The following is a 55693-nucleotide window of genomic DNA, read 5'->3' on the forward strand; positions in this document are numbered from 1 at the left end:
CCCTGCGCACTGCTGGCGGCCACCAGCCTGGCCAGCGGTTTTTCGCACGCGCAGCAAGCGGCGCAAACCATCACGGCGACCAGCGCCGTGCCTCCCGCGGCCGGGCCGGCCGAGTATTTCACGGGCCAGGTGCGCGTACGGATGCTGTCGCCGGCCAACGCGCAGATCAATGCGAGCAGCGCCTATGTCACCTTCGAGCCCGGCGCGCGCTCGGCCTGGCATACCCACCCGCGTGGCCAGTACCTGATCGTCACGGCTGGCGCCGGCCTGACCCAGGAATGGGGCAAGCCGGTGCAGCCGCTGCATGAGGGCGATGTGGTGTGGTGCCCGCCCGGTGTCAAGCACTGGCATGGCGCGGCGCCCGGCAGCGCGCTCACGCATATCGCGCTGACCGGCACGCTGGACGGCAAATCGGTGCAATGGATGGAGAAAGTCAGCGATGAACAATATCTATCGAACTAAGTGGCCACGCGCCTTGCTGCTGGCGCTGGCTTTGGCGGCCGGTCAACATGCCGCCGCACAAACAACCCTGGAGAAGACCAGCATGCAAACAGCACAGACACTCTCGCCGAAGCAGCAGGCCATCGCACCGATCGCGGCCTTCATGGCTTCCGGCCAGATGGCGCAGCTGCAAACGGCCTTGGGCCAGGGACTGGACGCCGGCTTGAGCGTCAACGACTGCAAGGAGATCCTGGTGCAGCTGTACGCGTATGCCGGTTTTCCGCGCAGCCTGAATGCGCTCAATGCCCTGATGGCGGTGCTGGAACAGCGCAAGGCGCGTGGCATCGAGGATGCACAAGGAATCGAGTCCGAACCGGCGCCCGAAGGCGAGGCGCTGCTGGCGGCGGGCACCGCCAACCAGACGCGCCTGGTCGGCGCGCCGGTCCAGGGCCCCGTGTTTGCGTTCGCGCCGCAGATCGACCGCTATCTGAAAACGCATCTGTTCGGCGATATTTTTGCGCGCAGCAATCTCGACTGGCAAAGCCGGGAACTGGCCACCGTCGCCGCCCTGGCCGCCATGAGCGGGGTCGAGGCGCAGCTGCTATCGCATGTGAAGGTCAGCCTGAATGTGGGCTTGAGCGTGCCGCAACTGCGGCAATTCTTCGCCGTGCTGGCCGAGCAAGGCAGCCCCGAGGCGGCGCAACGGGCGCAAGCCGCACTGCAGAAAGCCGGCCATGAATGATTTCAGCGATATCAGGATCAGCCGGCGCGGCCTGTTGAAGGCGGGCGCGGTGCTGGGCAGTGTGCCAGCCCTGGGACTGGCGCAGGCGGGCAGCGGCGCTACCGCCGCCGCGCCCGTGATGGCCAAGGTGTCATTCACCGTGAACGGCCAGCCGCAGCAGCTGGAAGTGGACACCCGTACCACCTTGCTCGACGTGCTGCGCGAGCGGCTGCACCTGACCGGCACCAAGAAGGGTTGCGACCATGGCCAGTGCGGCGCCTGCACCATCCTGCTCGACGGGCGCCGCATCAATGCCTGCCTGAGCCTGGCCGTCATGCACGAAGGCGCGCGGATCACCACCATCGAGGGGCTCGGTACGCCGGCCAAGCTGCATCCGATGCAGGCGGCGTTTATCCGGCATGACGGCTACCAGTGCGGCTACTGTACCCCGGGCCAGATCTGTTCGGCCGTCGCCGTGCTCGACGAAATCAGGCGCGGCGTGCCCAGCCATGTGAGCGCCAGCCTGACCGAACAGCCGCTATTGAGCGTCGACGAAATCCGCGAGCGCATGAGCGGCAATCTGTGCCGCTGCGGCGCGTATTCGAATATCGTCGAGGCCATCAGCGAAGCGGGAGGCCAGCCATGAGAGCATTCAGCTATCAGCGCGCCACCTCGGCGGCGGAAGCGGCGGTTGCGGCGCAGCGCACTGCCGGCGCGCGCTTTATCGCCGGCGGCACCAATCTGCTGGATCTGATGAAGCTGGAAATCGAGACGCCCGGCCACCTGGTCGACGTCAATGGCCTCGGTTTTGACCGCATCGACGCCACGCCGGACGGTGGCTTGCGCATCGGCGCGCTGGTGCGCAATACCGATCTGGCGGCGGACCCGCGCGTGCGCCGCGATTACGGCGTCCTGTCGCGCGCCTTGCTGGCCGGCGCCTCGGGCCAGCTGCGCAACAAGGCCACCACCGCCGGCAACCTGCTGCAGCGCACGCGCTGCGCGTATTTCTACGACACCAATCAACCGTGCAACAAGCGGGTGCCGGGCAGCGGCTGTTCCGCCATCGCCGGCGCCAGCCGCCAGCATGCGGTCATCGGCGGCAGCGCCGCGTGCATCGCCACCCACCCCAGCGACATGGCGGTGGCGATGCGGCTGCTGGACGCCGGCGTGGAAACCGTGCGCGCCGGCGGCGCCACGCGCGTGATCCCGATCGCCGATTTTTACCGGCCGCCCGGCGACACGCCGCAGCTGGAAACGGTGCTGGAAGCGGGCGAGCTGATTACCGGCGTGACCCTGCCGCCGCCACTCGGTGGCGTGCATCTCTACCGCAAGGTGCGCGACCGCGCGTCCTATGCGTTCGCGCTGGTGTCGGTGGCGGCCGTGGTCCAGCCTGACGGCAGCGGCAGGGTGGCGCTGGGCGGCGTGGCGCACCAGCCGTGGCGCATGGCGGCAGCGGACAGCCAGCTGGCGCAGGGCGCCACGGCGGTGGCCGCGACCCTGCTGGCAGGCGCGCGCCCGACGCACGACAATGCGTTCAAGATCACGCTGGTGGAACGCACCCTGGCAGCGGTGCTGCTGGACGCCCGCGATGATGTCCGCGAACACAGGAGCAAGCAAGCATGAAATTCGATACGCCGGCAGTACGCAATCCCATCGACCGCCTGAAGGTGGTCGGCAAAGCCACGCCACGCATCGACGGCCCCCTGAAAACCACGGGCCAGGCGCCCTACGCCTACGAGCAGCATGCGGCCGCACCCGGCGCCGTGTATGGCTATATCGTCGGCGCCGCGATCGCCAAGGGCCGCATCGAGGCGATTGACCATGTTGCCGCCAGCGCCGCGCCCGGCGTGCTGGGCGTGGTCACGGCACAGAATGCGGGCAAGCTCGATGTCGGCGCCTTTTATGTGGCGCGGGCGCTGGCCGGGCCCGAGGTCGACCATTATCACCAGGCGGTGGCCATCGTGGTGGCGCAAACCTTTGAACAGGCGCGCGCCGCCGCCGGGCTGGTGCGCGTGCGCTATGCGCGCGGCGAAGGCGCATTCGACCTGGCGCTGGCCAAGGAAACGGCGCAGCTGCTGCCGGCCAAGCCCGCGCAAGCGTCCGGCATCGGCGACTTCGACGGCGCCTTTGCCGGTGCACCCGTCACGGTGGACGCGATGTATACGACGCCGGACCACGCGCACGCCATGATGGAGCCGCATGCGACGATCGCCTCGTGGAGCGGCGACCAGCTGACCCTGTGGACGGCGATCCAGCTGGTGGGCTGGGGTCTGCGCGACATCGCCAAAATCCTCGGCATGCCGAAAGAAAACGTGCGCATCGTCGCGCCCTTTATCGGCGGCGGCTTTGGCGGCAAGGGCTCGATCCTGTGCGACGCCGTGCTGGCCGCCGTCGCCGCAAAACAGGTGGGGCGTCCGGTAAAAGTGGCCTTGCAGCGCGCGCTGATGTTCAATAACACCACCCACCGCGCCGCCACCATCCAGCGCATCCGCATCGGCGCCACCCGCGACGGCAAGATCACGGCGATCGGCCACGAAAGCTGGTCCGGCAACCTGGGTGAACGCCCCGAGGCCGCGACGGCGCCCACGCGCATCCTGTACGCGGGCGCCAACCGCATGACGCGCTTGCGCGTGGCCCACCTGGACTTGCCCGAGGCGAGCGCCATGCGCGCGCCGGGCGAGGCGCCTGGCATGATGGCGCTGGAAATCGCGATGGACGAGCTGGCCGAAAAGCTGGCCCTGGATCCGGTGGCCTTGCGCATCCTGAACGACACGCAGGTCGACCCGGAGTCGCCCGGCAAGCCGTTTTCGCGGCGCCAGCTGGTCGAATGTTTGCAGATGGGCGCGCAGAAATTTGGCTGGGACCAGCGCAGCGCCACGCCTGCCGCGCGCCGCGAAGGGCGCTGGCTGGTCGGCATGGGCATGGCCTCGGCCATCCGCGGCGCGCCCGTGATCAAGTCGGCCGCCCGCGTCAGCCTGGGCAAGGATGGCGGCGTGACGGTGGAAACCGACATGACCGATATCGGCACCGGCAGCTACACGATCCTGGCGCAGACGGCGGCCGAGATGCTGGGCGTGCCGCTGTCCACGGTGGTGGTGCGCCTTGGAGATTCGCGCTTTCCCGAAGGCGCCGGTTCCGGCGGCCAGTTCGGCGCGGCCTCGTCGACGGCCGGCGTGTATGCGGCCTGCGTCAAGCTGCGCGCCATGGTGGCGCAGCGCCTCGGTTTCGGTGCCGGCGAGTTGGAATTTGCCGACGGGCGCGTGCGTTCGGGAGGCAATAGCCGGCCGCTGCTTGACGCCGTGGCACAGGGCGAACTGCAGGCCGAGGATGCGATGGAGTACGGCGACTTGTCGAAACGCTATGCGCAGCAGACCTTTGCCGCGCATTTTGTCGAGGTGGGGGTGGACGCCGCCACCGGCGAGATCCGCATCCGGCGCATGCTGGCCGTCTGCGCGGCGGGGCGCATCATCAACCCGATGGCCGCGCGCAGCCAGATCATCGGCGGCATGACCATGGGCGCCGGTGCGGCATTGATGGAGGAACTGGTGGTCGACCGGCGCGCCGGCTTCTTTGTCAACCACGACCTGGCCGGTTACGAGGTGCCGGTGCACGCCGATATCCCGCACCAGGACGTGATCTTCCTCGATGAAGTCGATGCCACCATCGGCCCCCTGAAAGCCAAGGGCGTGGGCGAGCTCGGTATCAGCGGCGTGCCGGCGGCGATCGCCAACGCCGTCTACAACGCCACCGGCGTGCGCGTGCGCGATTATCCGATCACGCTCGATAAATTGCTGGCGCACCTGCCGCCGGTCGCCTGAGCGGCAAACCGGCGCCTGATGGCGGCGCCCGCCGCATCGAACAGCCCGCGCGCGGCCGGCGCCAGGCCCAGCATATGGATGCACGCGTGGATCATGCCTGGCAGTGACACGCAATCGGCCGCCACGCCAGATTCGAACAGACGCTGCGCATACGCCACGCCCTCGTCATGCAGCGGGTCGTATGCGCACACCAGCACGGTGGCCGGCGGCAAACCGGCCACCGACGCCGCGCGCAGCGGCGAGGCAAGGGCGCTGGCGCCATCGTCAGCGCCGGTCAGGTAGGTCGACCAGCAAAAGCGCATCGCTTCGCGCGTCAGCGAATAACCGTCCGCAAACGCATGGTATGAGGCCGTATCGAATGCATGATCGAGCGCCGGATACAGCAGCAGCTGGTGCGCCAGCACAGGGCCGCCACGCTCGCGCGCCAGCAGCGCCGCCGCTGCCGCCAGGTTGCCGCCGGCGCTGTCGCCGGCGACGATCAACTGGTCCGCGGCGATGCCGAGCGTGTCCGCTTGGCATGCCACCCAGCATAGCGCCCGGTAAAAGTCATCGAGCGGCACGGGGAACTTGTGCTCGGGCGCCAGCCGGTAATCGACCGAGAACACCGCGCAGCCGGTGGCGTTGGCCAGCGCGCGGCACGGGTTGTCATACAGCTCCAGCGACCCCAGGCACCAGCCGCCGCCATGCGCAAAAACGATGGCGGCCAAAGTGCTGCCCGGGTCCGTGCCGGCCGGCCGATACGCGCGCACGCGCAATGCAGGGTCTCCCGGCAGCACGCCGGGCACCGAATGATCGCGCACGTCCGCCACGGCTTCCAGCGGTCCGTGCAGCTGGCGCAGGCCGGCGTCGGTGGCCGCGCGCAGTGCGTCCAGCGTGGCCGGCGGCGCGGCATTGCCGGTCTGCGCCAGATACGCGGCGATCAAGGGATCGAGGCTCATGCGGACGCTCCCGCCAGGAAGGGCAGCAAATGGCCGATAAACGCGGCCGGCTGTTCTTCCATGATGAAGTGGCCGCAGTCGGCCACGATGGCGCCTTGCAGATCGTCGGCCTTGCCCTGCATGGTCAGCAGCGGCGCATCGTTGGTGGCGTATTCGGCGCCGATGGCCAGCACCGGCATCGCCAACGGTGTCTTCGCCCGTTCCAGGTTCTGGCGGATGGTCTCCGGGATTGCCCGGTAATACGCGAAGCCGGCGCGCAGGGCGCCCGCCGTGGCGTAGGCCTCCGCATACACGTCCACGGCCACCTGGTCGCGGCGGTACGACCATTTGTCGAAGATGAAGCGGATGTACTCACGCTCCCTGCCGGCCGTGAGCATTTCCGGCAGGTCGGGCACCTGGTTGAACATGAAGTGCCATAAAAAGATATTGTCGGCCGGCGCCACAAAGATCGGCGGGGCCGGCGCCAGGCCCGGTATCACCGCTTCCGTCAGCGCCAGTTTCGTCACGGCCTGCGGAAAATCGCTGGCCAGCGCATAGCCGACCCACATGCCGATATCGTGGCCGACCACGTCGTATTGCGCGTGACCCAGCGCCAGCATGGCCTGGTGCAGGGTGGCGGCGACGGCGCCCGTGTCGTAGCCGCCGGCGGGGCGGTCGGAGTGGCCGCTGCCGGGCGGATCGATGGCGATCGCCTGGTAGCCGGCGTCTGCCAGCGCCGCCATCACATGGCGCCAGGCATACCAGGTCTGCGGCCAGCCGGGAATCAGCAGCACGGGCTTGCCGCTGCCGGCGATGACGCAGTGCAGGCGTTGTTGATGGATGCGGACATAGTCATGGGTAAAGTCGTTCATCTTGATTCCTGGTTCAGTTGCGGTGGATGCCGAGCAGGCGGTCGATCTGTTGGCGGCTGACGGGCGCGCCGGCGAAGTCGTCGAAAATCTTGTCCGTGACGGGAATGATGTGGGCGTTGATAAAGGCCACGCCTTCGCGCGCACCCGCCTCCTGGTCCTTCAGGCAGCATTCCCATTCCAGCGTGGCCCAGCCGGCGTAGTCGTATTGCGCCATCTTTGAAAAGATGGCCTTGAAGTCGACCTGGCCATCGCCCAGCGAGCGGAAGCGTCCGGCGCGGTTTTCCCAGGACTGGTAGCCGCCGTAGATGCCTTGCCGGCCGCTCGGATTGAACTCGGCGTCCTTCACATGGAACATGCGGATATGGTCTTTATAGATATCGATGAAATCGAGGTAGTTCAATTGCTGCAGCACGAAGTGGCTGGGGTCGAACAGCATCTTGCAGCGCGGATGGCGCCCGACGCGCTCGTAAAACATCTCGAAGCTGGCGCCGTCGTGCAGGTCTTCGCTGGGGTGGATCTCGTAGCACAGGTTGACGCCCTGTTCCTCGCACACGTCGAGGATGGGCAGCCAGCGGCGCGCCAGTTCGTCGAAGGCCGCTTCAATCAGGCCGGGCGGGCGCTGCGGAAACGGGAACAGGTAGGGCCAGGCGAAGGAGCCGGAAAACGTGCCCATGTCGGTCAGGCCCAGGCGCTTCGAGGCCATCGCCGCCAGCTTGATGCGTTCGATCGCCCACGCCGTGCGTGCGTCTGGCTGGCCTTGCAGTTCCGGCGGCGCGAAGCTGTCGCACAGCGCGTCGTAGGCCGGGTGCACGGCCACCAGCTGGCCGAAGATATGGGTGGTCAGTTCGCTGATGACCAGGCCATGGCCGGCCAGCATGGCGACCAGATCGTCGCAGTATTGCTGGCTGTGCGCGGCCTGCGCCACGTCGAACAGGCGGGCGTCCCAGGCGGGGATCTGCAGGGCCTTGAAGCCCAGGCCGGCGGCCCAGGCGGCAATCGATGGCAGGTCGTGGAAAGGGGCGGTATCGGCGGCAAATTGCGCCAGGTGCAAGCTTGGTCCCTGGATGGTTTTCATATCGGCTCCTATTGTTTGTCGATCGACAAAGAATAGGCGAAATTCTTGCCCCGGTCAAGCCCTGTGGCAAAAATCGCAGCGCGCAGGCGTTATACTGGCTGCCAGTTTTGCAAAGGGATACAGCACCATGGCAGGAAGACCGAGGGAATTTGACCGCGCGCTGGCGCTGGAAAAAGCGCGCGACGCGTTCTGGGCGCGCGGCTATGAAGGGGTGGCGATGAGCGACCTGGTGGAGGCGCTGGGCATTGCGTCGGCGCGTATCTACGCGGCGTTCGGTTCAAAGGAAGCGTTGTTTCGCGAAGCGGTGGAGCTGTATGAAACGGGCGAGGGCGCATTTGCCGTGCATGCGCTGGCAGCACCGTTGCCGGTGCGCGAGGCGGTGGCGCGCATGCTGGAAGCGGCCGTGCTGCTGTACACGCGGGCCGGCCAGCCGCAGGGCTGCATGGTGGTGACGGCGGCCACCAATACCAGCGCCGGCAACGACGGCATCCGCGACTGGCTGGCGCAGCACCGGCGCGCGCGCACCGAGGCGGTGATCGAGCGGCTGCGCGCGGCGCAGGCGGCGGGGGAATTAACGGCGGAAACGGATGTGCAGGCGCTGGGCGACTGCTATGCGGCGTTGCTGCATGGCTTGTCGGTGCAGGCCAGGGATGGCGTGCCGGCCGAACGGCTGCTGGCGCTGATCGCGCCGGCGCTGGCGGCGCTCGACCAGGCTGGCATATCGATAGCCGCTGAAAAGTAACAGCTCAGGTCTTGACGTCGATCAGGCTGTCCAGCGCCTGGTCGGCCGCTTTCACGACATTGGCCGACAGATTGAAGCCGGCCTTGTAGACCAGGGTGTCGGTCAGCTCCGACGCCAGCCCCACGCCGTTCGGGCGGCTGGCGGCGCTGGCGTCCGCCGGGCCAGGGGTGTTTTCGCTGGCCGACAGCCGGCGCCCCTCGGCGGACAGGGTCACGCCCGTGCCGGCCGGGCTGCTTTCCTGGAACTGGGCGCGCTGCGGCTGGAAGCCCGGTGTATTGGCGTTGGCGACATTGTTGGCGGCCACGTCCAGCGCGCGCTGGTTGGCGGTCAGCCCTGCGGTGCCGGTGGTGAGGGCGGAGATGGACATGGTGGCTCCCTGGAATATGCCGCCAGTTTACTCCTGTTTGGCTTGCCCATGAAAAATGCCACCCGCAGGTGGCATTCTGAAATCATGCAGCAGCGACTCAGGTCGGTGCGTGCGATTCCGAGGTCGACTTGATGTCATGCGCGTTGGCGCGCTCGAAGATTTCCTTGACGACCTTGATCTGGTCCGACGATTCGGTATGCACCGAGATCAGAATATTGCCGTTGCGAACCTTGTCATCATACTGCTTGGCTTCCAGTTCCGGAATGCCCATGCCGACCAAGCCGCCAACGATGCCGCCCGCCGCGCCGCCGATGGCCGCGCCACCGAGCGCCGCCATGATCGGGCCGGCCGCGATGAAGGGACCGACACCGGGGATCGCCAGCGAGCCGATGCCGACCAGCCAGCCGAGCACGGCGCCCGTGCCCATGCCGGCCACGCCGCCGGTGGCTGCGCCTTCCGGCATTTTGGTATTTTGCTCATGGGCGAAATCGCGGGTGCCGGTCTTGTCCGGAAAGAGTACCGAGATATCGTTGTTCGAGAAGCCGGCGTCTTTCAGCGAGTTGACGATGACTTCGGCTTGGGTGTGTTCCTGGGCGATGCAATAAACGGCGTTCTTGCTCATGGTGTATCTCCTTAGTTGGTTTTAATGTCGAGTTTGTTGTCGATGCTGTGCACGCCGGCCAGCGGCTTGATCAGTTCTTCAATTCTGGTTTTTTCCTCGGCCGATTTGACCGGGCCGCGCAGTGTCACGACGCCGTTTTTCACGAGGATTTTCACGTTATGGGCAGTGGTTGACAGCGACTCGTCCTTGACCACGGCCTTGCGCGCTTCGGCCAGCAGGGTGCGGTCAGTCTTGGCGTTCGACTGTTTTTGCGGCGTCTGGCTGGCGTTGCCCTTGTCGCGTTCGTTCATGTCCGAATTGTCGGCGGCCGGGCTGGCCACGCCAGGTTTGCTTTGATCATTGGCATGCGGCGCCGTTTGCGCCGTGGCGATCGAGGCGCTGCACGCCAGTGCCAGCGTCAGGCTGATAAGTTTGATTGCATTGCGCATTCCATGCTCCTTGTAAGTACCGGCGGTTGTTGTGCCGAGAACTTCAGCATAGAGCAGGCAAGATTGACACGGTGTTAAGTACTTCACCTTGCGGCGAAGTAAATGAAAATGACCGCTGCGAAAAAAAGTTTCTGGCGATAATTGTTTAATATTGCTTTGCGTAAGCTCCGGACTAGACTCGACACAACTGTCTGCCTTGCCTCTGGAGTGCCGCATTTTTCCGCCCGTTTGCCGCCTGTTGCTCTGCATCTTGTCCAGCCTGCCCTTGTTCGCCCGTGCACTGCCTTTGCCGCTCGACGCGCGCCTGCGCGAAGAAATCATCATGGTGCCGTCCGGCGAGGGCGGCCGCGAACAGCTGGAAACGACCGTGTTCCGGCCGCCCGGCCCCGGGCCGTTTCCGCTGCTGCTGATGAATCATGGCAAGCAGCCCGGGCCGGCGCGGCAGCAGCCGCGCGATCGCTTCATCTATATGTCCACCGAATTCGTGCGCCGTGGCTACGCCGTGATGCTGCCGATGCGCGCCGGGTATGCCGGCTCGACGGGCGCCTACCGCGACCATGGCTGCGACATGGCGGCCAATGCGGCCGGCCAGGCGCGCGACGTGGACGATGCGCTGGCCTATGCGCGGCGCCAGGACTGGGTCGATACGAGCCGCATCGTCGTCGCAGGCCAGTCGTATGGCGGCCTGGCGGCGCTGTCGCTGGCCACGCAGGCCTTGTCCGGCGTGCGCGGCGTGCTCAATTTTGCCGGCGGCCTGCGCGTCGATGACGGTGCCTGCGACTGGCAGGCGGCGTTGAAGCAGGCCTTTGCCGCCTTGGGCGCAGCCAGCCGGGTACCCAGCCTGTGGCTGTATGGCGAGAACGATGGCTATTTCGCGCCGCCGCTGGTGCGCCGCCTGTACCGGGCCTATACGGCCGCGGGCGGCCAGGCCGAGCTGTTCGCCTATGGCGCCTTCAGGCGCGATGCGCACCTGACCCTGGGCAGCCGCGACGGCGTGGACGTGTGGCTGGCGCCCACCGAACGCTTCCTGCGCCGTATCGGAATGCCTGCCGCGCCGGTGGTGGCACTGCCCGAACCGGCGCCGCCGCCGGCCACGCGGTTCGCCAGCCGCGGCGATATCGGCGCCGTGCCCTACCTGGCCGAAACGGGCCGCGCCGCCTACCGGGTTTTTCTCGGCAAGCTGCAGCCGCGCGCGTTTGCCGTCTCGGCCAGCGGCGCCTGGGGCTGGGCCGAGGAGGGCGAAAGCCCGGCGCTGCGGGCGCTCGATTCCTGCCAGCAAGGCAGCAGCGCGCCCTGTCATTTATATATGGTTGATGACAGCGTGGTGTGGCCGGCGGGCGGGCAATAAGGCCGCGCGTACGATAAGAGTTCGTGAAAACGGCGGCGGGCGAATATACTATCGGAAATAACGGACGGCGCAAGCCGTCCAGGCAGGCCTGCTGCGACTGCCCGCTTCGATATAATCGGAGCAGGCCAACCCATCACTTGAGAACAAATCCCTATGGCGTCATCCCCAGAAAACCTCAGCATGGCCGTGTTTTGCGACTTTGAAAACGTCGCGCTTGGCGTGCGCGATGCAAACTACGAAAAATTCGACATCAAACCTATCCTCGAGCGCTTGCTGCTCAAGGGCAGCATCGTTGTCAAGAAGGCCTATTGCGACTGGGACCGCTACAAAAGCTTCAAGGGCACCATGCACGAAGCGAACTTCGAGCTGATCGAAATCCCCCACGTACGCCAGTCCGGCAAGAATTCGGCCGACATCCGCCTGGTGGTCGACGCGCTCGACCTGTGCTACACCAAGGCCCACGTCAACACCTTCGTCATCATCAGCGGCGACTCCGACTTTTCGCCGCTGGTGTCGAAACTGCGCGAAAACGCCAAGCAGGTGATCGGCGTCGGCGTCAAGCAGTCGACCTCCGACCTGCTGGTGGCCAACTGCGATGAATTCATCTTTTATGACGACCTGGTGCGCGAAAGCCGCCGCACGGCCGCCAAGCGCGATGCGCGCAACGAGCGCGAAACGCCGGCGCCGAAACGTTCGGCCGACGAAGAAGTGCGCCGCAAGGAAAAATACGAGTCGCGCAAGACCGAGGCGATCGAGATGGCCGTCGAAACCTTCGACGCGCTGGTGTCCGAGCGTGGCGACAGCGGCAAGATCTGGGCCTCGATGCTGAAAGAAGCGATCAAGCGCCGCAAGCCCGACTTCAGCGAATCGTTCTACGGTTTCCGCACCTTCGGCAACCTGCTGGAAGAAGCGCAGACGCGCGGCTTGCTGGAATTCGGCCGCGATGAAAAATCGGGCGCCTATGTGTACCGCAGCAGCGGCCTGGCGCCGGCTGCTTCCGTGCCAGCTGTCGCGGACACCGCCAGCGAAGTCGTGGTGGTGGACGCGGCGGCGCAGGAAGACGGCAACCGCGAGAATGGCAACCCCGGCAACCGCCGCGAGGGACGTGACAACACGCGCCGCAATGGCCGCGGCGGCCGCAAGCAGAATGACAACCGCCGCAACGATGCCGCGCCGCAGGCCTTCGTGCCGGTGGCCGAGGTGGAAACGCCGGTCGAGGCCGTCGAGACGGTGCAGGAGCCGGTGCAGCCAGCGCCTGAGGCGGTCGAGACCGTGGTGGAAGACGGCAAGCGCGGTTCGCGTCGCAATGGCCGTGGCGGACGCAACAGCAATAACCGCGAAGCGCGCGCTGTTGTAGCAGAGATAGTGGAAGCTGCGCCGGTGATCGAGTTCGTGCCGGAGCCGGTGGTCGAGGTGGTCGTTGAGCCGGTGATCGAAACGCCGGTGGAAGTCAAGCCGAAACCGAAGCGTACGCCGGCCCGCAAGGCGGCTGCGGCCAAGAAACCGGCCAAGGCGGTGGTGGAAGCGGTTGAAGCTGTGGTCGAGGTGGCGCCGGTGGTTGAGGTCGTGCCAGCGGTGGAAGAACAGCCAGCCAAGGCGCCACGCAAGACGCCGGCACGCCGTCCTGCGCGCAAGAAGGCTTAGGAAGCTTGATTGAACCCCTGAAGCAGGGTCCGACCCCAGTCCTTGCTTGGGGTCTGTAGCCATGTACCCCGGCGAACGCTTCAACAGTATCTCCCACGTGGTCGGCGCGGCGCTGGCCGCCATCGGCGGGGTGATCCTGGTGGTGGCGGCGGCGCGCACGGGCGATGCGTGGAAAATCGTCAGCTGCAGCGTGTATGCGGCCATGCTGCTGACCTTGTACCTGACGTCCTCGCTGTACCACAGCGTGCGCGCCAGCAGGGCCAAGACGGTGCTGCAGCGGCTCGACCATTGCGCCATCTATCTGCTGATAGCGGGCACCTACACTCCCTTCATGCTGGTGACCTTGCGCGGGCCGTGGGGCTGGTCCCTGTTCGGCGTGGTGTGGGGCCTGGCCGTGATCGGCATCGCGCAGGAATATCTGTACGCCAGGGGCGCGCGCATTTTGTCGCTGGTGATCTATGTGCTGATGGGCTGGCTGATCGTCATAGGCTTGAAACCGCTCTTGGCGGCACTGGAATGGAACGGCTTTTTGTGGCTGGCGGCCGGCGGCCTGTGCTACACGGGCGGCATCGGCTTCTACGCCACCGACCACAAGCTGCGCCATGGCCACGGCATCTGGCACTTGTTCGTGCTGGCCGGCAGCAGCTGCCATTTTATCGCCATCTTGTTCTACGTTGCCTGACGTAGCGGGCAAGCCGGGCGCCGCCCCGACTATTGCTGATAATCCATTATAATGCCCCGATCTGTGAAACAAGGGCAAGAATGGATATCAACTCGGACGACCTGAAAATCTTCGTCACCGTCATCGACAGCGGCACCCTGAGCGCGGCCGCCGTGCACCTGGGGCAAACCACCTCGGGCGTGAGCCGGGCCTTGTCGCGCCTGGAAGACAAGCTGGCCACCTCTTTGCTCACGCGCACCACGCGGCGCATGGAACTGACCGAAGAAGGGCAGCTGTTCCTGGCGCGCGCGCGCACCATCCTGGCCTCCATGGAAGACGTGGAGGAGTCCATCCGCATCCGCCGCCAGAAGCCGGCCGGGCGCTTGTGCGTGGACGCCGCTTCGCCCTTCATGCTGCATTGCGTGGTGCCGCACGTGGCCGAGTTTCGCGCCATGTACCCCGAGATACGCCTGGAGCTGACCAGCAACGACCAGATCGCCGACCTGCTGGAACACCGCACCGATATCGCCATCCGCATCGGCGCACTGGCCGACTCCACCCTGCATGCGCGCGCCTTGAGTTCCAGCCCGCTGCACCTGCTGGCCACGCCGGCCTACCTGGCGCGCCATGGCGAGCCGGCCACGCCGGAAGAACTGGCCAACCACGCGCTGCTGGGCTTTGCCCAGTATGACCTGGGCAACAACTGGCCACTGCGCCACCAGGCCGGCAACAGCCTGCAGATCGTGCCGGCGCTGGCCGCCTCCAGCGGCGAAACCTTGCGCCAGCTGGCGCTGCACGACCAGGGCATCGTCTGTCTGTCCGACTTCATGACGCGTGACGATATCGCGGCCGGGCGCCTGGTGAAAGTGCTGCAGCCGTTTTATACCGGCTACCGCCAGCAGATCCACGCCGTGTATTACCGCAACACCCAGCTGGCGCAGCGCATCAGCTGCTTCCTCGAATTTCTGCAGCAAAAGCTGTAGGCGACACTGTGAGAATGTGCGTATTTTCTCCTGTGTAGCTTCTGTTAATATATTGCAATTTCAACTATTGTAAAAATATTATGAGAGCCTGTTTTTCCCTGATGGCCTTGCTGTGTGCATCCAGCGCCGCCGCCACCGACATCCGCTACGCCGGCAAGCCGGACTGCCGCGTTGCCGAACCTGCGCGGGTTACCGGCCAGGCGGCGTACTGGAGCGGCGCCTGTCGCGACGGCTATGCCGAGGGACCGGGCGCCTTGCAGTGGAGCCTGGATGGCAAGCCGACCGAACGCTATGAGGGTCCGCTGGCCAAGGGCCTGCCGGAAGGGGCCGGCATCGCGCAACGGGCCGATGGCAGCTTGCACGAGGGTACTTACCGGGACGGCGAGCTGCAGGGGCCGGCGGTGGTGGTGTTCAAAAGCGGCAACAAGCTGGAAGCGAACTTCGAGCATGGCAAGCCGGTCGGCAACGTCAAGGCCGCCTTTGCCGGCGGAGACCGTTATGAAGGTGGCTGGCGCAATGGCCCGGAAGGCAGCGGGACGATGACATTTGCCCTGGGCGGCGCCTATCGCGGGCCATGGCGCGAGGGCAAGCCGGTCGGCGACGGCGAGATCCTGTATCCGAACGGGCAGGTGCTGAAAGCCCGCTTCAACGGCAGCTTCCAGTTGACGCAGCGGCCGCAGCCGGAGACGCCCAAGCTTTACAACATCAAGCGCGAGGATGCGCGCACCGGCTCGAACATACGCCCGGTGGTCGGCAGCAATTTTGTGGTGCCGCCGGAAAAACCATATGCCGAGTTGACGCCGGATCAGCAAGCGCTGGTGAAAACCAGGTACAAGGCCTTGCAGGAGGACGATGCGCCGCCGTATCCGGAAAAAGGCATGCTGCAGATTTCGCGCGCCATGGGGAAAATGATCTCGTATGGCTACACCACGGGCGTCTTGCGCGCCAATGTCAGCGTCAATGAAAAAGGCGTGCCGCAGAGTGTGACCTTGCTGGAAAGCCCGGACAGCGAAGCGGGCAAGCTGGCGGGCTCGATCCTGATGCTGATCACCTATACGCCGGGGCGCTGCGCGGGCCAGCCTTGCGCCATGATGGTGCCGTTCAATTACTCGCTGAGCGTCGCGCACTAGCCTGCCGGCGTGACCAGCTCGCCGCGCAGCAGCAGCTCCACTTCATGCGCCGGCAGCGGATGGCTGAAGTAAAAGCCTTGCGCTTCGTCGCAGCCGTGGCGGCGCAGGTAGTCCAGCTGTTCCGCCGTTTCCACGCCTTCGGCCACCACGCGCAGTTTCAGGTTGTGCGCCAGGGCGATGATGGAGACCACGATGGCCGCGTCATCGGCATCGCTGGCGACGTCGCCGACAAAACTGCGGTCAATTTTGAGGACATCGATCGGGAAGGTGCGCAGGTAGGCAAAGCTGGAATAGCCGGTGCCGAAATCGTCGATCGACAGCTGCACCCCCAGCGCCTTCATGTCGTGCAGCTGGCTCACCGCCAGCGCCACGTCGTGCATGAACAGGCTTTCCGTCAGTTCCAGTTCCAGGCAGGCCGGCGCCAGGCCGGTTTCCGCCAGCACGTCGGCGATCGAGGCCACCAGGTTCGGCTCATTGAACTGGCGCGCCGACAGGTTCACCGCCAGGCGCAGCGACCCCAGCCCGGCCGCATGCCAGGCCTGCATCTGCGCGCAGGCCTGGCGCATCACCCAGGCGCCTATCGGCACGATCAGGCCGGTATCTTCGGCCAGCGCGATAAAGCGGTTGGGCGCCACCATGCCCAGTTCCGGGTGGCGCCAGCGCAGCAGCGCTTCGACGCCGACGATGCGCCCGCTTTCCAGGTCCAGCTGCGGCTGGTAATGCAGCACGAACTGGTCGCGTTCGAGGGCGTTGCGCAGCGCCGTTTCGATGCGCAGCCGTTCCAGGGTGGCCTGGTTCATCGCCTTGGTGTAGAACTTGATGGTATTGCGGCCCTGTTTCTTGGCGCTGTACATGGCGATGTCGGCCTGCTCGATCAGGTTCTGCGTTTCGCCGTTCAGGGTCACGTCGCCGGGCGCGTCGAATTGCGTCATGTCGTAGACGGCCACGCCGATGCTGCAGGTGACAAAAAATTCCTTGCCGTCGAGCAGCACCGGTTGCGCCACGGCGTCCATGATGCGCTGCACCACCGCCTTGCTCAGTTCCTCGTCGGCCTGCTCGGACAGGATGGCGACGAATTCGTCGCCCGACAGGCGCGCCACGGTGTCGCTTTCGCGCAGGCTGGCCTGCAGGCGCGCGGCGATGGTTTTCAGCAGCAGGTCGCCGGCCTTGTGGCCCAGGCTGTCGTTGACGAACTTGAAGCGGTCCAGGTCGATCAGCAGCACCCACAGCGCACGGTTCTTGCGGCGCGACAGCGCCATCGCCTGCGCCAGCCGGTCGCGCAGCAGGGCGCGGTTGGGCAGGCCGGTCAGCACGTCGTGGTGGGCGATATGCTGGATCTGCTGTTCCGCCAGCTTGCGCTCGGTGATCTCGGAGCCGGTGCCGCGATAGCCCTTGAAGTCGCCCAGGTCGTCGAACAGCGGCTCGCCATTGATGCTGAACCAGCGCAGCTTGCCGTCGCGGTCGGCCATGGCATATTCGAGGTGGAAGAAGGGCAGGTGGGCCTGCAGGGTGGCCATATGCTGCTTGCCCCAGCGCGCATTGCGCATCTCGGGATTATGGTCCCAGCGCGTGGCGCCGATGAAGCGCTCGAGCGGCATGTTCGACTTGTCGGCGAAGCCGCTGGTGATGTGCGTGAAGCGGAAGTTCGCGTCTTGTTCCCAGTACCAGTCCGAGGACAGGGCCAGCAGGCGGCGAAAGCGCTTTTCGCTTTCCTGCAGTGCCCGCTCGGTGCGCTGGCGCGCGCGCACGTCTTCGCTGAGCAGCTCGTTGCTGCGCTTGAGGTCGGCCGTGCGCTGCTCGACCAGCAGCTGCACGCGGCGCGAGCGCTGCGTCAGCGATTGCACGAAGGCGGCCGTCAGCAGGCTGAACAGTAGTCCCGTGACCAGCGTAAACAGCGAGCCCAGGTGGTCGGCCATGAAGGGGCGCGGATGCGCCACCACGCGCACATGCCAGGAACGGCCGGCGGTGGCAAAGCCGCTGTCGTAGCGGCTTTGATAGGCGAAATGCAGCCAGCGCGGCAGCCGGTGCCAGCCGCCGACCCGGTCCTCTTCCGCCACCGCGCCGTGCTGGAAGATGCGGGTGCGCGCTTCGGCGCTGGCGCCGGCAAAGACTTCGACTTCCAGCTGCGGATCGTCCAGCAGTTCGGCGCCGGAGAGGATTTTCTGCACCAGTTCGCCGCCGCGGATGACGGCGGCCGTGTCGCCGATCACGGCCGCGCGCCGCTGCTCGGGCGTGTCGAGCGGCACGCCGTGGCGGTACACGGGACGCAGGATGACAAAGCCTTTTTCCGGTCCCTGGGCCAGGCTCAGCAGGCTGGTCGCCACCGTCAGGTTGCCCGTCACCGCCTGGTCGAGGGCGCCGGCCAGCAGGCCGTCGGGGCGCACGTTCAGGCCGAAAGCGGGCAGGTTGCCCTGCATCGGCTCCAGGTAGTCGACCACCAGGTAGTTGGCGCGCACCGGCGCCGGCAGCATCTGCGGGCCGTGCATTTCCATCATGGCGTAGCCGGGCACGATGGCGCGCAGTTCGGCTTCGAACGCGGCGCGCTGCGCATGCGGCACGCGGCGGTGGTAGTTGAAGGCCTGGATAAAGGGATGGCGCTGCAGCAGCGGCGTGGTGAAATCATGGAACTGCTGGCGCGTGACGGGCACGACGGCGGAAAACAGCTGGTTGGTGGTGGTCAGCACTTCGACCGCGTCGTCCAGGCCCTGCTCGATGGCGGCCACGCGCGCGCCGGCGCGCTGCTGCAGGCTCAGGCTCATCTTGTCGTACTCGAGCTGGCTGATGGCGGCAAACAGCACGATCGTGACCGACAGGCCGCAGGCAAACGTCAGCGCGGCCGCGGCGGAAAGGGAGTAGGGCAGGCGGCCACGCAGCATGGAAAAGGGTCTCGTTCAGGATGGATCTGGCCCGCCGCGACGGCGGGCCGGCAGAGCCGGTAGTGTGTCATAAACGCTGTCTGGCGTGCTGATTTTGCACCTGCGCAGTGCCATTATGCAACAACGTCATGCAACACCGTTTCAATCCGACGCACGCTGGCGCCGCCGCAGGCGCCACAGCTGCCAGGGCGGCAGCAGGCGGTTCAGGAAGCCCAGGCCGAACAAGGCGCGCCAGCGTACCAGGCGTACCGTCCGCACCGCGCGGCCTGCGTCGGCACGGCCGGGCTTGGCCGCGAAGATGATGCGGTTATTGCCGGCGATGCCGTCGAAGTGACATACCTGGCCGCGAAAGGTCAGCATCAGCCGCGCCAGCATGGCGGCGTAGTGCGGATCGTAATTGAACAGGTTGGCCACCAGCACGCCGCCGGGCACCAGCGCGCGCAGGCAGTCGGCATAGAAGCGCGCGCTGCCCAGCGCCGGCGGCAGGCCGCTGGCGTCGAAGCCGTCGAGCAGCAGCACGTCGGCGCTGGCCGGATGCTGGCGGATATAGCTGACGGCGTCGGTCTCGATGATGCGCAGGCGCGCATCGTCGGGCGGCACCATGAACTGCTCGCGCAGCGCGATCACGTCGGCGCGCAGTTCCAGCACCGTGATGCGCGTCTCGGGCAGGTAGCGGTGGCAGAATTTCAGCAGCGAGCCGCCGCCCAGTCCCACCATCAGGATATGGCGCGGGCGCGGCACGAACAGGGTAAAGCACATCATGGCGCGCGCGTAGCGCAGCAGCAGGTGATCGGGGCGCGACAGCAGCATTTCACTCTGGATCATGCCGGGGCAAAACTCCAGCCGGCGCCGGTCGCCGTCGGTATGCACGAGAGGAGGAGGGACGGTGGTCTGCGCGTCGATGGGCATGAATCGGTGGGTGGAAACGGGGCCAGGTTTTGTTGCATGCAGAGAAATCTGATAAGCTCCTGACAGCATACCCGATTTATTATCCCCATAGGGCCGCGGCGCCTCGGCAAGCTGCCGGCAAGATCGGGCACCATGGAGACAAGCATGTTTTTGGATCACCCCACGATTACCGCCACCAACAGTTTTACCGAGCCCGACCGCATCGAGCGGCTGACCCGCGTCTACGGTTACGCGGCGGCCATGGCCGACCAGGCCGGCAACGAGCACTTCATCGAAAAAGTGGCGCAGATCCACGACCACAAGGGCACCCTGATCGTGTTCTGGTACGACGCCCCCACCGAAGCGGAAAAGCACTATTTCGTGCAGGCCTGGGCCAGCAAGGTCGGCGACGGCAGCACCAATGTCGAACACGAGATCTGAGCTGCTGCACGCGCGCGCTCTGGCCTGAGCCATGGATATCAAGACCCTGGTCCTGGCGCTGGCGCTGGGCAACCTGAGCCTGTGCGCCGCGCTGTTTTTCTTCGAGTACGAGCGCAAGAAGTCGTTCGCCATGTCGACCTGGGCGCTGGCCAAGCAGTGCCAGGCCATCGCCTGGTGCCTGCTGTACCTGCGCGGCGTGCTGCCCGATTTCCTCTCCATTTTGCTCGGCAACAGCCTGCTGTTCGCCGGCATGGCGCTCGACGCCGGCGCCCTGTGGCAGGCGGCCGGCAAGAGCGGCTGGCGCCGCCGCCTGCTGCCGGCGCTGGGCGTGGCCGTGCTGCTGTTCGCGCTGTGCTATATATTCGACGTGGCGCCGCTGCTGCGCAGCGCCGGCGGTTCGCTGATCGTGGCCGGCTTCTTCCTGTCCGGCGTGGCCGCCTTGTCGCTGCAGTGGCGCGAGGCGAGCATGCTGCGCCGTTTCCTGGTCGTCGCCATGGGCCTGCTGTCGCTGCTGATCGCCGCGCGCGGCGTGCTGGCCGCCTTCGTGCCGGGCTTTGACGCCGAGCTGATGCAGCTGGCCGGCTTCGGTGCGCTGTACCTGATGATGCTGACCAATGCCTTCGGCTACCTGCTGCTGTCGCGCGAAAAACTCGGTGGCGAACTGGCTCGCCTGGAAGTGGTCGATGCGGCCACGGGCGTGCCGAACCGGCGCGGCTTTTACCAGGCGCTGGCGCCATGGATGGCGCTGGCGCGCCGGCCCGGCCTGCCCACCGCGCTGGTGGTGCTCAATCTCGACGATTTCAAGCGCGTCAACGACAGCTACGGCCATCCGGTCGGCGACGCGGTGCTGAAAAGCGTGGTCGACATCTGCCGCCAGCAATTGCGCGACAGCGACCTGATGGGCCGCCTGGGCGGCGCCGAATTCGCCATCCAGCTGCCGCGCACCAGCTTGAGTGACGCGCTGATGGTGGCCGAACGCATCCGCTTTGCGGTCGCCGCCTTGCCGGTCAAGACGGAAAAAGCCGTGCTCAGCCTGACGGCCAGCCTGGGTGTGACCACCATCCGCGCCGAAGACAGCACGGTGGCGCTGTTCAAGCGCGCCGACGAGGCGCTGCAGGCGGCCAAGGAAGCCGGGCGCAACCGCGTGATGGCGGCGCCGGAGGCTCCCGCACTGGATGTGTAAGCCCTAACTTATATTTAAGCCAAGCAAGTTATGATGCGAAAGACTTTGTCTTTCGCATTGCTTTTTCCACTCTTGCCCGGGCCACTCCATGAAAAGTCTTACCTCCCTGCCTGTATGGCCACTGGCCGCCCCGATCGTGGGCTGGCTGTTCCTGGGCGGCGCCAGCTTCGGTTTCGGCGGCGCCTACCAGATCCTGCTGGTGATCGGCCTGATCGCCAGCGTGCTGGCCGCCGTCTACCATGCCGAGGTGGTGGCGCACCGCATCGGCGAACCGTACGGCACCCTGGTGCTGGCGCTGGCCGTGACCCTGATCGAGGTGGCGCTGATCGTCTCGCTGATGCTGGCCGGCGGTCCTGAAACCACGGGCCTGGCGCGCGACACCGTGTTCGCCGCCATCATGATCATCCTGAACGGCATCGTCGGCATCTGCCTGCTGCTGGGCGCCGGGCGCCACAAGGAGCAGACCTTTGGCCTGCTGGGCGTGAGCGCGTCGCTGGCCACCCTGGCGGCGATCGCGATTCTGACCCTGGTGCTGCCGAACTATACGTCGAGCGCGGCCGGACCGTTCTACAACTCCAGCCAGCTGATCTTCATCGCCGTCATTTCGCTGGTGCTGTACGGCACTTTTGTCCTGGTGCAGACGGTGCGCCACCGCGATTACTTCCTGCCCAAGGAAGCCGTCGGCGACGAAGAGGTCCATGCCGAGCCGCCCACGCCGACGGTGGCCTGGATCAGCGCCATCGCGCTGCTGGTCTGCCTGGGCGCCGTGGTGCTGCTGGCCAAGTCGCTGGCGCCCGCGCTGGAAACGGCAATCGCCGCCATGGGCGCGCCCAAGACCCTGGTCGGCATCGTCATCGCCGCCATCGTGCTGCTGCCCGAAGGCCTGGCGGCCGTGCGCGCGGCGCGCGCCAATCGCCTGCAAACCAGTTTGAACCTGGCGCTCGGTTCGGCCCTGGCCAGCATCGGCCTGACGATACCGGCGGTGGTGGTGGTGTCGCTGGCCACCGGGTTGACCATCACGCTGGGCCTGGACATCAAGTCGACCGTGCTGTTGCTGCTGTCGCTGATGGTGGCCACCCTGTCGCTCGGCACGGGACGCACCACCGTGATGCAGGGCACGGTGCACCTGGTGATCTTCGCCGTGTATTTGTTTACAACGATCGTGCCGTAAAAACCGGCCGCTGGCTGTCACGATCCTGTCACGCCCCTGTCATATGATGGCGGTAGTGTGGTAGGATTTTTAAATCGTTTAAATGATTTATATAATTTCCCTGCCGGCCGGCCTGTTTCGGTCCAACTGGCGGGGCAGTGACCAGACAAGAGGCCAGTATGTATGCAGCGGTGGACCTGGGGTCCAACAGTTTTCGTTTACACGTCGGCAAGCATGATGGCGACACCATCCGCGTCATCAAGAGCGTGCGCGACCCGATCCGCCTGGCCGCCGGCCTGGACGCCCATGGCGACCTGACCGAGGCGGCCATGCAGGGCGCGCTGGCGTGCCTGCAGCGTTTTCGCACCGTGCTTGACGGTTTCCAGCTCGAAGCCGTGCGCGTGGTGGCCACGTCGGCCATGCGCGTGGCGCGCAACGGCGCCGTCTTTTTGCCGCTGGCCGAAGAGGCCATCGGCTACCCGATCGAAATCATCTCGGGCGAGGAAGAGGGGCGGCTGATCTACATGGGGGTGGCCAATTCGCTGGCGATTCCCGGCGAGCGGCGCCTGGTGATGGATATCGGCGGCGGCTCGACCGAGCTGATCCTGGGCCGTGGGCAGGACGTGGAGCGGGTCGAGTCGTTCAGCCTCGGCACGGTCAAGCAGAGCCTGTCGTTCTTTATCGGCGGGCGCATCGACGCACCGTCGTTCGAAGCGGCGATCCTGTCGGCGCGCAGCCACTTCGAGGATGGCGCGCCACCGTACATGCCGCAGCACTGGAAGACGGCCTATGGTTCTTCCGGCACGATCCGCACGATTGCCGACATCATCGCCCGCAACAAGCTGGGCGACGGCCTGCTGAGCGGCTCCAGCCTGGACGCGCTGGCGCGCCGCTTCATCGAACTGGGCCACACCAGCAAGATCGACCTGCCCGGCCTGCGGCCCGACCGCGCCGGCACCATCGTCGGCGGCCTGGCGATCCTGATCGGCCTGTTCCGCGAACTGGCGATACCCGCAATGACGCCGATCGAGGCCGGCCTGCGCATGGGTGTGATGTGGGACTTGTTCCTGCGTTCGACCAAGCGCGACCGGCGCGAACAGTCGGTGCAGGCCTGCATGGAAAAATTCCATGTCGACCAGCGCCGCGCCAGCCGGGTGGCCGAGCAGGCGCAGGCCCTGTACGCGCAGCTCAAACCCACGTCCGAGGCGCTGGTCAAGCCGCTGCGCTGGGCCAGCCTGCTGCACGAAACGGGCATGGTGGTGTCGCAGACCGGTTATCACAAGCATGCGGCCTACATCATCGAAAACGCCGATTTGCCCGGTTTTACCACGCGCGAACAGAAGACCATGAGCCGGCTGATCCTGGCGCAAAAGGGCAACCTGCGCAAGATCGACGATGTGCTGGCCGATGCCGACTTCGCCAAGGCGGTGCTGGCGCTGCGCCTGTCGATTTTGCTGATGCATGCGCGCATCGAAGCCGATTTCAGCGAGCTGCGTCTGCGCATGAAGAACCGGATCGACCTCGATATCAAGCGCGGCTGGGTGGCGCACCATCCGACGGTGTCGTTCTGGATCGAAAAAGAGCAGGAATTCTGGGATGAAGTCGGCGTCGATTTCACCATCCGCGCAAGTGCCTGAGCGCTTGCGCGACTGCCACCAATTTTTTTTTGACGAGCAAAATTCTTAAAAACCATATATATTGTTTATATTATTTACTTGATTGGATGACCCATGACCAAAACCGCGCCAGTGAAAAAGCCCGTCGCCGCTCCCGCTTCGATATTCCCGACCAGCGAATCGATCAACGCGGCAGCCGCCTTTGACGCCGCACCGGCGGCCGCCGTGGCAGCCAAGCCTGCGGCAAAAGCGCCAGCCAAGCCACGCGCAAAAGCGGTAGCGCCAGCCGCCGCCAAGCCGGCAGCGCCAGCCCCGGCCCCTGCTGCGGCGGCCAAGCCCGCAGCCGCCAAACCTGCCGCCAAGCCAGCCGTGGCGAAGGCCGCCGTGGTTGCCAAGCCTGCCGTGAAAGCTGCCGTCAAGGCCGCTGCCAAACCGGCGCCAGCCGCCGAAAAACCGGTGGCCAAGGCCGTGGCCAAACCTGCGGCCAAGGCCGCCGCGAAGCCAGCCGCCAAGGCGGTAGCCAAGCCGGCAGCCAAGCCAGCGGCAGTGAAAAAAGCGCCTGCCGCCAAGGCCGCCGCCGTCGTCAAGGAAAAGGCCCGCAAGCCGAAACTGGTGCGCGATAGCTTCACCATGCCGGAAGCCGAATATGAAGTGCTGGGCCAGGTGAAAAAAGCCTGCCTGAAAGCCGGCTTCGAGATCAAGAAAAGCGAATTGCTGCGCATCGGCGTGGCGCTGATCAGCCAGATCGACCTGGCCACCCTGCAAAACGTGCTGGCCGGCCTGCCGCAACTGAAAACCGGCCGTCCAAAGAAAGACTGATAGCGGCTGTCCTGCTGGCGTCGTCATTCTGGTTTACCATGGGGCTTGCATAGAAATCCCATGGTAGCCATGTCAGCAGATACTGAAACATCCGAAATCGAGCGCGCCGGCTTTGTCGAGCGCGCCATCGTGCGCCATCGCGGCGCCGGCAGCACCCCCGCCATCGACCATGTCGCCGAGGAAATCCCGGTCGCGCTGGTCTTCAACGGCATCTCCCACGTGGTCATGATGGCCACCCCGCGCGACCTCGAAGCATTCGCCTGTGGCTTTGCGCTGACCGAAGGCGTGGTGGCGTCGGCCGCCGCCATTTTCGACTGCGAAGTATTCCTGCGTCCTGATTCGGCCGAAGTGGCGATGACCATCGCCCAGGAAGACTTCGTGCGCCTGAAAGACCGCCGCCGCGCGCTGACGGGCCGCAGCGGCTGCGGCGTATGCGGCATCGACAGCCTGGAAATGCTCGACCTGCGGCCGGAAGCGCTGCCGCCGGCGCTGATCACGGTCGACTTGCCGCAAGCGCTGGCGAAGGCCGCCGACGGCCTGCGCGCGCACCAGGCGCTGATGCAGGCCACCGGTGGCGTGCATGCGGCCGCCTGGTGCACGCCAGAGGGCGAGATCGTGCACGTGTTCGAGGATATCGGCCGCCACAATGGCCTCGACAAGCTGATCGGCCACCTGGCCCTGCAAGGCGCCGACCTGCGGCGCGGCTTCGTGTTTCTGTCCAGCCGCGGCAGCTACGAGCTGGCGCGCAAGGCGGCGCGCATGCGGATTCCCTTGCTGGCGACCATCTCCGCGCCCAGCTCGCTGGCCATCCGCATCGCCACCGAGGCGGGCATGAAACTGGTGGGTTTCTGCCGCCAGGATGCATTTGTTGATTACACGCCACACATCACCTTGTAGCCATCCGCTTGCCGCCAGAGGGGTTTGACTTGCGTCATGGAAATGACATTCCACTGTCATTTTCCTGACATATTAGGCAAGTACGCTGGAGTCGTCTTGTTCACCAGGGATGACACCATGCAAAACATAATCGCTACAAACGACACCAAGTCGCGGCCGGTACAACTGGTACTCAGCCAGGCAAGCACGGCCGAAGAGCTGCGCGAAGTACAGCGCCTGCGCTACAAGGTCTTTATCGAAACCATGGGCCTGACGTCGCTGGCCAATGCCGATGGCCTCGACAGCGACGAGTTCGACGCCCATTGCGATCACCTGATCGTGCGCGACGCCGATACCCTCAAAGTGGTCGGTACCTACCGCGTGCTGAGCGCCTCCAAGGCCGCCAAGCTGGGGCGCTTGTACTCCGAAAATGAATTCGACCTGAGCCGCCTGAACCACCTGCGCGGCCGCATGGTCGAAGCGGGGCGCGCCTGCATCCATCCGAAGTACCGTGGCGGCAGCGTGATCATGCTGTTGTGGTCGGGCCTGGCGGAGTACATGCGCCGCGAGCGCTGCGACTACCTGGTCGGTTGCGCCAGCATCAGCCTGGCCGACGGTGGCCACAATGCGGTGGCGGTTTACCAGGCGCTGGCGGAAAAGCATCTGGCGCCGTCCGAGTACCGCGTCACGCCGCACCTGCCGTTCCCTATCCACAAGGTGGAAGCGGCCCAGAAGCCGCAAGTGCCGCCATTGATCAAGGGTTACCTGCGTTCAGGCGCGTGGATTTGCGGCGAACCGGCCTGGGATCCTGATTTCGAGAGTGCCGACATGTTCATGATGATGCCGCTGGCGAATCTGGACGAGCGCTATGCGCGTCATTACGGGGTGACGCCGGTCTGATGGAATAGCAGGGTAGGGCGAGATGGAACCTGGTGGCAGAAACAGACAGCATGGTTTGGGCTGTGCTTCCTTGATGTTGCCAGGGTTTGCTCTGTCAGGAGCGCACTGCAGGTAGTGGCCGAGTGGGCGGCGCCAGGAGCGCGGGCCGGGCCAGGCAAGGGCAAGAAGATCAGTGGGTCGCGGTCGACGTCAATTCTTTCAGGTCGCGGATCGAGATCTCCGACTTTTCATGCATGCGCAACAAAATCGTCGCGCCCACGGCCAACTTGCCGTGGCGTATCTTGCTGATGATGGGCGGCTGCACTTCCAGCACGCGGCACAATTCCGCATCATTTTTCAAATTGAGCTTTTCAATCAGGGTGTCGAGCAGCTTGTTGGGAACAAAGCTCGATGGTTCCAGCGCACGCGCCCGGTTCATCGCTTCGATCATTTCCAGTTTCTTTTGCCGAACGTTCATATACTCCTCCTTCAGGCCAGGGTAGGGACGGAACCGCTGCCGGTTCCGCTGTGGGTGTTATCGCAGCACCGCCTTCGATGGTCATATTGTCAATCAACATTGGCACCAAGGCAATTTTATGGATAATACTACGATAACAAAATTTGTGATAGATGGTCAGTAAAATTAACTAAGTGTTTCGCGCATTTTTGCGGCGCCTGTTGTATTTTGCAAGCCGTCGCGGGTCAGTATCATGGTCCGGTCGGCCATTTCGGCGGCCGCCACCGAATGCGTGACCATGATGGCGCAGCTGCCGTTGGCCTTGATCTCGGCGCGCAGCAATTGCAGGATGCCATGCGCGGTTTCCGGATCGAGGTTGCCGGTCGGCTCGTCGGCCAGCACCAGCGCCGGCTTGTGCACCAGGGCGCGGGCGATCGCCACGCGCTGCATTTCGCCGCCCGACAACTGCTGCGGAAAGTCGCCACCGCGTCCGCCGAGTCCGACCGCGTCCAGCATGCTGGCCGCGCGTTCCTGGGGCAGGCCATTGAGCAGCAGGGGCAGGGCCACGTTCTGCAGCAGGGTCAGGTGCGGCAGCACGTGAAAGGCCTGGAAGATGAAACCCATGCGGGCGCGGCGCAAGCGCGTCGCGGCGGTATCGTCCAGGCTGGACATGGCGATGCCATCGATCCATATCGGCTGTGCTTCAAGGCCGGGACCCGCGTCGGGCGTGTCGAGGCCGGCGATCAGGTTCAGCAGGGTCGACTTGCCGACACCGGAGTCGCCCATGATGGCAATGAATTCGCCCGCCGCGAAGCGGCACGACAGATTGGCCAGCACGGGGCGCGCGTTGGCATAGGACTTGGACAGATGGCGCAATTCGAGCATGGTGGTCACGATCTTGGTAGCAAGATTAAAAGCGGCGGCACGCGGGGAAGAGGGGTGCCTGGAAACGACATTGGCGCGCGGCGGATTGTTTGGCCGGCAATGTGGAGTATACGACAGCCTTGTTTCTTTTGCTTGCACAACTTCATTTACGCAACAAAGTGTGTATCGGATTCAACTGATGACGAAAAAAAACGCATGAAAGGTAAGTGAACTGGCGTACGGCTGGGGTTTGAATATTCGGCTATGATGGAAAAACGTCATCGCCATGCCGTTGCGAAACAGGTGCCTGTCAGCCGTTTCCACTATGACGCGATGCTTGAACTGCGCCGCTGCGGCCTTGCGGCCGTGACCGTTGTTGCTACCTCTCACAATCTCAGCCAGCCCATGACCAAGACCTTTGCGCCGCCATCGACAGATCTTCGCCAGCCCGCCACCGCCCCCCTTTTGAAGGCGGCAGCCACTCCTGCAACGATAGCCGAGGTGGCGCAAGGCCTGCTGGCGCCATCCGCCTGGACCTCGCCCAAGTACTTGTACGATGCGCTGGGTTCCAAATTGTTTGAAGCCATCTGCGTCTTGCCCGAGTACTATCCGACGCGCACCGAGGCCGCCATCTTTGCCCGTCACGGCGCCGACATGGCGCAAGCCGTGGGGCCGGGCAGCACCCTGGTCGACCTGGGCGCCGGCAATTGCGCCAAGGCCGCCAGCCTGTTCCCGCTGTTACAGCCGGCGCAGTACGTGGCCATTGATATCTCGTATGATTTTCTCAGCGAATCGCTGGGCCGGCTGCAGCAGCGCTTTCCGGCGATCGACATGCTGGGCCTGGGGCTGGACTTTTTCAGCGGCCTGGAGCTGCCCGCGTCGGTGCGCGACAGCAAGCGGCTGTTTTTCTATCCCGGTTCCTCGATCGGCAATTTCACGCCGGACCAGGCCATCGCCTTTTTGCGCGAGGTGCGCGCCAGCGCCGGCCCCGACGGCGGCTTGCTGATTGGCGTCGACCTGATCAAGGACGATGCCGTGCTCGACGCCGCCTACGATGACGCGCTGGGCGTCACGGCCGCGTTCAACCTGAACATGCTGCGCCACCTGAACTGCTTGATGGGCGCCGATTTCGACGTGCGGCAATGGCGGCACCACGGCTTTTTCAATCCCCGCGAGAGCCGCGTCGAGATGCACCTGGAAGCGCGCAGCGAGCAGCTGGTGCGCTGGCAGGGCGGCCAGCGGCGCTTTGCCAAGGGCGAATGCATCCACACGGAAGACAGTTATAAATATACGCGGGCCAGTTTTGTCGGGCTGCTGGAACAGGCCGGCTTTGCCACCGCCCAGGTCTGGACCGATGAGCAGAACTGGTTTGCCGTGATCCACGCGCGCGCCATCCGCGACTAAGGAGCTTACATGCACGCCGCCCATAGCCAGGCCCAAGCCGCCAGCCATCCCTTGCTGGAACACTACCAGCGCGTGCGCCAGCACTCGCTGCAGCTGGCCGCGCCGCTGTCCGACGAGGATTGCGGCGCGCAGTCGATGCCCGACGCCAGCCCCGTGAAATGGCATCTGGCCCATACCACCTGGTTTTTCGAGACGTTTATCCTGGAAACGCTGGAAGACGGCTTTGCGCCGTTCCACCCGGCCTTCCGGGTGCTGTTCAATTCCTATTACAACGGCATCGGCGACAAGCACCCGCGTGCCCAGCGCGGCTTGCTGACACGGCCCGGCATGGCGCAGGTGCGCGCCTACCGCGCCGACGTCGACGCACGCATGGCGCGCCTGATGGACGGCGGCCTGGCCCCGGCGCAGCAGGAACGCCTGGCCATGCTGCTGACCCTGGGTCTGGAACACGAACAGCAGCACCAGGAGCTGTTGCTGACCGACGTCAAGCACCTGCTGGCGCAAAGCGCGCTGTTTCCCGCTTATCTGGACGCGCCTTCCGCGCGCGCGGTGGCGGCACCAAGCGGCAAGGCGGGCTGGATCGCGTTTGACGGCGGCTTGAGCGAGATCGGTTACGCGGGCGAGGGCTTTTGCTTCGACAATGAATTGCCGCGTCACCAGCAATTCGTCGCCCCGTTCGAGCTCGCCTCCAGCCTGGTCACCAACGGCGAATACCTGGCCTTTATCGAGGCCGGTGGCTACCGCAATGCCAGCCTGTGGCTGGCCGAGGGCTGGGACTGGGTGCGTAGCCAGGGCCTGGCATGCCCGCTGTACTGGCAGCAGGACGGCTCGGGCAACTGGCTGGAATTTACCCTGCATGGCCTGCAGCCACTGGATATGGAGCGGCCGGCCACCCACCTGTCGCTGTTCGAAGCGGACGCCTACGCCCACTGGGCCGGCGCGCGCCTGCCGACGGAGGCGGAGTGGGAGCTGGCGGCGCACGGCGTGCCGATGCAGTGCGGCCAGCTGCATCCGGCCGCGGCGGTGCCCGGCGCCGGCTTGCGCCAACTGTTCGGCCACTGCTGGCAATGGACCAGCAGCAGCTATGCGCCGTATCCCGGCTACCGCACGGCGCCTGGCGCGCTCGGTGAATACAACGGCAAGTTCATGCTGAACCAGTATGTGCTGCGCGGCTCGTCCTGCGCCACGCCGGCCGGCCATGCGCGCGCCAGCTACCGCAATTTCTTCCCGGCCGGCGCGCGCTGGCAATTTACAGGCATACGCCTGGCGCGCCAGGTCGACTGAGAACGCCTAACCAAACCTACTACGCGTCGGTATAGGCAGCTTGCGATGCTCACTGCCTCGGCGGCCCCGTGCATGCGCACAGCTGCGCTTCTCGGCCGCCTCTCCCTTCCGCTCGCTACGGTTTTGTTAGGCGTTGTAAAGGTATCAAACCAGTGCCAACTGACGTCGGCCTGTTTGCTGCTGGTCCAGCTTGAACTGGCTGACCAGCGTTTCCAGTTCGCCGGCCTGGTCGTGCATGGCGGCGGCCGCTGCGGCTGCCTGTTCCACCAGCGCCGCGTTTTGCTGGGTGGTCTGGTCCATCTGCATGATGGCGGCATTGATCTGTTCGATGCCTTCGCTCTGCTCGTGGTTGGCCGTGCTGATCTCGCCGACGATGGCGCTGACCCGGCCCACGCTGGCCACCACTTCGTCCATGGTGCTGCCGGCCTGGCTGACCAGCCGCGCACCCTGGTCGACCTGGCTGACGGAGTCGGCGATCAGCGCCTTGATTTCCCTGGCCGCCGCGCTCGACCGCTGTGCCAGGTTGCGCACTTCGGTGGCAACCACGGCAAAGCCGCGGCCCTGTTCGCCGGCGCGCGCCGCTTCCACCGCCGCGTTCAGCGCCAGGATATTGGTCTGGAAGGCGATGCCGTCGATCACGCCGATAATGTCGACAATTTTCTTCGATGAGCTATTGATGGCGTCCATGGTGCCGATCACCTGCGCCATGGCGGTGCCGCCGCGCTGCGCCACTGCGGCGGCGGAGCGGGCCAGCTGGTCGGCCTGGCGCGCGTTGTCGCTGTTGCTGCGCACGGTGCCCGTCATCTCGATCATCGACGAAGCGGTCTCTTCCAGAGCACTGGCCTGGGCTTCGGTGCGGGCCGACAGGTCGGCATTGCCGCTGGCAATTTCGCTCGACGCCACGGCAATCGCACCGGTGCCGCCGCGTACCTGCCCCACCAGTGCGGCCAGGTTGTCGTTCATCTCGCGCAGCGCCTGCAGCAGCTGCCCCGTTTCATCCTTGCCATCGGCCACGATCTTGCTGCTCAGGTCGCCCGCCGCCACCGCGCGCGCCACGGTCAATGCATACGCCAGCGGGGCGGTGATCGAGCGCGTCACATACCTGGCAAACAGCACGCCCAGCAGCACGGCGGCCGCGCCCAGGCCGGACATCATGATATTGGCCAGCGAAATGTTTTGCTGGATCTGTTCGCCGCCTTGCAGCACCATGCCGCGCTGCAGGTCATTGAGGGTATTGACGGTCGCTTGCAGGCTGGCCAGGGCCGGCAGGGTATCCTTGCGCACATGCTCGGCGGCCGCTTCGCGCTGGCCGGCCATCAGCAGCTTGTCGGCCTGGCTGAAGGAGGCGACATAAGCCTTGCGCTGCTGCTTCAGGGTGGCCAGCAGGCTCAGGCCTTTGGGCGTGTGCACCAGTTGGTCGAGCACCTCCAGCGATTTGGTGATGGTGATTTTATTGGCGTCGATCTCGGCGTGGATGGCGTTCGAGTGGGCCCCATCCTCATGGATGAACAGCTCCAGCACCAGCGCCGCGTTCGAGCGCGTGGTGCTGCGGATGGTGGCGATGGCATCGGCCTTGGCCCAGTCGCTCTGGATAATGAACTCGCTGAGCGCGCCTATCTTGTCGAGTCGCAACAGGCCGGTGGCGATCAGCACCACCATCAGCAGCAATACCATGCCAAAACCCGCGCCCAGCCGTGCGCCTATCTTCATGTCCGTCAATTTCATGATGCTTCCTTCGGTAGCTATTGCATAGTCTCCGATGGTCTTCTTCTCATTTGATTATACGGTTTGTGATACCTGGATGGCATCAATGTGGCCACTGGAAATGAAAAAAGCGGAACGACCGTCAAGTCATTCCGCTTTTTCTCCTATGAGAATCGCTGCCTGGTGCTTACGCGGCGGCGGCTGGCGTTACCGCCGCTGTTGTTTTTTCGCCTTCCGTTTGCTTGATGCGGCGGTTCACGGCCGACAGGACGGCCTTGAACGAGGCGGTGACGATATTGCTGTCGATGGCCGCGCCGAACAGGGTCGGGCCGTTATCGAGGCGCAGCTCGACATAGCAGGCGGCCTTGGCGTTGGCGCCCGAACCGATCGAGTGCTCGTGGTAGTCCATCAGCTTGATGTCGAGACCGAGCGCATTGACGAAGGCGTCGATCGGACCATTGCCGCCGCCCTGCAGCGCCAGTGGCGACTGGCGGTGCGACAGGCTGATGTCGATCTGCACCGATTCGTCGCTGCTGGTGTCTTCCACCATGCGGTGCGAGCCGTAGGCGTAGGGCGCGGTCTGTTCCAGGTATTCCTTCTGGAAGATGTCGTGGATGTCCTGTGCGGCGATTTCGCGGCCGGTGGCGTCGGCCACGGCTTGCACGGCGCGCGAGAATTCGATCTGCAGGCGGCGCGGCAAGACCAGGCCGTATTCCTGTTCCAGCAAGTACGCCATGCCGCCCTTGCCGGACTGGCTGTTGACGCGGATCACGGCGTCGTAGCTGCGGCCCAGGTCGGCCGGATCGATCGGCAAGTACGGTACTTCCCAGATGCTGTCCGGTTGCTGCTTGGCAAAACCTTTTTTGATCGCATCCTGGTGCGAGCCGGAGAACGCGGTAAACACCAGGTCGCCCGCATACGGGTGGCGCGGGTGGACCGGCAACTGGTTGCATTCTTCCACGCACTTGCGCACGGTATCGATATCGGAGAAATCCAGGCCCGGGTGCACGCCCTGCGTGTACAAATTCATCGCCAGGGTGACCAGGTCGACGTTGCCGGTGCGCTCGCCATTGCCGAACAAACAGCCTTCGACCCTGTCGGCGCCGGCCATCACGGCCAGCTCGGCGGAAGCGACGGCCGTGCCGCGGTCATTGTGCGGGTGCACGCTGATGATGATGGAATCGCGGCGCGCCAGCTTGCGCGACATCCATTCGATCTGGTCGGCATACACGTTCGGCGTGCTGCATTCGACGGTCGACGGCAGGTTGATGATCATCTTGTTGGCCGGGGTCGGTTTCCAGATGGCGCTGACGGCGTCGCAGATATGCTTGGAGAAATCGAGTTCGGTGGTCGAGAACGATTCAGGCGTGTATTCGAAGCCCCATTCCGTTTCCGGATGCTGTGCGACCAGCTGTTTCACCAGGGTGGTGCCGGTGGTGGCGATATTGGTGATTTCTTCGCGCGACATGCCGAACACGACTTTGCGGAACACGGGGGCCACCGAATTGTACAGGTGGACGATGGCGCGCTTGGCGCCGACCACGGATTCCACCGTGCGGCGGATCAGCTCTTCACGCGACTGCGTCAGCACGATGATGGTGACGTCGTCCGGGATGCGCTTTTCATCGACCAGTTTGCGCACGAAGTCGAAATCGGTCTGCGAGGCGGACGGGAAACCCACTTCGATTTCCTTCAGGCCGATGGCGATCAGCATTTCAAAGAATCGCAGCTTCTTCTCGGCGCTCATCGGCTCGATCAGCGACTGGTTACCGTCGCGCAAGTCGGTGCTCATCCAGATCGGCGGTTTATCGATGATCTGGTTTGGCCATTGACGGTCGGTCAATTTGACGGGAGGGAAGGCGCGGTATTTGGAAGCTGGATTTTGCAACATCATGATCGGGTACTCCTGAAGATAGGGGGGAATCGAAATTCGGTGTGGCGCAAGCTTGCCGGGCGGCCACGCAACACTAGGCCAGGCAAGCGATCGGTAGTTTTAGCAGGCAGAGTGGGGCAACGGCGCCGGCGGTCGCAAAAGAAACTGTGTGTGGTGCTGGGGATGGTGCAAACATCTCAAACCTTCCAGGGTTTTTTTAAAACACGCCGGCGTGTGGCCAGGCGCAGCAAAGCGGCAAACTCAAGCGCGTGCTAGTAGTAGTCGCGGTAGCGACAGCAGGGAAGGGGATGGAAGTTTGAAGGAGGACATGCAGCCAATGTAATGGAATTTGGGTTTGGCTGTCAAGCAGATTTCTGGCGAGCGGGCAATTTGCGCGCGTCCGCTGGCGCGTCGGCAGAAAATACTTTTAAGCATCGCTTCAGTGGGCGCGGCTCCGCTTGCGCTACAATCTGCGCTTCCCTTTGCTGTCACTGCCGCGCGCGGCTCCTACTCGTCCACTATGCTCCCTAAACGCCTGACCCTGCTTGCCCTGGCCGCCTTTGTGCTGGCCGGCTGCGAAACTCCCGCCCCGAAAACCGTGCAAGTGCTGACGCCGCCCGAGCCGGTGGCTGTCACGCCGCGCAAGATCAAGATCGGGCTGGCGCTGGGCGGCGGCGCGGCGCGCGGCTTTGCCCATATCGGCGTGATCAAGGCGCTCGAATCGCAGGGCATCAATGCCGATATCGTCACCGGCACCAGCGCCGGCAGCGTGGTGGGCGCCTTGTATGCGGCGGGCAACTCCGGCTTTGCATTGCAAAAGATGGCGTTCGACATGGATGAGGCGGCGATCTCGGACTGGGCGCTGCCCCTGTTCGGCAAGTCGTCCGGCGTGCTCAAGGGCGAAGCGCTGCAAAGCTATGTGAACAAGGCGGTGGGCGGCGTGCCGCTGGAAAAACTCAAGATTCCGTTTGGCGTGGTGGCCACCGACCTGAAAAACGGCCAGCCGATCCTGTTTCAGCGTGGCAATACCGGCATGGCCGTGCGCGCCTCGTCGGCCGTGCCGGGCGTGTTCCAGCCGGTGGTGATCGCCGGCCATACCTACGTCGATGGCGGGCTGGTGGCGCCGGTGCCGGTGCGCTTTGCGCGCGACATGGGCGCCGACTTCATTATCGCCGTCAATATTTCCTCGCAAACCGATACCCAGAAAGCCATCAGCTCGATGGAAGTGATCATGCAGACCTTCGCCATCATGGGCCAGCGCATCAACCAGTTCGAACTGAAGGACGCCGACGTGGTGATCCAGCCCAGCCTGGGCACCATGAAAGGCAACGATTTCGCCAGCCGCAACCAGGCCATCCTGGCCGGCGAGCAGGCCACCTTTGCCGTGATGGCGCAGTTGAAGCAAAAGCTGAAGGCCAAACGCGAGCAATAAGGGCTGCCGGTATTGCGGCCGTTTCAGCTACAATTTTGAACCACCGAATCACCATCACAAGGAAGCATCATGCAATCGAAACCGGTACTGAGCCTGGAAGACATCAAGAAAATCGCCGCCGCCGCCGAAGCGGAAGCGGTCAAGAACAACTGGGCGGTGGCGATCGCCATCGTCGATGACGGCGGCCATCTGGTGTGGATGCAACGCATGGACGGCGTGGCGCCGATCTCGTCGCATATCGCGCCCTCGAAAGCCAAGACGGCCGCGCTGGGTCGCCGCGAGTCGCGCATCTATGAAGAGATGATCAATGGCGGCCGCGTATCGTTCCTGAGCGCGCCGGAAATCGACGGCCTGCTCGAAGGCGGCGTGCCCATCATTTACGACGGCCACTATGTGGGCGCCGTTGGCGTGTCGGGCGTGCGCTCGAACGAAGATGCGCAGATTGCAAAAGCCGGTATCGCTGCCCTGACGGCCTAAGAGCCTATCCCAGTAGATGAATACGCCCCCTGCTGGCGCCCCTCAGAAGCGGGGACTGCGTTGCTCGTCGTTGCATGGCTCGCCATGCGGCCTCCTCGCGCCTTGTCCGCGCTCCTGATGAGCTGCAAGCAGAAGACGCTCACTACTGGGATAGGCTCTAAGTAGTAGCCGATATTGCCTGAGAAGCCGCTCCGCGCATGCCGGGCGGCTTTTTTCGTGGTGGGGCGGATTTATGCTGCCGCGCAAAAAAATGCCGCAGATTTCTGAATTTTCGTCCTTGTGGAAAAGCTGCCTTTTGGTTATAATTCAAAGGTTTAGCCAATCACACACATACCGTAGCGACTACCCATCCCATCATTCAAAATGACCGTTGACACACCCTGAGCGCACGCGACTCGGGTAGAGAGACGGTCGGTCTGACGTGGCGCAGCTACGGTAACTTTATCAGGAGTTGCCCTTGCCGCCATTTTTTTCTGGCCCTGCCGTTCCAGCCATATTAGCGCTTGCTGATGGAACGATCTTCAAAGGTTTTTCGATCGGCGCCGCCGGTCATACCACGGGCGAGGTTGTTTTCAATACCTCGATGACCGGGTATCAGGAAATCCTCACCGACCCCAGCTATAGCCGCCAGATGGTCACCCTGACCTATCCGCATATCGGCAATACCGGTGTCAATCCGGAAGACGTCGAATCTTCCAAGGTTCATGCTTCCGGCCTCATCATTCGTGACCTGCCTTTGCTGGCATCCAATTTCCGTTCCACCCTTTCCCTGTCCGACTACCTGAAAGCTGAAAATATCGTCGCCATCGCCGGCATCGATACCCGCAAGCTCACGCGCATCCTGCGTGAAAAAGGTGCGCAGGGCGGCGCCATCCTGGTCGGCACGCAAGGCAACGAACCATCCTCCGCGCAAGCGCTGGACCTGGCCCGTTCCTTCCCCGGCCTGTCCGGCATGGACCTGGCCAAGGTCGTCTCGACCAAGACCGCCTATGAATACCGCGAAACGGAATGGACGCTGGGCGAGGGCTACGGCCAGCTGGCGGACGCCGACGTGAAATTCCACGTGGTCGCCTTCGACTACGGCGTCAAGCGCAATATCCTGCGCATGCTGACGGCGCGCGGCTGCAAGGTCACCGTGCTGCCGGCGCAGGCGACGGCCGAAGAGGCCCTGGCCCTGAATCCGGACGGCATCTTTTTGTCGAACGGTCCCGGCGACCCGGAGCCATGCGACTACGCCATCGCCGCCACCAGGGCACTGATCGAGAAGGGTATCCCGACCTTCGGCATCTGCCTCGGCCACCAGATCATGGCGATCGCTTCCGGCGCGAAAACGCTGAAGATGAAGTTCGGCCACCACGGCGCCAACCACCCGGTGCAAGACCTGGAAACGAAACAGGTCCTGATCACCTCGCAGAACCACGGTTTCGCCGTTGATGCAGCCACCTTGCCTGCCAATTGCCGCGTTACCCATGAATCGCTGTTCGACGGCTCCCTGCAGGGCTTTGCCCGCACGGACAAGCCGGCCTTCTGCTTCCAGGGTCACCCTGAAGCGTCGCCGGGCCCGATGGATGTTGCTTACCTGTTTGACCGCTTCATCAAGCTGATGGACGCGGAGGAGAAAAAGAAAAATGCCTAAACGTTTAGATATCAAAAGTATTCTGATTATTGGCGCTGGCCCGATCGTGATCGGCCAGGCCTGCGAGTTCGACTATTCCGGCGCGCAAGCGTGCAAGGCCCTGCGCGAAGAGGGCTACAAAGTCATCCTGGTCAACAGCAACCCTGCGACCATCATGACCGATCCGGAAATGGCCGATGTCACCTATATCGAACCGATCACTTGGTCGGTGGTCGAGCGCATTATCGCCAAGGAGCGTCCTGACGCGATCCTGCCGACAATGGGCGGCCAGACCGCGCTGAATTGCGCGCTGGACCTGTTCAACAATGGCGTGCTGGCGAAATACAACGTCGAGCTGATCGGCGCATCGCCGGAAGCCATCGACAAGGCCGAAGACCGTTCCAAGTTCAAGGACGCGATGACCAAGATCGGCCTCGGTTCGGCCCGTTCCGGCGTGGCGCACTCGATGGAAGAATCGTGGGCCGTGCAGCGCACGGTCGGTTTCCCGACCATCATCCGTCCATCGTTCACCATGGGCGGTTCCGGTGGCGGCATCGCCTACAACGAAGAAGAATTCGAAACGATTTGCAAGCGCGGCCTGGAAGCCTCGCCGACCAAGGAATTGCTGATCGAAGAATCCTTGCTGGGCTGGAAAGAGTACGAGATGGAAGTGGTCCGCGACAAGGCGGACAACTGCATCATCATCTGCTCGATCGAAAACCTCGATCCGATGGGCGTGCACACGGGCGACTCGATCACGGTCGCGCCGGCACAGACCCTGACCGACAAGGAATACCAGATCATGCGCAACGCCAGCCTGGCGGTCCTGCGCGAGATCGGCGTCGACACCGGTGGCTCGAACGTGCAGTTCTCGATCAACCCGGCCGATGGCCGCATGATCGTCATCGAAATGAATCCGCGCGTGTCGCGTTCCTCGGCACTGGCGTCGAAGGCCACCGGTTTCCCGATTGCGAAGATCGCCGCCAAGCTGGCGGTCGGTTTCACGCTGGACGAATTGCGCAATGAAATCACGGGCGGCGCCACGCCGGCCTCGTTCGAACCGTCGATCGACTACGTCGTCACCAAGATTCCGCGTTTCACGTTCGAGAAATTCCCGACCGCCGACCAGCACCTGACGACGCAGATGAAGTCGGTCGGTGAAGTGATGGCGATCGGCCGCACGTTCCAGGAATCGTTCCAGAAAGCCCTGCGCGGCCTGGAAGTGGGCGTCGACGGCATGAACGAAAAGACCAAGGACCGCGAAAAGATCGAAGAAGAGCTGGGCGAGCCTGGTCCGGAACGCATCTGGTACGTGGGCGACGCGTTTGCCCAGGGCTTCACCCTGGAAGAAGTGCACCAACTGACCAAGATCGACCCGTGGTTCCTGATCCAGATCAAGGAAATCGTCGACCTGGAACTGTGGCTGGACACGCAGAAGCTGGAAAGTCTGGACAAGACCACGCTGTACAAGCTGAAACAAAAAGGCTTCTCGGACCGCCGCCTGGGCTTTTTGCTGCAGACGACCGACACCGCCGTGCGCCAGCAGCGCCATGCGTTGAACATCCGCCCTGTCTACAAGCGCGTCGACACCTGCGCGGCCGAGTTCTCGACCGACACCGCGTACATGTATTCGACCTATGACGAAGAGTGCGAATCGAATCCGACCGACAAGAAAAAGATCATGGTATTGGGCGGTGGCCCGAACCGTATCGGCCAGGGTATCGAGTTCGACTATTGCTGCGTCCATGCCGCTCTTGCCATGCGCGAAGACGGCTACGAGACCATCATGGTCAACTGCAACCCGGAAACCGTGTCGACCGACTACGATACCTCGGACCGCCTGTACTTTGAATCGCTGACGCTGGAAGACGTGCTGGAAATCGTCGCCATCGAAAAACCGGTCGGCGTGATCGTGCAGTACGGCGGCCAGACGCCATTGAAACTGGCGCTGGACCTGGAAGCGAACGGCGTGCCCATCATCGGCACCTCGCCCGACATGATCGATGCGGCCGAAGACCGCGAGCGCTTCCAGCAGATGCTGCACAAGCTGGAACTGCGCCAGCCGCCTAACCGTACCGCCCGCACCGAAGCCGACGCCCTGGCGCTGGCGCAGGAAATCGGCTACCCGCTGGTGGTGCGTCCTTCCTACGTGCTGGGCGGCCGCGCGATGGAAATCGTCCACGAGCAGCGCGACCTCGAGCGCTACATGCGCGAAGCGGTGAAGGTTTCGCACGATTCGCCGGTGCTGCTGGACCGCTTCCTGAACGACGCCATCGAGTGCGACGTCGATTGCATCTCCGACGGCGAAACCACCTTTATCGGCGGCGTGATGGAACACATCGAACAGGCGGGCGTCCACTCGGGCGACTCGGCATGCTCGCTGCCGCCATACTCGCTGGCGCCGGACACCATCGCCGAACTGAAACGCCAGACGGCGCTGATGGCCAAGGGCCTGAACGTGGTCGGCCTGATGAACGTGCAGTTCGCGATCCAGAAGCAGGAGATCGACGGCGAACTGAAAGACGTCGTGTTCGTGCTGGAAGTCAATCCGCGCGCCTCGCGCACCGTGCCTTTCGTCTCGAAAGCCACCGGCTTGCAGCTGGCGAAGATCGCCGCCCGTTGCATGGTCGGCCAGAGCCTGGCGTCGCAAGGCATCACCGAGGAAGTCGTGCCGCCGTATTACAGTGTCAAGGAAGCCGTGTTCCCGTTCGTCAAGTTCCCTGGCGTGGACACCATCCTGGGGCCGGAAATGAAGTCGACCGGCGAAGTGATGGGCGTGGGCCTGACGTTCGGCGAAGCGTTCGTGAAATCGCAGCTGGGCGCCGGCGTGAACCTGCCGAAGACCGGCAAGGTCTTCATCAGCGTGAAGTCGTCGGACAAGCCGCGCGCCGTGCAAGTGGCGCGTGACCTGGTCGACTCCGGCTTTACCGTGGTCGCCACCAAGGGCACGGCGGCCGTGATCGCGGCGGCCGGGATTGCCGTCACGCCAGTGAACAAGGTGATCGAAGGCCGTCCGCACGTGGTCGACATGATCAAGAACCACGAGATCGTGCTGGTGATCAACACGGTTGAAGAAAAACGCAGTGCCATCGTCGATTCGCGGGCCATCCGCACCTCGGCCCTGGCCTCGCGCGTGACGACCTACACCACCATCGCCGGCGCGGAAGCGGCCGTCGAAGGCATCCGTCACCTCGACGAGTTGCGCGTGTACGATCTGCAGGGCCTGCACAAGACCTTGCAACAGGCGTAAGCCAGCGTGTTATTTGCAGTGGCCGCCGTTAGGCGGTACACTGCATGCTTATCAACCACAGAGTTCCGTGCAGAGTAGCGCGCGGCCTCTGTGGTTTTCACTTGGTGACGTCGTTTGCACGACCTGACACTGATAACTAGCAGATAGTAGAGATAACATGACCTCAGTCCCATTGACCAAATTCGGCGCAGAACTCCTGAAAGAAGAGCTGCATCATTTGAAGACCAAGGAACGCCGTATCGTCATCGATGCGATCGCCGAAGCGCGCTCGCACGGCGACCTGTCGGAAAACGCCGAGTACGACGCCGCCAAGGAGCGCCAGGCTTTCGTCGAAGGCCGTATCGCCGAACTCGAAGGCAAGCTGGGCGCCGCGCAAATCATCGATCCGACCACCCTCGACGCGGAAGGCCGCGTGGTGTTCGCGTCGACCGTGAACCTGGAAGACCTGGAGTCGGGCCAGAAAGTGACCTACCAGATCGTCGGCCTCGATGAAGCCGACCTGAAGCTGAACAAGGTTTCCGTCACGTCGCCGATCGCCCGCGCGCTGATCGGCAAGTATGCCGGCGACGTGGTCGAAGTGCAGGCGCCGTCCGGCCCGCGCGAATACGAAATCCTGGAAGTACTGTACATCTGATGCTCACGCGCATCCGCATCCTGGTTGCCACCCTGTGGGCCGGCAGCCTGTGGACCATCGGCTTTGTCGTCGCGCCCACCTTGTTTGGCACCCTGAGCGACCGTGTATTGGCTGGCAATATTGCCGGCAGCATGTTCCGTGCCGAGGCCTGGCTGTCGGTCGCCTGCGCGGTGATCCTGCTGGCCCTGCTGCAATGGGCGCCCGGCGCGCTGGAACCCAAGCGCCGCCGCCTGCTGGGCGCGCTGGTGCTGTCGATGCTGGTGTGCGCGCTGGTCAGCCATTTCGGCATCACGCCGCTGATGGCCGAACTGAAGGCGCAGGCGCCGTCGGGCATCATGGACGACGCCATGCGCAGCCGTTTCGGCATGCTGCATGGCGTATCGACGCTGGTGTTTGCGGTGCAGAGCCTGCTGGCGAGTGTGCTGATCTGGAAACAACACTGACCATGCTGTGATGGCAATAAAAAAGCGGAGCAGGGAAAATCCCATGCTCCGCTTTCTGTTTCAACCGCCTGGCGGCGGTTGAGGTCGGGCTTACTTGCTGCCCAGTGCGCTTTTCTTGGCGCTCTTCTGGCGCGGCTTGGCACGCTTGATCGAACCGCCTTCGGTGACGCGCTCATTGCCCTTGATCATGACTTTCGTCACGCTCGGGCGCTTGGTGCCGCTGGCGCTGGCTTTGACGATGGTCACTTCGCGCATGCCCTTGCCGGAACTGATCTTCTCCTTCACCACTTCTTTTTTCGGACGGTAGATTACCAGCAGTTTGCCTATGTGTTGTACCGGGGCGGCGCCGAGATTGCCGCAAATCGTCTCGTACATTCCGACGCGGGCTTCGCGGTCGTCGCCGAACACGCGCACTTTAATCAGGCCGTGCGAATCGAGGCCCAGGTCAATCTCTTTGAGGACAGCAGGTGTCAAGCCCGCTTCGCCGATAATGACGATAGGCTTCAGCGCGTGTGCTTCGGCGCGCAGTGCGCTGCGCTCAACGGGTGTAAGTTTTAGCATAATAATTTTTAGTAATTCCCTTAAAAGCAGTATTCTACGCGAATGGCAAAGAAGAAATTAAACAAAAACTGGTTGCACGACCACATTAATGACCCTTATGTGAAGTTGGCGCAAAAAGAGGGCTACCGTGCCCGGGCCGCATACAAGCTCAAGGAAATCGATGAAGACGAGAAACTGATCAAGCCTGGCCAGGTGATTGTCGACCTCGGTTGTACCCCTGGCAGCTGGGCGCAATACACGCGCCGCAAGCTGGCCGGCAAGGATGGCGGCGGCGTCAATGGTACCCTGATCGGCCTCGACATGCTGGAGATGGAGCCGATCGCCGACTTCCATTTCATCCAGGGCGACTTCCGCGAAGCGCGCGTGCTGCGCCAGCTGGAGGTGGTGTTGCAAGGACGCAAAGTGGACCTGGTGCTGTCGGACATGGCGCCGAATCTGTCGGGCATCGCCACGGCGGACGCCGCGCGCATGGAACATCTGGTCGACCTGGCCATCGAATTTTCTCAGCTGCATTTGAAACCTTCCGGCGTGTTGCTGGTCAAGTGCTTCAAGGACATGGGTTTCAGCCAGATCGTGGAAAAATTCCGTGCTGAATTCAAGGTCGTGGTGCAAAAGAAACCAAAGGCCAGTCGCGACAAGTCGTCGGAAATCTTCCTGATGGGCCGGGGTATCAAGAATCCCCTGAAAAATGCCGTTGAAGAAGACGATTCCGCTCTTGATATTTAAGTCGGAATCCGCACATGGGAACGAGAAGTGCGGCAGTGGTGGTGGCCTATGGGCCTAAATTGTTTATACTGCACTTCTTGACGTGGGCGCTGGTATTTGGCGCACACGGATAGTCAGGCTTTGGCACGGCCTGCTTATTGCGAGTAAAATCGTGTTTCTAGCTATAGCAAAAAGATGCGCACTGCATCCAAGGAGTCTTCGTGAATAACATGTTTTCCAAATCTGCCATCTGGGTCGTCGTACTGCTGCTGCTGTTCATGCTGTTCAAGCAGTTCGATAGCCATGGCGCCACGGGCGGCAGCAAGGCCATCGCTTATTCCGATTTGCTGGATGAGGTCAAAGCCAAGCGCGTCAAGGATGTCGTGATCGAAGGTTCGTCGATCACCGCCAAGCTGATGGACGATACCAAGGTGCGCACCACTGCCACCAGCCTCGACAAGGGCCTGATCGGCGACCTGCGCGACAACGGCGTGCACTTCGACGTGCGTCCGCCCGAGGAACCATCGTTCCTGCAATCGATTTTTGTCTCCTGGTTCCCGATGCTGCTGTTGATCGGCGTCTGGGTCTTCTTCATGCGCCAGATGCAGGGCGGCGGCAAGGGCGGGGCTTTCTCGTTCGGCAAGTCGAAAGCCCGCATGATGGATGAAGCGAGCAACACCGTCACCTTCGCCGACGTCGCCGGTTGCGACGAAGCGAAGGAAGAAGTCAACGAAGTGGTCGACTTCCTCAAGGATCCGAGCAAGTTCCAGAAACTGGGCGGCCGCATTCCGCGCGGCGTGCTGATGGTCGGTCCTCCGGGCACGGGTAAAACCCTGCTGGCGCGCGCGATTGCCGGCGAAGCCAAGGTGCCGTTCTTCTCGATCTCCGGTTCGGACTTCGTTGAAATGTTTGTCGGCGTCGGCGCCAGCCGTGTACGCGACATGTTTGAAAACGCCAAGAAACACTCGCCGTGCATCATCTTTATCGACGAGATCGACGCGGTCGGTCGTCACCGTGGCGCCGGCACCGGCGGCGGCAATGACGAACGCGAACAGACCCTGAACCAGTTGCTGGTCGAGATGGACGGTTTTGAGGCGAACTCCGGCGTGATCGTCGTGGCCGCCACCAACCGCGCCGACGTGCTTGATAAAGCGCTGCTGCGCCCGGGTCGTTTCGACCGCCAGGTCTCGGTCGGCTTGCCGGACATCCGCGGCCGTGAACAGATCCTCAATGTGCACATGCGCAAAGTGCCTATCGGCACCGATGTCAAGGCCGATATCCTGGCCCGCGGCACGCCTGGCTTCTCGGGCGCGGATCTGGCCAACCTGGTCAACGAAGCGGCCCTGTTCGCCGCGCGCCGCAGCAAGCGCCTGGTGGAAATGTCGGATTTCGAAGACGCGAAAGACAAGATCTACATGGGTCCCGAGCGCAAGTCGATGATCATCCGCGAGGAAGAGCGCCGCAATACGGCGTATCACGAGTCCGGTCACGCAGTCGTCGCCAAGTTGCTGCCGAAAGCCGACCCGGTCCATAAAGTGACGATCATGCCGCGCGGCTGGGCCCTGGGCCTGACCTGGCAGTTGCCGGAACACGACAATCTGTCCGCCTACAAGGACAAGATGCTGGAAGAAATTTCCATCCTGTTCGGCGGACGTATCGCGGAAGAGATTTTCGTCGGCCAGATGTCGACCGGCGCCTCGAACGACTTCTCGCGCGCCACCAAGCTGGCCCGCTCGATGGTGACCCGCTTCGGCATGTCCGACAGCATGGGCGTGATGGTCTACGAGGACAGCGAAAACGAAGGTTTCTTCGGTGGCGCCACCAAGACGATCTCGGAAGCGACCCAGCAAAAGGTCGACGCCGAAATCCGCAGCATTCTCGACACGCAATATGCACTGTCGCGCAAGCTCCTGGAAAGCAACCGTGACAAGGTCGAAATGATGACCAAGGCTCTGCTGGAATGGGAAACCATCGATGCCGAGCAGATCAACGACATCATGGCCGGCCTCGAGCCGCGTCCGCCAAAAGTCATTCCACCACGCCGCAATGCGGGTGACAGTGGCGCCGGCGGCATCTCGCCGAACGTGACGGCACCAGCCTGATTGTGACAGCCTGTTAAAAGGCGGCAATGGCAGGAAAGGGTAAGGAGCAATCCTTGCCCTTTTTCGTTACAACTCCACATCCTCCACCCTTCAAAGTTACATGCGACAGTATTTACAATTTGGCCGCTGCGGCTTCCAGCTGCAGGAGCAGGCGCCGGGCGGCAACGCGCTGGTGATGGGCATCCTGAACATCACGCCCGATTCTTTTTCCGACGCCGGCAAGTTCCAGCACCTGGAGTTTGCCCTGTCGCGCGCCGAGCAGATGATACTGGATGGTGCCGACATCCTCGATATCGGCGGCGAATCGAGCCGTCCCGGCGCGCCACCGGTGTCGCTGGCCGACGAATTGCAGCGCGTGATGCCGGTGCTGTATGCGCTGCGCGACTGCGGCAAGCCCTTGTCGGTCGACACCTGGAAGCCGGAAGTGATGCGCGAAGCGATCCTGGCCGGCGCCGACATGATCAACGATATCAATGGCTTCCGCGCGCCGGGCGCCATCGAGGCCGTGAAGGACAGCGACTGCGCGCTGTGCATCATGCACATGCAAAGCGTGCCCGAAACCATGCAGGACCGGCCCCAGTACGACGACGTGGTGCGCGAAGTCATCGAGTTCCTGCGCCAGCGGGTCGACACCATGCTGGCTGCCGGCATCGACCGCGAGCGCCTGTGCATCGACCCTGGCTTTGGTTTTGGCAAGACGGTCGAGCAGAATTACGCGCTGCTGCGGGCAACCAGGCAGTTGCGAAGCGAACTGGGCTTGCCGGTACTGGCGGGCCTGTCGCGCAAATCGATGATCGGGGCCGTCACCGGCCGTCCGGTCGAACAGCGGCTGGCGGGCAGCATTGCCGGCGCCATAGCCGCAGTCGCACATGGCGCGCAAATCGTGCGCGTACATGATGTGGCAGAAACCGTCGATGCGCTGAAGATCTGGCGCATGGCACATTGATCTTGTAAAATTTGCTATAAACATAAAAGAGAAGAATATGACACGCAAGTATTTTGGTACCGATGGCATCCGCGGCCTGGTGGGCACGGCTCCGATCACCCCCGACTTTGTCATGCGCCTGGGCTACGCGGCCGGCAAGGTGCTGGTCAAGGCACAAAACAGCAAGGTGCATCCAACCGTGCTGATCGGCAAGGACACGCGCATTTCCGGCTATATGCTGGAAGCGGCGCTCGAGGCGGGCCTGGCGGCGGCCGGCGTCGACGTGATGCTGGCCGGCCCCGTGCCCACGCCGGCGATCGCCTACCTGACGCGCGCGCTGCGCCTGACGGCCGGCGTGGTGATCTCCGCCTCGCACAATCCCTACCATGACAATGGCATCAAATTCTTTTCCGGCCAGGGCACCAAGCTGCCCGACAGCCTGGAGCAGGAAATCGAAGCGGCTCTGGACCAGCCGATGGATTGCGTGCCGTCCGAAAAACTGGGCCGCGCCAAGCGCCTGGACGACGCCTCGGGCCGCTATATCGAGTTTTGCAAGAGCACTTTCCCGAACGAGCTCGACCTGCATGGCCTGAAGATCGTCGTCGATTGCGCGCATGGGGCCGCCTATCAGATCGCGCCCCACGTATTCCATGAACTGGGCGCCGAAGTCATCGCCATCGGCAACAAGCCGGACGGCTTCAATATCAACGCCGGCTTCGGCGCCACCGCCACCAAGGCGATGGCCGCGGCCGTCGTCGAGCATGGCGCCGACCTGGGCATCGCGCTCGACGGCGACGCCGACCGTTTGATCATGTGCGACGCCACCGGCCGCCTGTATAACGGCGACGAGCTGCTGTACGTGATGGTCAAGGACCGCCTGGCCACCGGCCCGGTGGCGGGCGCCGTCGGCACGCTGATGACCAATATGGCGCTCGAAGTGCTGTTCAAGGAGCGGGGCATCGGTTTTGCGCGCGCCAAGGTGGGCGACCGCTACGTGCTGGAAGTCATGAAAGAGAAGGGCTGGCTCCTGGGCGGCGAAGGTTCCGGTCATTTGCTGTGCCTGGACAAGCACACCACCGGCGACGGCATTGTGTCGGCGCTGCAAGTGCTGTCGGCGCTCAAGCGCAGCGGCCAGAGCCTGCAACAGTGCTTGAGCGAACTGGTGCTGTTCCCGCAAACCCTGATCAATGTACGCGTGGCGCCCGGCACCGACTGGAAGCAGAACGCCGCCATGGTGGCCGAGACCGCCAAGGTGGAAGCCGAGCTGGGCGACACCGGCCGCGTGCTGATCCGCGCGTCCGGCACGGAACCGCTGATACGCGTGATGGTTGAAGCGAAGGATGCGGTCAAGGCCGAAAGCATGGCCAAACGCATCGCCGACAAGCTCGCGGCGTAATTGCTCGCGCCAGAGGGGAGATCGATAGTTATTTCCATCTATTTCGCCTCTGGCAATTGACGAAATTGTTGCCAGGCTTTATTATCTTGTCTTCGGAGTGTGGCGCAGCCCGGTAGCGCACCTGGTTTGGGACCAGGGGGTCCAAGGTTCGAATCCTTGTACTCCGACCAAAGTCATAAAACGGGCTGTCAGAAATGACAGCCCGTTTTTCATTGCAGGCAGGGATAGGCAATCCTGCCTTTGCATCAGTTAAAATACTGCACCTCTCCGCCCATCGTTCAACGGATAGGACAACGGTCTTCTAAACCGTGAATGGGGGTTCGATTCCCTCTGGGCGGACCAGCGATCGCTGGCCCTCGATGCGCTCGCGCATCCGCATAGATTCTCAGCCTCTACTCTTCTTCTTTCTTGTTCCCCGCGCCAAACAGGCGATCCTTGGCATTCAACAGCTTTTGTACCTTGGCGCCCATCTTCATCAGCTGCGCCATCGATTCGGGCGACAGCCGCTGCAGGTCGTCGAACCAGGTATTGGCCAGGTCGACCAGCTCATACATTTCGCGCATGCGCTCCTGCGCATACTTGTCGCCCGGCTCATTGGCCGGCGCCATCAGCGATTCGCGCAGCACCGTCAGGGTGGGCGCCACTTCGCGGCGGCGCCGTTCGGCCGCCACCACCCGGAAAATCTGCCACACGTCGCCCAGCGACGAGAAATACTCGCGCCGGTCGCCGGGAATGCGCGTCAGCCGTATCAGGCCCCAGCCCTGCAATTCCTTCAGGCCGATGCTGACGTTCGAGCGCGAAAAACTCAGGTGCTCGGCGATTTCATCGGCATGCAGCGGCTGCTCCGACACGAACAGCAGGGCATACACCTGGCCCACCGTGCGGTTGAAGCCCCAGCGGCTGCCCATCTCGCCGAAATGGCTGACGAAGGTCAGGATCAGCGGCGTCATTTCAATATTGTGAGTTTTCATAATTATCTGGAAGTTTTGCACTCGATTGATGGCAGGTCAATTGATATCTGTCACGTTTCGCAGTATTATACAAAAAATCGAATTTACAGAAATCTCTGAAAACTCAAGAAATACGAATAAAACATGAACGCCATGCCTCCTGTCTTGCCACGCTTTGTCCTTCCCCGTCTCGCCAGCCTGGTACAGGGCGGTGCCGCATTGCTGTGGTTGCCGCAGGCGGCCTTGCTGGCCTCGGCCATTGTGGCGATGACGGCGGGTGCCGGCTGGCGCGCCGCGCTGCCGCCGGCCGCCGGCGTTCTGCTGTTGGGCCTGCTGCGCGCCGCCGGCGAAGCGTGGGGCGCGCGCGCCATGTATGCGGCCGCGCGTGCGCATTTGTCCACGCTGCGCGCGCAAGTGGCGCTGGTCCTGGCGCGGCGCTCGCCGCTGGACCGCCAGCGTGCCCAGTCGGGCCAGGCCGCCAGCGTGATCGCCGAGCAGGCCGAAGCCATCGTGCCCTACCTTGTGCGCTACCAGCCCACGCGCTGGAAAGTGCTGCTGGTGCCGCTGGTGATCCTGGCCGCCATCGCGCCGCTGTCGTGGCTGGCCGCCCTGATCCTGCTGGTCGCCGCGCCGCTGATACCGCTCTTCATGGCGCTGGTGGGCATGGGCGCGCAGGCGGCCAGCCGTGCGCAGATGGTGGAAATGGGCGGCATGAACGCCTTTCTGCTGGACCGGCTGCGCGGCCTGGCCACCCTGCGCGCGCTGGGCGCCGTCGACGCCACCGCCGAACGGCTGGACGCCAGCGCGCAATCCGTGCGCCGGCGCACCATGGCCGTGCTGCGCATCGCCTTTCTGTCGTCGGCCGTGCTGGAACTGTTTTCCGCGCTGGGCGTGGCGATGGTGGCGGCATATATCGGTTTTTCGCTGCTGGGCACGTTCAACTTCGGCAGCTGGGGCGGCAAGCTCACCTTGGGCCAGGGCATGTTCATCCTGCTGCTGGCGCCGGCCTTTTTCGAGCCGCTGCGCGAACTGGCCGCCGTCTGGCACGACAAGGCGGCCGGCGAGGCGGGCCTGGCCGCTCTGGCCGACCTGGCCGAGGGCGGCCTGGCCATGCCTGGCCATGGCGCGGCAGACGCCATTGAAACCGCCCTCGAACACGCCGCGCCGCCTGCCGTGCACCTGCAGCAGCTGCAGTTTGCCCATGCCGGCGAAGCGCCGCTGTTCGACGGTCTCGACTTGCAGGTGCGTCCTGGCGAACACCTGGCCCTGCTGGGCGCCAGCGGCGCCGGCAAGTCCACCTTGTTGTCGCTGATCGCCGGCTTGCTGCCGGCCGATGGCGGCGCCATCCGGATTGCCGATGTGGTGCTGGACGATGCCACGGTTGCCGGCCTGCGCCGGCGCATGGCCTGGATGGGCCAGCGGCCGCACGTGTTTGCCGCCTCCGTCAGCCAGAACGTGACTTTGGGCCGCGCCGAGGCGGATGCCGGCCGCGTCGGCGCCGCACTGCATCTGGCCGAACTGGCCGGCGTATCCCAGGCGCAGCCTGGTGTCATGCTCGGCGATGGCGCGCAGGGCCTGTCCGGCGGCGAAGCCGTGCGCCTGGCGCTGGCCCGCGTGGCGATCCATCCGCACGCCGACCTGCTGCTGGTCGACGAGCCGACAGCCCACCTCGACAGCGAAACGGCGGCGCGCGTCACCGATGCGCTGCTGATGCTGGCCAAAGGCAAAACCATGATCGTCGCCACCCATGACCCGGTGCTGGCGGCGCGCCTGTCGCGCCGCGTGCTGCTGGGCGTGCAAACCCGGGAGCTGCAGGCATGAAAACCACCTTGTTACGTCATCCCCTGTTGCGCCAGCTGTTGCTGGGCCAGCCGCGCAAAATGCTGCTGGGCGCCGCGCTGTCGGCCCTGACGGTGGTGGCCGGCATGGCGCTGCTGGGCCTGTCCGGCTGGTTCATCACCGCCACCTCGATCGCGGGCCTGGCCAGCAGCACCGCGCTGGCGTTCGATGTATTTGCACCCTCGGCCGGCATCCGCCTGCTGGCGATCGGCCGTACCGGCACCCGCTATGCGGAGCGGCTGGTCACGCACGACGCCACGTTTGCCGCGCTGGCCGCCATCCGCGTGCACCTGTTTCGCCGCTGGTCGCTGCCCGCCGCCGGCAACCGCTTGCTGCGCCAGCCGGCCAGAATGCTGTTTCGCCTGACGGCCGATATCGACGCGCTGGAAGCCTTGTACCTGCGCCTGCTGGTGCCGGTGTGCACGGCCGTGTGCGCGGCCCTGCTGGCCGGCCTGGCGCTGGCCTTTCTCGACCTCGCCCTGGGCGTGGTGTTTGCCGCCTGGCTATTGACCAGCGGCGGCGCCATCGCCTGGCTGGTGCTGCGCCGCGCGCGCCGCCATGCCGCCCAGCGGTCGCGCGGCGTGGAAAAATTGCGTTCGGGCGCGATCGACCTGGTGGCCGGCCAGACCGACCTGGTGATGGCCGGGCGTGTCGCCGCGCAATGCCAGGCCCTGGCGCAGATCGACCAGTCGCTGGCGGCCACCGATATCGCCCTGCAGCGCCTGGACGCCAACGCCGGCGCCGCCTATGGCGCGGTGGGCAGCCTGACCCTGGCCGGCGTGCTGCTGGCCGCGGCCGCCCTGGTCGAACAGCAACAGATCGGCGTGCCGGCCGCGGCGCTGGCGGTGCTGCTGGCCTTGACCGCGATGGAGCCGTTTGCCGGCCTGCGCCGTGGCGCGCTGGAAGCGGGGCGCATGCTGCTGGCGCTGCGCCGGCTCCATCCCCGCGCGGAAGACCAACCTATGCAATCGGCGCCGGCCACGGGTGGCTTGCACCTGGAGCAGGTCAGCGCCTGTCACACCGGCAGCCAGGCGGCCATCGTGCATGGCGTCAGCCTGGTGGTGGCGCCCGGCGAGAAAGTGGCGCTGATCGGCCCCAGCGGCGCCGGCAAGTCGACCTTGCTGGCCCTGGCCGCGCGCGAAATCGCGCCCCTGTCCGGCACCGTCAGCGGGCCGCGCGCTTGCCTGTTTACCCAAAGAACCGAGCTGTTCCAGGATAGCCTGCGCGACAACCTGCGCCTGGCCGACCCCGTCGCCGACGATGCGCGCCTGTGGCACGCCTTGCAGGCGGCGGGCCTGGCGCAGGAAGTGCGCGCGCTGGCCCAGGGCCTCGACACGCCGCTGGGCGAGGGCGGCCTGGGCCTGTCGGGCGGCCAGTCGCGCCGCCTGGCGCTGGCACGGCTGTTCCTGCACGACGCGCCTTTGTGGCTGCTCGATGAAGCCACCGAGGCGCTCAATGCCGACACGGCCGGCGACGTGCTGCGGCGTTTGCGCGAGGAAAGCAGGGGCCGCAGCCTGCTGATCGCCACCCATTTGCGGCGCGAGGCGCAACTGGCGGACCGGCTGCTGACGCTGCGCCATGGCCGCATCGTCGGCGATGTGCGGCGCGGCACCCCCGAATTTGACCAGGCACTGCGCGGTTTGCGGGCCGATTGACCGTTTTGTAGCACCGCTGTATTCACTTAGGAAACAAACAGGAACATCATGGACCTCGATATTGTTGCATTATCAAGACTGCAATTCGCGCTGACAGCGCTCTACCACTTCATTTTCATTCCGCTGACGATAGGCTTGTCAGTGATCCTCGCCATCATGGAAACCGTGTACGTGATGACGGGCCGCACCATCTGGCGCGACATGACCAAATTCTGGGGCGTGCTGTTCGGCATTAACTTCGCCATGGGCGTGGCCACCGGCATCGTGATGGAATTCCAGTTCGGCATGAACTGGAGCTACTACAGCCATTATGTGGGCGACATTTTCGGCGCGCCGCTGGCGATCGAAGGCTTGATGGCCTTCTTCCTGGAAGCGACTTTTGTCGGCATCTTCTTCTTTGGCTGGGATAAATTGTCCGCGCGCGGCCATCTGGCCACCACCTGGCTGGTCGCCATCGGGTCGAATTTCTCGGCCCTGTGGATCTTGATCGCCAACGGCTGGATGCAGAATCCGGTCGGCGCGGCCTTCAACCCGCAAACCATGCGCATGGAAGTGACCGACTTTGGCGCCGTGCTGACCAATCCGGTGGCGCAGGCCAAGTTCGTGCACACGGTGTCGGCCGGCTATACGGTGGCCGCCATCTTTGTGCTGGGCGTGTCGGCCTGGTACTTGCTCAAGGGGCGCCACGTGCAGCTGGCCAAGCGCTCGATGACGGTGGCCGCCGCCTTCGGCCTGGCGGCGTCACTGTCGGTGGCGGTGCTCGGCGATGAAAGCGGCTACCTGGCGTCCGAACACCAGAAGATGAAACTGGCCGCGATCGAAGCGATGTGGGAAACCGAACCGGCGCCAGCGGCGTTTACGGCCATCGGCTTTCCCGACGAGGCCGCGCGCGAGACGCATTACGCCCTGCATATCCCGATGGTGATGGGCCTGATCGGCACACGCTCCCTGAATACCGAAATTCCCGGCATCGCCCAGCTGGTCGAGCGCGGCGAGCTGCTGATACGCGACGGCATCAAGGCCTATGACGCACTGCAAACCATCCGCGCCGTGCCGCCCGGCGGCGTGGTGCCCGAAGCAGCGACGGCCATGTTCGAATCGAAAGGCCCGTCGCTCGGTTACGCCTTGCTGCTGAAACGCTATGTCGACGATCCGCGCCTGGCGACACCCGAACAGATCGCCCGGGCCGCGCGCGACACGGTGCCGCCGGTGGCGCCCTTGTTCTGGTCGTTCCGCGTGATGGTGGGCCTGGGCATGTTTTTCATCTTGCTGACAGGAACCTTCTTCGTACTGTCGGTGCGCCGCACCCTGGACGCCCACCGCTGGCTGCTGAAAGTGGCCGTGTTCGCCATCCCGCTGCCATGGGTGGCGGCTGAAGCGGGCTGGATCGTGGCCGAGCTGGGCCGCCAGCCCTGGGTCATCGAAGGCGTGCTGCCGACCGCCGTGGCGGTGTCGAACCTGGGCGTGACGACCTTGCTGATCACCATCGCCGGCTTTGCCGCCATCTATACGGTGCTGCTGGTAATCGAAATGAAGCTGATGCTGAAAACCATCCGCAAGGGACCGGACGAGCATGCGCCCGTCGCGCTGTCTGCCGCCCCCGCCACCGTACAACCTGCCTGAGGAGTCGCATCGTGATTTTGCATGAACTGATTTCGTATGAAACCCTGCGCCTGATCTGGTGGCTGCTGATCGGCGTGCTGCTGATCGGCTTTGCCGTCACCGACGGCTTTGACCTAGGCACCGGCATCTTGCTGCCGTTTGCCGGCAAGACCGACCTGGAACGGCGCATCATCATCAACAGCATCGGTCCCGTCTGGGAAGGCAACCAGGTGTGGCTGATCCTGGGCGGCGGCGCCATCTTTGCCGCCTGGCCGCAGCTGTATGCGGTCTCGTTCTCGGGCTTTTACCTGGCCATGTTCGTGATCCTGGTGGCGCTGATCCTGCGCCCGGTGGCCTTCAAATTCCGCAGCAAGCGCGAAGACGCCCGCTGGCGCGCGCGCTGGGATATCGCGCTGTTTATCGGCGGCTTCGTGCCGGCCCTGATCTTTGGCGTGGCGATGGGCAATGTGCTGCAGGGCGTGCCGTTCCGCTTTTCGGACGACATGCATATCTTTTACGAAGGCAGCTTCTTTGGCCTCTTGAACCCGTTTGCACTGCTGGCCGGCCTGGTGTCGGTGGCGATGCTGGTGATGCACGGCGCCACCTGGCTGCAGGTGAAAACCGAAGGTCCAGTCGCCGAACGGGCGCGCGCCTATGGCAGCGTGGCGGCGATCGCCACCGTGGTGCTGTACGCGGCTGCCGGCGTGGCGCTGTGGGCCATGGTCGATGGCTACCGCATCACCAGCGCGGTCAGCGTGGCCGGTCCGTCGAACCCGATGTTCAAGACGGCCGAAGTGGCGGCCGGCGCCTGGTTCGCCAACTATGCGGCCCATCCGTGGACCTGGGCCGCGCCCGTGCTGGGCCTGGCCTCGCCGCTGCTGGCGCTTGCCATGCTGCGCCTGCGCCGCGCCGTGCCGGCCCTGCTGGCCAGCGCGCTGGGGATTGCCGCCATCATCCTCAGCGTGGGCGCGTCGATGTTTCCATTGATCCTGCCGTCGTCGCTGGACCCGCGCGCCAGCCTGACGGTCTGGGATTCCTCGTCCAGCCACATGACCCTGTTCATCATGCTGGTGGCCACCACCATCTTTATTCCCCTGATCGTGGCCTACACCAGCTGGGTTTATAAAGTGTTGTGGGGCAAGGTCGATGGCCAGGCCATCGAAGACGGCTCCGGCCACGCTTACTAATCATTTACTGTAAAGGAATCATCATGTGGTATTTCGCCTGGATACTGGGCCTTCCGCTGGCGGCGATGTTCGCCGTGCTCAACGCAATGTGGTATGAAATGGTCGATGGCGATACGACGCCTGAAAAATATCGCTGACACTGCAAACAGTGCCGTCGCTATAACAGGATAAATTCGCCCCGGATGCGCAGTTTCATGCCGCGCGGTGCGTCGGCCCCGGCCGCTACCGCCCAGGCCGTCACCCATTGCGCGCAGCGCAGCCGCGCCTGCGGATTGTCATGCAGGCGCAGCCGTTCGAATGCCTGGTCCATGCGCATGGCCAGGTAGAGGGACTGTTCCATTGCATCGGCTTGTCTGCTGAAGTGGCGCATGGTGCTTCCTTTCATGACTGAACGGCTGCGGTGGGGAGTTTTCTGTTTCCTCCTCTATATACGCCGCCGCGGCCGCTTTGGATGCAGCGCAGTGCTACACTGCGCACCATTCTTTTGATTGGACCCGCATCATGACCACCACGCTTTCTTCCTTGCCCTACCGCGCCACTGCCGGCGAGGCCTGCAACTGGCTGCAAACGCAGACCGGCACGCCCTGGACCCTGGCGCGGCTGCTGGAAGAGGGGGGCTTGCCGTATGTGTGGATCGCGCATTCCGATGAATGGGCCGAGCTGTTCCACGATGGCGTGACACGCTATGCGGCACCGGTGGTGTTTATCGACGACAAGCGGCACCTGGCCGCCGGCGGCAGCGATGTATGGCTGCGTTTTACGCGCGATTCCGGCAACCTGGCGATTGCCCTGAAGGAGCCAGGCTTGCGCGCGTCCCTGGACGGCCTGCATTTCCAG

Annotated in this window: 51 protein-coding genes and 2 tRNA genes (2 of these 53 cut by a window edge); 38 read left to right on the forward strand and 15 right to left on the reverse strand. The window is 64.1% G+C overall.

The annotated features are described in order from the left end of the window. The 5 genes from Q8L25_RS15305 to paoC all read left to right on the forward strand — a co-directional run. Positions 1 to 462, forward strand: the 3' portion of a protein-coding gene (locus tag Q8L25_RS15305; protein WP_308925622.1) for a cupin domain-containing protein. Its footprint begins 15 nt before the window's first position; only the last 462 of its 477 coding nucleotides appear in the window; the start codon falls outside the window, past its left edge; it ends in the stop codon at positions 460 to 462. An 82-nt stretch (positions 463 to 544) separates the two neighbouring features. After that, a complete protein-coding gene (locus Q8L25_RS15310) occupies positions 545 to 1183 on the forward strand; it encodes a carboxymuconolactone decarboxylase family protein (RefSeq protein ID WP_308925623.1) in 639 nt (212 codons plus the stop codon). Then, the gene (paoA, locus tag Q8L25_RS15315) at positions 1176 to 1808 is read left to right on the forward strand and encodes an aldehyde dehydrogenase iron-sulfur subunit PaoA (protein ID WP_308920166.1); all 633 of its coding nucleotides are present in this window, start codon (positions 1176 to 1178) and stop codon (positions 1806 to 1808) included. Before Q8L25_RS15310 ends, paoA begins: the two co-directional genes overlap by 8 nt. Further along, on the forward strand, positions 1805 to 2785 hold the full coding sequence (locus tag Q8L25_RS15320; protein WP_308920167.1) for a xanthine dehydrogenase family protein subunit M: 981 nt from the start codon (positions 1805 to 1807) through the stop codon (positions 2783 to 2785). The genes paoA and Q8L25_RS15320 overlap by 4 nt, the downstream gene beginning before the upstream one ends. Next, the gene (gene paoC / locus Q8L25_RS15325; protein WP_308920168.1) at positions 2782 to 4980 is read left to right on the forward strand and encodes an aldehyde oxidoreductase molybdenum-binding subunit PaoC; all 2199 of its coding nucleotides are present in this window, start codon (positions 2782 to 2784) and stop codon (positions 4978 to 4980) included. The genes Q8L25_RS15320 and paoC overlap by 4 nt, the downstream gene beginning before the upstream one ends. Here the strand turns inward: paoC and Q8L25_RS15330 are convergent. The 3 genes from Q8L25_RS15330 to Q8L25_RS15340 are packed head-to-tail and all read right to left on the reverse strand — an operon-like array spanning position 4929 to position 7844. Beyond that, positions 4929 to 5918 carry an alpha/beta hydrolase gene (locus Q8L25_RS15330; RefSeq protein ID WP_308920169.1) on the reverse strand — a complete coding sequence of 330 codons (990 nt, stop codon included), beginning with the start codon at positions 5916 to 5918 and terminating at the stop codon, positions 4929 to 4931. The two genes, paoC and Q8L25_RS15330, sit on opposite strands and share 52 nt — an antisense overlap. Further along, entirely contained in the window at positions 5915 to 6769 is an 855-nt protein-coding gene (locus Q8L25_RS15335) for an alpha/beta hydrolase (RefSeq protein ID WP_308920170.1), read from the reverse strand. Before Q8L25_RS15335 ends, Q8L25_RS15330 begins: the two co-directional genes overlap by 4 nt. Before the next feature lie 13 nt (positions 6770 to 6782). Beyond that, on the reverse strand, positions 6783 to 7844 hold the full coding sequence (locus Q8L25_RS15340; RefSeq protein WP_308920171.1) for a sugar phosphate isomerase/epimerase family protein: 1062 nt from the start codon (positions 7842 to 7844) through the stop codon (positions 6783 to 6785). A gap of 127 nt (positions 7845 to 7971) precedes the next feature. On the opposite strand from Q8L25_RS15340, the gene Q8L25_RS15345 reads away from it, so the two are divergent. Beyond that, complete coding sequence (locus tag Q8L25_RS15345) at positions 7972 to 8586, forward strand: helix-turn-helix domain-containing protein (RefSeq protein WP_308920172.1); 615 nt, start codon at positions 7972 to 7974, stop codon at positions 8584 to 8586. Between the two features lie 4 nt (positions 8587 to 8590). Here the strand turns inward: Q8L25_RS15345 and Q8L25_RS15350 are convergent, their stop codons facing one another. From Q8L25_RS15350 to Q8L25_RS15360, 3 genes are all read right to left on the reverse strand, one after another. Next, on the reverse strand, positions 8591 to 8953 hold the full coding sequence (locus Q8L25_RS15350; RefSeq protein ID WP_308920173.1) for a flagellar basal body protein: 363 nt from the start codon (positions 8951 to 8953) through the stop codon (positions 8591 to 8593). Between the two features lie 97 nt (positions 8954 to 9050). Continuing rightward, a complete protein-coding gene (locus Q8L25_RS15355; RefSeq protein ID WP_065307680.1) occupies positions 9051 to 9575 on the reverse strand; it encodes a hypothetical protein in 525 nt (174 codons plus the stop codon). Positions 9576 to 9586: 11 nt separating this feature from the next. Then, the gene (locus Q8L25_RS15360) at positions 9587 to 10003 is read right to left on the reverse strand and encodes a BON domain-containing protein (protein WP_308920174.1); all 417 of its coding nucleotides are present in this window, start codon (positions 10001 to 10003) and stop codon (positions 9587 to 9589) included. A gap of 250 nt (positions 10004 to 10253) precedes the next feature. On the opposite strand from Q8L25_RS15360, the gene Q8L25_RS15365 reads away from it, so the two are divergent. The 5 genes from Q8L25_RS15365 to Q8L25_RS15385 all read left to right on the forward strand — a co-directional run bounded on the left by Q8L25_RS15365 (position 10254) and on the right by Q8L25_RS15385 (position 15769). Then, the gene (locus Q8L25_RS15365; protein ID WP_308920175.1) at positions 10254 to 11351 is read left to right on the forward strand and encodes a CocE/NonD family hydrolase; all 1098 of its coding nucleotides are present in this window, start codon (positions 10254 to 10256) and stop codon (positions 11349 to 11351) included. 153 nt (positions 11352 to 11504) lie between these two features. Beyond that, positions 11505 to 12995 carry an NYN domain-containing protein gene (locus tag Q8L25_RS15370; RefSeq protein WP_308920176.1) on the forward strand — a complete coding sequence of 497 codons (1491 nt, stop codon included), beginning with the start codon at positions 11505 to 11507 and terminating at the stop codon, positions 12993 to 12995. A gap of 61 nt (positions 12996 to 13056) precedes the next feature. Further along, positions 13057 to 13677 carry a hemolysin III family protein gene (locus Q8L25_RS15375; protein ID WP_308920177.1) on the forward strand — a complete coding sequence of 207 codons (621 nt, stop codon included), beginning with the start codon at positions 13057 to 13059 and terminating at the stop codon, positions 13675 to 13677. Between the two features lie 80 nt (positions 13678 to 13757). After that, positions 13758 to 14639 (forward strand): LysR family transcriptional regulator, encoded by an 882-nt coding sequence (locus Q8L25_RS15380; protein ID WP_308920178.1) that lies wholly within the window; start codon positions 13758 to 13760, stop codon positions 14637 to 14639. 80 nt (positions 14640 to 14719) lie between these two features. Continuing rightward, a complete protein-coding gene (locus tag Q8L25_RS15385) occupies positions 14720 to 15769 on the forward strand; it encodes a hypothetical protein (RefSeq protein WP_308920179.1) in 1050 nt (349 codons plus the stop codon). Here Q8L25_RS15385 and Q8L25_RS15390 read toward each other — a convergent pair. Both Q8L25_RS15390 and Q8L25_RS15395 read right to left on the reverse strand, forming a co-directional pair. Continuing rightward, complete coding sequence (locus tag Q8L25_RS15390; protein WP_308920180.1) at positions 15766 to 18645, reverse strand: EAL domain-containing protein; 2880 nt, start codon at positions 18643 to 18645, stop codon at positions 15766 to 15768. The genes Q8L25_RS15385 and Q8L25_RS15390 overlap by 4 nt on opposite strands. Before the next feature lie 141 nt (positions 18646 to 18786). Next, on the reverse strand, positions 18787 to 19554 hold the full coding sequence (locus tag Q8L25_RS15395; RefSeq protein WP_308920181.1) for a transferase spermidine synthase: 768 nt from the start codon (positions 19552 to 19554) through the stop codon (positions 18787 to 18789). Positions 19555 to 19698: 144 nt separating this feature from the next. On the opposite strand from Q8L25_RS15395, the gene Q8L25_RS15400 reads away from it, so the two are divergent. The 7 genes from Q8L25_RS15400 to Q8L25_RS15430 all read left to right on the forward strand — a co-directional run bounded on the left by Q8L25_RS15400 (position 19699) and on the right by Q8L25_RS15430 (position 26518). Next, positions 19699 to 19974, forward strand: a complete 276-nt coding sequence (locus Q8L25_RS15400; protein ID WP_308920182.1) for a hypothetical protein — start codon at positions 19699 to 19701, stop codon at positions 19972 to 19974. A 31-nt stretch (positions 19975 to 20005) separates the two neighbouring features. Next, on the forward strand, positions 20006 to 21157 hold the full coding sequence (locus tag Q8L25_RS15405) for a GGDEF domain-containing protein (protein ID WP_308920183.1): 1152 nt from the start codon (positions 20006 to 20008) through the stop codon (positions 21155 to 21157). A gap of 88 nt (positions 21158 to 21245) precedes the next feature. Then, positions 21246 to 22328: an ionic transporter y4hA gene (locus tag Q8L25_RS15410; RefSeq protein WP_308920184.1), complete on the forward strand. Its 1083-nt coding sequence runs from the start codon at positions 21246 to 21248 to the stop codon at positions 22326 to 22328. A 158-nt stretch (positions 22329 to 22486) separates the two neighbouring features. Then, on the forward strand, positions 22487 to 23944 hold the full coding sequence (locus tag Q8L25_RS15415; protein WP_308920185.1) for a Ppx/GppA phosphatase family protein: 1458 nt from the start codon (positions 22487 to 22489) through the stop codon (positions 23942 to 23944). Positions 23945 to 24037: 93 nt separating this feature from the next. Beyond that, positions 24038 to 24742 carry a hypothetical protein gene (locus Q8L25_RS15420; protein ID WP_308920186.1) on the forward strand — a complete coding sequence of 235 codons (705 nt, stop codon included), beginning with the start codon at positions 24038 to 24040 and terminating at the stop codon, positions 24740 to 24742. Between the two features lie 60 nt (positions 24743 to 24802). Further along, positions 24803 to 25639, forward strand: a complete 837-nt coding sequence (gene fdhD / locus Q8L25_RS15425) for a formate dehydrogenase accessory sulfurtransferase FdhD (protein WP_308920187.1) — start codon at positions 24803 to 24805, stop codon at positions 25637 to 25639. A gap of 117 nt (positions 25640 to 25756) precedes the next feature. Next, entirely contained in the window at positions 25757 to 26518 is a 762-nt protein-coding gene (locus Q8L25_RS15430; protein WP_308920188.1) for a GNAT family N-acyltransferase, read from the forward strand. A 169-nt stretch (positions 26519 to 26687) separates the two neighbouring features. Here Q8L25_RS15430 and Q8L25_RS15435 read toward each other — a convergent pair whose 3' ends face one another. Both Q8L25_RS15435 and Q8L25_RS15440 read right to left on the reverse strand, forming a co-directional pair. Next, positions 26688 to 26975 (reverse strand): hypothetical protein, encoded by a 288-nt coding sequence (locus tag Q8L25_RS15435; RefSeq protein WP_308920189.1) that lies wholly within the window; start codon positions 26973 to 26975, stop codon positions 26688 to 26690. 165 nt (positions 26976 to 27140) lie between these two features. Next, positions 27141 to 27839, reverse strand: coding sequence for an ABC transporter ATP-binding protein (locus Q8L25_RS15440; protein WP_308925734.1), 699 nt, complete (start codon positions 27837 to 27839; stop codon positions 27141 to 27143). 384 nt (positions 27840 to 28223) lie between these two features. On the opposite strand from Q8L25_RS15440, the gene egtD reads away from it, so the two are divergent. Next, a complete protein-coding gene (gene egtD, locus Q8L25_RS15445; protein ID WP_308920190.1) occupies positions 28224 to 29222 on the forward strand; it encodes an L-histidine N(alpha)-methyltransferase in 999 nt (332 codons plus the stop codon). Positions 29223 to 29231: 9 nt separating this feature from the next. Further along, positions 29232 to 30506: an ergothioneine biosynthesis protein EgtB gene (gene egtB, locus Q8L25_RS15450; protein ID WP_308920191.1), complete on the forward strand. Its 1275-nt coding sequence runs from the start codon at positions 29232 to 29234 to the stop codon at positions 30504 to 30506. 144 nt (positions 30507 to 30650) lie between these two features. Here the strand turns inward: egtB and Q8L25_RS15455 are convergent, their stop codons facing one another. Both Q8L25_RS15455 and leuA read right to left on the reverse strand, forming a co-directional pair. Then, on the reverse strand, positions 30651 to 32231 hold the full coding sequence (locus Q8L25_RS15455) for a methyl-accepting chemotaxis protein (RefSeq protein ID WP_308920192.1): 1581 nt from the start codon (positions 32229 to 32231) through the stop codon (positions 30651 to 30653). A gap of 166 nt (positions 32232 to 32397) precedes the next feature. Beyond that, a complete protein-coding gene (leuA, locus tag Q8L25_RS15460) occupies positions 32398 to 34104 on the reverse strand; it encodes a 2-isopropylmalate synthase (protein ID WP_308920193.1) in 1707 nt (568 codons plus the stop codon). A gap of 499 nt (positions 34105 to 34603) precedes the next feature. On the opposite strand from leuA, the gene Q8L25_RS15465 reads away from it, so the two are divergent. The 6 genes from Q8L25_RS15465 to Q8L25_RS15490 all read left to right on the forward strand — a co-directional run bounded on the left by Q8L25_RS15465 (position 34604) and on the right by Q8L25_RS15490 (position 41934). Continuing rightward, a complete protein-coding gene (locus tag Q8L25_RS15465) occupies positions 34604 to 35515 on the forward strand; it encodes a patatin-like phospholipase family protein (RefSeq protein WP_308920194.1) in 912 nt (303 codons plus the stop codon). Between the two features lie 69 nt (positions 35516 to 35584). Next, positions 35585 to 35992, forward strand: a complete 408-nt coding sequence (locus Q8L25_RS15470; protein ID WP_308920195.1) for a heme-binding protein — start codon at positions 35585 to 35587, stop codon at positions 35990 to 35992. 457 nt (positions 35993 to 36449) lie between these two features. Then, on the forward strand, positions 36450 to 37628 hold the full coding sequence (carA, locus tag Q8L25_RS15475; RefSeq protein ID WP_308920196.1) for a glutamine-hydrolyzing carbamoyl-phosphate synthase small subunit: 1179 nt from the start codon (positions 36450 to 36452) through the stop codon (positions 37626 to 37628). After that, complete coding sequence (carB, locus tag Q8L25_RS15480; RefSeq protein WP_308920197.1) at positions 37621 to 40857, forward strand: carbamoyl-phosphate synthase large subunit; 3237 nt, start codon at positions 37621 to 37623, stop codon at positions 40855 to 40857. The genes carA and carB overlap by 8 nt, the downstream gene beginning before the upstream one ends. Positions 40858 to 41014: 157 nt before the next feature. Further along, on the forward strand, positions 41015 to 41491 hold the full coding sequence (gene greA, locus Q8L25_RS15485) for a transcription elongation factor GreA (protein ID WP_308920198.1): 477 nt from the start codon (positions 41015 to 41017) through the stop codon (positions 41489 to 41491). Then, complete coding sequence (locus tag Q8L25_RS15490; RefSeq protein WP_308920199.1) at positions 41491 to 41934, forward strand: DUF4149 domain-containing protein; 444 nt, start codon at positions 41491 to 41493, stop codon at positions 41932 to 41934. Before greA ends, Q8L25_RS15490 begins: the two co-directional genes overlap by 1 nt. 90 nt (positions 41935 to 42024) lie before the next feature. Here the strand turns inward: Q8L25_RS15490 and Q8L25_RS15495 are convergent, their stop codons facing one another. Then, positions 42025 to 42495: a YhbY family RNA-binding protein gene (locus Q8L25_RS15495; RefSeq protein WP_308920200.1), complete on the reverse strand. Its 471-nt coding sequence runs from the start codon at positions 42493 to 42495 to the stop codon at positions 42025 to 42027. 42 nt (positions 42496 to 42537) lie between these two features. Here Q8L25_RS15495 and Q8L25_RS15500 point away from each other — a divergent pair, with 42 nt between their 5' ends. From Q8L25_RS15500 to Q8L25_RS15525, 6 genes are all read left to right on the forward strand, one after another. Then, a complete protein-coding gene (locus Q8L25_RS15500; RefSeq protein WP_308920201.1) occupies positions 42538 to 43221 on the forward strand; it encodes an RlmE family RNA methyltransferase in 684 nt (227 codons plus the stop codon). Positions 43222 to 43421: 200 nt separating this feature from the next. Next, on the forward strand, positions 43422 to 45302 hold the full coding sequence (ftsH, locus tag Q8L25_RS15505; RefSeq protein ID WP_308920202.1) for an ATP-dependent zinc metalloprotease FtsH: 1881 nt from the start codon (positions 43422 to 43424) through the stop codon (positions 45300 to 45302). 100 nt (positions 45303 to 45402) lie between these two features. After that, positions 45403 to 46248, forward strand: a complete 846-nt coding sequence (folP, locus tag Q8L25_RS15510; protein ID WP_308920203.1) for a dihydropteroate synthase — start codon at positions 45403 to 45405, stop codon at positions 46246 to 46248. Positions 46249 to 46285: 37 nt separating this feature from the next. After that, complete coding sequence (glmM, locus tag Q8L25_RS15515; RefSeq protein WP_308920204.1) at positions 46286 to 47623, forward strand: phosphoglucosamine mutase; 1338 nt, start codon at positions 46286 to 46288, stop codon at positions 47621 to 47623. Between the two features lie 93 nt (positions 47624 to 47716). Further along, positions 47717 to 47793, forward strand: a tRNA-Pro gene (locus tag Q8L25_RS15520). Positions 47794 to 47890: 97 nt separating this feature from the next. Then, positions 47891 to 47965: transfer RNA gene (locus tag Q8L25_RS15525), tRNA-Arg, on the forward strand. Positions 47966 to 48015: 50 nt separating this feature from the next. On the opposite strand, the gene Q8L25_RS15530 is transcribed toward Q8L25_RS15525, so the two are convergent. Beyond that, the gene (locus Q8L25_RS15530) at positions 48016 to 48594 is read right to left on the reverse strand and encodes a GbsR/MarR family transcriptional regulator (protein WP_308920205.1); all 579 of its coding nucleotides are present in this window, start codon (positions 48592 to 48594) and stop codon (positions 48016 to 48018) included. A 123-nt stretch (positions 48595 to 48717) separates the two neighbouring features. On the opposite strand from Q8L25_RS15530, the gene cydD reads away from it, so the two are divergent. Genes cydD through cydX form a run of 5 tightly spaced genes read left to right on the forward strand, consistent with a single transcriptional unit; the run spans position 48718 to position 54993 of the window. Continuing rightward, positions 48718 to 50394 carry a thiol reductant ABC exporter subunit CydD gene (gene cydD, locus Q8L25_RS15535; RefSeq protein WP_308920206.1) on the forward strand — a complete coding sequence of 559 codons (1677 nt, stop codon included), beginning with the start codon at positions 48718 to 48720 and terminating at the stop codon, positions 50392 to 50394. Next, entirely contained in the window at positions 50391 to 52067 is a 1677-nt protein-coding gene (locus Q8L25_RS15540) for an ATP-binding cassette domain-containing protein (protein WP_308920207.1), read from the forward strand. The genes cydD and Q8L25_RS15540 overlap by 4 nt, the downstream gene beginning before the upstream one ends. A gap of 48 nt (positions 52068 to 52115) precedes the next feature. After that, complete coding sequence (locus tag Q8L25_RS15545) at positions 52116 to 53690, forward strand: cytochrome ubiquinol oxidase subunit I (protein WP_308920208.1); 1575 nt, start codon at positions 52116 to 52118, stop codon at positions 53688 to 53690. Between the two features lie 11 nt (positions 53691 to 53701). Beyond that, positions 53702 to 54856 (forward strand): cytochrome d ubiquinol oxidase subunit II, encoded by a 1155-nt coding sequence (gene cydB, locus Q8L25_RS15550; protein WP_308920209.1) that lies wholly within the window; start codon positions 53702 to 53704, stop codon positions 54854 to 54856. A 23-nt stretch (positions 54857 to 54879) separates the two neighbouring features. Continuing rightward, positions 54880 to 54993 (forward strand): cytochrome bd-I oxidase subunit CydX, encoded by a 114-nt coding sequence (gene cydX, locus Q8L25_RS15555; protein WP_308920210.1) that lies wholly within the window; start codon positions 54880 to 54882, stop codon positions 54991 to 54993. 20 nt (positions 54994 to 55013) lie between these two features. On the opposite strand, the gene Q8L25_RS15560 is transcribed toward cydX, so the two are convergent. Continuing rightward, positions 55014 to 55226, reverse strand: coding sequence for a hypothetical protein (locus Q8L25_RS15560; RefSeq protein ID WP_308920211.1), 213 nt, complete (start codon positions 55224 to 55226; stop codon positions 55014 to 55016). A 131-nt stretch (positions 55227 to 55357) separates the two neighbouring features. On the opposite strand from Q8L25_RS15560, the gene Q8L25_RS15565 reads away from it, so the two are divergent. Then, positions 55358 to 55693 carry the 5' portion of a hypothetical protein gene (locus tag Q8L25_RS15565; RefSeq protein WP_308920212.1) on the forward strand. It continues 390 nt past the right edge of the window, so the window shows 336 of its 726 coding nt (coding positions 1-336); it begins with the start codon at positions 55358 to 55360; the stop codon falls past the right edge of the window.

This window comes from Janthinobacterium sp. J1-1 (assembly GCF_030944405.1).
Classification (GTDB): Bacteria; Pseudomonadota; Gammaproteobacteria; order Burkholderiales; family Burkholderiaceae_D; genus Janthinobacterium.

Excerpts from the sequence above, each read along its gene's own strand:
- Q8L25_RS15310 (WP_308925623.1), top strand. The coding sequence starts at position 545 with ATGCAAACAGCACAGACACTCTCGCCGAAGCAGCAGGCCATCGCACCG.
- paoA (WP_308920166.1), top strand. The coding sequence starts at position 1,176 with ATGAATGATTTCAGCGATATCAGGATCAGCCGGCGCGGCCTGTTGAAG.
- Q8L25_RS15320 (WP_308920167.1), top strand. The coding sequence starts at position 1,805 with ATGAGAGCATTCAGCTATCAGCGCGCCACCTCGGCGGCGGAAGCGGCG.
- paoC (WP_308920168.1), top strand. The coding sequence starts at position 2,782 with ATGAAATTCGATACGCCGGCAGTACGCAATCCCATCGACCGCCTGAAG.
- Q8L25_RS15330 (WP_308920169.1), bottom strand. The coding sequence starts at position 5,918 with ATGAGCCTCGATCCCTTGATCGCCGCGTATCTGGCGCAGACCGGCAAT.
- Q8L25_RS15335 (WP_308920170.1), bottom strand. The coding sequence starts at position 6,769 with ATGAACGACTTTACCCATGACTATGTCCGCATCCATCAACAACGCCTG.
- Q8L25_RS15340 (WP_308920171.1), bottom strand. The coding sequence starts at position 7,844 with ATGAAAACCATCCAGGGACCAAGCTTGCACCTGGCGCAATTTGCCGCC.
- Q8L25_RS15345 (WP_308920172.1), top strand. The coding sequence starts at position 7,972 with ATGGCAGGAAGACCGAGGGAATTTGACCGCGCGCTGGCGCTGGAAAAA.
- Q8L25_RS15350 (WP_308920173.1), bottom strand. The coding sequence starts at position 8,953 with ATGTCCATCTCCGCCCTCACCACCGGCACCGCAGGGCTGACCGCCAAC.
- Q8L25_RS15355 (WP_065307680.1), bottom strand. The coding sequence starts at position 9,575 with ATGAGCAAGAACGCCGTTTATTGCATCGCCCAGGAACACACCCAAGCC.
- Q8L25_RS15360 (WP_308920174.1), bottom strand. The coding sequence starts at position 10,003 with ATGCGCAATGCAATCAAACTTATCAGCCTGACGCTGGCACTGGCGTGC.
- Q8L25_RS15370 (WP_308920176.1), top strand. The coding sequence starts at position 11,505 with ATGGCGTCATCCCCAGAAAACCTCAGCATGGCCGTGTTTTGCGACTTT.
- Q8L25_RS15375 (WP_308920177.1), top strand. The coding sequence starts at position 13,057 with ATGTACCCCGGCGAACGCTTCAACAGTATCTCCCACGTGGTCGGCGCG.
- Q8L25_RS15380 (WP_308920178.1), top strand. The coding sequence starts at position 13,758 with ATGGATATCAACTCGGACGACCTGAAAATCTTCGTCACCGTCATCGAC.
- Q8L25_RS15385 (WP_308920179.1), top strand. The coding sequence starts at position 14,720 with ATGAGAGCCTGTTTTTCCCTGATGGCCTTGCTGTGTGCATCCAGCGCC.
- Q8L25_RS15390 (WP_308920180.1), bottom strand. The coding sequence starts at position 18,645 with ATGCTGCGTGGCCGCCTGCCCTACTCCCTTTCCGCCGCGGCCGCGCTG.
- Q8L25_RS15395 (WP_308920181.1), bottom strand. The coding sequence starts at position 19,554 with ATGCCCATCGACGCGCAGACCACCGTCCCTCCTCCTCTCGTGCATACC.
- Q8L25_RS15400 (WP_308920182.1), top strand. The coding sequence starts at position 19,699 with ATGTTTTTGGATCACCCCACGATTACCGCCACCAACAGTTTTACCGAG.
- Q8L25_RS15405 (WP_308920183.1), top strand. The coding sequence starts at position 20,006 with ATGGATATCAAGACCCTGGTCCTGGCGCTGGCGCTGGGCAACCTGAGC.
- Q8L25_RS15410 (WP_308920184.1), top strand. The coding sequence starts at position 21,246 with ATGAAAAGTCTTACCTCCCTGCCTGTATGGCCACTGGCCGCCCCGATC.
- Q8L25_RS15415 (WP_308920185.1), top strand. The coding sequence starts at position 22,487 with ATGTATGCAGCGGTGGACCTGGGGTCCAACAGTTTTCGTTTACACGTC.
- Q8L25_RS15420 (WP_308920186.1), top strand. The coding sequence starts at position 24,038 with ATGACCAAAACCGCGCCAGTGAAAAAGCCCGTCGCCGCTCCCGCTTCG.
- fdhD (WP_308920187.1), top strand. The coding sequence starts at position 24,803 with ATGGTAGCCATGTCAGCAGATACTGAAACATCCGAAATCGAGCGCGCC.
- Q8L25_RS15430 (WP_308920188.1), top strand. The coding sequence starts at position 25,757 with ATGCAAAACATAATCGCTACAAACGACACCAAGTCGCGGCCGGTACAA.
- Q8L25_RS15435 (WP_308920189.1), bottom strand. The coding sequence starts at position 26,975 with ATGAACGTTCGGCAAAAGAAACTGGAAATGATCGAAGCGATGAACCGG.
- Q8L25_RS15440 (WP_308925734.1), bottom strand. The coding sequence starts at position 27,839 with ATGCTCGAATTGCGCCATCTGTCCAAGTCCTATGCCAACGCGCGCCCC.
- egtD (WP_308920190.1), top strand. The coding sequence starts at position 28,224 with ATGACCAAGACCTTTGCGCCGCCATCGACAGATCTTCGCCAGCCCGCC.
- egtB (WP_308920191.1), top strand. The coding sequence starts at position 29,232 with ATGCACGCCGCCCATAGCCAGGCCCAAGCCGCCAGCCATCCCTTGCTG.
- Q8L25_RS15455 (WP_308920192.1), bottom strand. The coding sequence starts at position 32,231 with ATGAAATTGACGGACATGAAGATAGGCGCACGGCTGGGCGCGGGTTTT.
- leuA (WP_308920193.1), bottom strand. The coding sequence starts at position 34,104 with ATGATGTTGCAAAATCCAGCTTCCAAATACCGCGCCTTCCCTCCCGTC.
- Q8L25_RS15465 (WP_308920194.1), top strand. The coding sequence starts at position 34,604 with ATGCTCCCTAAACGCCTGACCCTGCTTGCCCTGGCCGCCTTTGTGCTG.
- Q8L25_RS15470 (WP_308920195.1), top strand. The coding sequence starts at position 35,585 with ATGCAATCGAAACCGGTACTGAGCCTGGAAGACATCAAGAAAATCGCC.
- carB (WP_308920197.1), top strand. The coding sequence starts at position 37,621 with ATGCCTAAACGTTTAGATATCAAAAGTATTCTGATTATTGGCGCTGGC.
- greA (WP_308920198.1), top strand. The coding sequence starts at position 41,015 with ATGACCTCAGTCCCATTGACCAAATTCGGCGCAGAACTCCTGAAAGAA.
- Q8L25_RS15490 (WP_308920199.1), top strand. The coding sequence starts at position 41,491 with ATGCTCACGCGCATCCGCATCCTGGTTGCCACCCTGTGGGCCGGCAGC.
- Q8L25_RS15495 (WP_308920200.1), bottom strand. The coding sequence starts at position 42,495 with ATGCTAAAACTTACACCCGTTGAGCGCAGCGCACTGCGCGCCGAAGCA.
- Q8L25_RS15500 (WP_308920201.1), top strand. The coding sequence starts at position 42,538 with ATGGCAAAGAAGAAATTAAACAAAAACTGGTTGCACGACCACATTAAT.
- folP (WP_308920203.1), top strand. The coding sequence starts at position 45,403 with ATGCGACAGTATTTACAATTTGGCCGCTGCGGCTTCCAGCTGCAGGAG.
- glmM (WP_308920204.1), top strand. The coding sequence starts at position 46,286 with ATGACACGCAAGTATTTTGGTACCGATGGCATCCGCGGCCTGGTGGGC.
- Q8L25_RS15530 (WP_308920205.1), bottom strand. The coding sequence starts at position 48,594 with ATGAAAACTCACAATATTGAAATGACGCCGCTGATCCTGACCTTCGTC.
- cydD (WP_308920206.1), top strand. The coding sequence starts at position 48,718 with ATGAACGCCATGCCTCCTGTCTTGCCACGCTTTGTCCTTCCCCGTCTC.
- Q8L25_RS15540 (WP_308920207.1), top strand. The coding sequence starts at position 50,391 with ATGAAAACCACCTTGTTACGTCATCCCCTGTTGCGCCAGCTGTTGCTG.
- Q8L25_RS15545 (WP_308920208.1), top strand. The coding sequence starts at position 52,116 with ATGGACCTCGATATTGTTGCATTATCAAGACTGCAATTCGCGCTGACA.
- cydX (WP_308920210.1), top strand. The coding sequence starts at position 54,880 with ATGTGGTATTTCGCCTGGATACTGGGCCTTCCGCTGGCGGCGATGTTC.
- Q8L25_RS15560 (WP_308920211.1), bottom strand. The coding sequence starts at position 55,226 with ATGCGCCACTTCAGCAGACAAGCCGATGCAATGGAACAGTCCCTCTAC.